Below are 54,743 nucleotides of genomic sequence, written 5' to 3'. Positions count from 1 at the left end.
CGGTGACGGACGCAGTGACGTGCCGATGACACACGATCCGGCCCCTGCGTCATACGAAATCGCAGGTCAGACGCGCGAAAGACGCAGATGACGCAATGACGCAGAAATTCCCACCTCGGACAGACGCCGACACCCGAGGCAGGAGAGCCAACGTCACGCCAACTCCTGGAGGACCAACCCAGTGCCGCCCACATCCGACCCTCGCACCACGCTCCGAGCTGGCCTGCCCGACCGCTACCTCACCCCCGAGGACATCGCCGCGATGTTCTCCATCCCGATCGAGACCGTCTACCACTGGCGCAAGCAGCGCACCGGCCCACCCGGATTCCGAGTCGGCCGCCACGTCCGCTACGACCCCGAAGCCGTCCAGGCGTGGGTCGTCCAGCAGAGCGACCTCGACGCCGCCGCCTGATCCCCACCTCAGCTCGTGGCGCTCCCCACCGGAGCGCCACGAGCTTTCTCGCACCCGAAAGGACCGCAGCCCCTGATGGCAGGCCACATCCAAGACCGCTGGTACAAGGCCGAGACCGGCCCCGACGGAAAGTCCCGCCAGGTCAAGGCCGACCGCTACGGACTCGGTCTCCGCTACCGGGCCCGTTACATCGGCCCAGACGGCACCGAGAAGTCCAAGAGCTTCCCCGACAAGCAAAAGCGCCTCGCCGCCCAGTGGCTCGCCCACATCGAGGCCGACATGTCCCGGCGCCAGTACATCGACCCCGCCGCCGGCCGGACCACGTTCCGGGAGTACGGCGAGAAGTGGCTCGCCTCCCAGACGACCGACCCGACCACGCGCACGGCGGTAAACGTGCAGCTCCGCCGTCACGCCTTCCCGTACATCGGAACGCGGCCACTCGACTCGTTCCGGCCCGAGCACATCAGGGAATGGGTGAAGGAGCTGGAGACAGCGCTGCCCGTGTCCTCCTACCGGCGCGTCATCTTCGCGAGCGTGTCAGCCGTTCTCGCCGCGGCTGTGGATGACGAGCTCCTTGCCAAGAATCCGTGCAAGTCCCGCTCGGTGCGACCGCCAGCGCCGGTGCCGCCTCGGGTGAAGCGTGGACCCCGGAGCGGCTGTTCGCGGTGCGGTCCGCGCTCCCGAAGCGGTACCAGACGATGGTCGACCTCGGGGGCGGCTGCGGCCTCCGGCAAGGGGAGATCTTCGGTCTCGCCGAGGAACACGTCCGGTTCGACACCGGCTGGCTTCACGTAGCCAACCAGGTGAAGGTGGTCAACGGTCACCTGGTGTTCGGACCGCCGAAGCGCGGAAAGGAGCGGGACGTCCCGCTCCCCCGCCAGATCGCTCGGGTTCTCCGCCAGCACGCCGAGGAGTTTCCACCGGTCGACGTTTCCCTACCGTGGTTGAAGCCCGACGGGCCGCTCGTCACCAAACGGCTCTTCTTCTCTCTCAGGGGCGGCGGCGCCGTGCGGCGGACCGACTTCAACACTCGCGTGTGGAAGCTCGCCCTCGTCCAGGCCGGCGTCATTCCGGAGCCCGAGGAGGGCGAGCGGCACCAGGCGGCCCGCGAGCACGGGATGCACGCCCTGAGGCACTTCTACGCGTCCGTCCTCCTGGACGCCGACGAGAACATCAAGGCACTCAGCACGTACCTGGGCCACGGCGACCCGGGTTTCACACTCCGGGTCTACACGCACCTCATGCCGAGCAGCGACGGACGGGCCCGACGGGCCGTGGACGGGCTCTACGAGGGCACCGGTTCGACGCCCGACGGCCCAGAGACGGCCCAGAGCCAGTGAGGCGGCTCAGGGCCGGCGGCAGTCAGCCGTCGGCCCTGATCGTGAACCCGGGGCCCTACCCCCTCTGACCTGCGCCTACAGCACCGGCAGGTTCTTCCGCAGCTCGAAGGCGGTGACCTCGGAGCGGTACTCCTCCCACTCCTGCTTCTTGTTGCGCAGGAAGAAGTCGAAGACGTGCTCGCCCAGCGTCTCGGCGACCAGCTCGCTCTTCTCCATCAGGGCGATCGCCTCGCCCAGGTTCTGCGGCAGCGGCTCGATGCCCATCGCGCGGCGTTCCGCGTCCGAGAGGGCCCAGACGTCGTCGTCCGCGCCGGCCGGGAGTTCGTAGCCCTCTTCGATGCCCTTGAGGCCCGCCGCGAGGAGGACCGCGTAGGTCAGGTAGGGGTTGGCACCGGAGTCGATGGAGCGGACCTCGACCCGCGACGAACCCGTCTTGCCCGGCTTGTACATCGGAACGCGGATCAGGGCCGAGCGGTTGTTGTGGCCCCAGCAGATGTACGAGGGGGCCTCTCCGCCCGCGCCCGCGCTGCGGGCCGAGCCGCCCCAGATGCGCTTGTAGGAGTTGACCCACTGGTTGGTGACGGCCGAGATCTCGGCGGCGTGCTTGAGCAGGCCGGCGATGAAGGAGCGGCCCACCTTGGAGAGCTGGTACTCCGCGCCCGACTCGTAGAACGCGTTGCGGTCGCCCTCGAAGAGCGAGAGGTGGGTGTGCATGCCCGAGCCCGGGTACTCCGAGAACGGCTTCGGCATGAACGTGGCCTGCACGCCCTGCTCCAGCGCGACCTGCTTCATGACCAGGCGGAAGGTCATGATGTTGTCGGCCGTGGAGAGCGCGTCGGCGTAGCGCAGGTCGATCTCCTGCTGGCCCGGGGCGCCCTCGTGGTGGGAGAACTCCACCGAGATGCCCATCGACTCCAGCATGGTGATGGCCTGGCGGCGGAAGTCCATGCCCACGTTCTGCGGGGTGTGGTCGAAGTAGCCCGAGTTGTCGGCGGGGGTGGGCTTCGTGCCGTCCAGCGGCTTGTCCTTCAGCAGGAAGAACTCGATCTCGGGGTGCGTGTAGAAGGTGAAGCCGAGGTCCGAGGTCTTGGCCAGGATGCGCTTCAGGACGTACCGCGGGTCCGCGAAGGACGGGGAGCCGTCCGGCATGAGGATGTCGCAGAACATCCGGGCGGTGCCCGGGGCCTCCGCGCGCCACGGCAGGATCTGGAAGGTGCCCGGATCCGGCTTGGCGATCATGTCGGATTCGTATACACGGGCGAAGCCCTCGATGGCGGAGCCGTCGAAGCCGATGCCCTCGTCGAACGCCTGCTCAAGCTCGGCGGGCGCCACGGCCACCGACTTCAGGAAGCCGAGGACGTCGGTGAACCACAGCCGCACGAACCGGATGTCGCGCTCCTCGAGCGTCCGGAGCACGAATTCCTGCTGCTTGTCCATTTCCACACCCATCTTTGCTGGTCAGGCCGCCTGTTCCCACCGCCTCGGGCACATCGGGGGGCACCTGAGCATCCCACCACATGGTTTCGCGCACGTTGCACACCCATAGTGCCTGCTCGGGTGTGACACAGGTAACGGGGGACCGCCCGATTCCGTGCGTCTGTTCCCGCTACGTTCCCCCCGCCTGTCCCCTCCGGCCGCTCGGGCCACTACGATCTCCGCCCATGGGGGGCACTCCACTCGTACGCCTGTCCCGGCGCGCGCGTCCCATGGCACTGGTGAGTGCCGTGGCGACGCTCCTCGCCGCGCTCTTCGTCTGTCTGGGTGCCGGCGACGCCGTGGCCGCCCACGACGGGCCGGCGCAGGCGCACCACCAGCGGACCACGGGTGCCGACGAGTACGTCTGCCCGTACGACCGCGGCGACTGCTCCCTGTTCCCCTCGCTCAGCCCGGCGGTGCTCACCGCGCCGCCGCTCGACCCCCCGCCCCAGGCGGAGGGCCGGTTCCCGCGCCTCGGACCGTCGTACGACGCCGGCCGGGCGCCCCGCGTCGACGCGCAGCCCCGCGCGCCGGACCTGCACGTCCTTCAAGTACTGCGGACATAGCCGACGGGCCGCATCCACTCCGACCCACGGCTCACGCCCCCACGCCACCCCACATCCGAGAAGGACGACATCACCATGGCCGCCAACCGCTCCGCCAACGCCGACCGCCGCGCCCGAATAGAGGAGATGCGCCGCGCCGAGCAGGCCCGCGAGCGCCGCAACCGCTTCATCACCATCGGCGTCTCCACCGTGGTCGTCCTCAGCCTCGTCGGCTTCGGCGGCTACGTGCTCAACCAGCAGTCCGAGAAGAAGGAGCAGCAGGAGGCCGCCGCCAAGGCCCCCATCAAGGACGAGAAGTCCTGGGACGCCAAGAAGCTCGGCCGCAACCACGTGACCACCCCGGTCGCCTACGAGATGAAGCCGCCGGTCGGCGGTGACCACGACCAGGTCTGGCAGAACTGCGACGGCGACGTCTACACGACGAAGATCGCCGACATGAACGCCGTGCACTCGCTGGAGCACGGCGCGGTCTGGGTCACGTACAACAAGAAGGCCTCGGAAGCCGATGTGAAGAAGCTGGCCGAGAAGGTCGGCAAGACCCCGTACTCGCTGATGAGCCCGGTCGACGACCAGCCCGGTGCCATCATGCTGAGCGCCTGGGGCAAGCAGGTGTCCGTGGACAGCGCGAGCGACCCGCGGGTCGACGCCTTCTTCACCAAGTACGTGCAGGGCCCGCAGACCCCGGAGCCGGGCGCGGCCTGCACCGGCGGTGTCGGGGCCGCCCAGTGAAGCTGACCCGTACGCACGGGGCGTCGATCGCCGCCGTCGTCCTCGCGCTGCTCTTCGCCGGGGGCGCCGTCACGGTCGCCTCCGCGCAGCGCGAGGAGGCGCCGGCGACCCCCGTGTCGGCTTCGGCGGACGCGGGCTTCGCCCGTGACATGTCGGTCCACCACCAGCAGGCCGTCGAGATGTCGTTCATCGTCCGGGACCGCACCCAGGACGAGGAGGTGCGCCGGCTGGCGTACGACATCGCCAACACCCAGGCCAACCAGCGCGGCATGATGCTGGGCTGGCTGGACATGTGGGGCCTGCCGAAGGTCGAGTCGGGGACCGAGCCGATGGCCTGGATGGGCATGGGCGGGCACGGCGACACCGGTCCCCTCGACGGGGCGCTGATGCCGGGCATGGCGACGAAGACCGAGCTGGAGCAGCTGCGCAAGGCCAGCGGCAAGGAGGCGGAGATCCTCTACCTCCAGCTGATGACCGACCACCACAAGGGCGGCGTCCACATGGCCCAGGGCTGCGTGGAGAAGTGCTCCGTGGAGATCGAGCGGAACCTCGCGCAGGGCATGGTCGACGCCCAGGAGTCCGAGATCGCGCTCATGGCGGACCTGCTGAAGGCGCGGGGCGCGAAGCCGCGCGCCTGAGCACGGCCCCGGTCGGCCCCCGTGACCCCCCCGGTCGCGGGGGCCGCCGCGTACGCGGACAATGGTTGACGCTCGGGGACGTACGTACGACGACGTTCTTACGGAGGTACGCACCCCATGACCACGGCGAAGGACATCATGCACCCCGGGGCCCAGTGGATCCCCCGGCACGAAACTCTCGACCGCGCGGCACAGCTGATGCGCGACCTCAATGTGGGCGCGCTGCCCATCGCCGACGAGAACGAGCGGCTGTGCGGCATCATCACGGACCGCGACATAGTCGTCGGCTGCGTGGCCATGGGCCACGACCCGGCGAAGGTCACCTGCGGAGAGATGGCGCACGGCACCCCGCGCTGGATCGAGGCGGGTTCGGACGTGGGCGAGGTACTCCACGAGATGACGGGCCACCAGATCAAGCGCCTCCCGGTCATCGAGAACAAGCGCCTGGTGGGCATGATCAGCGAGGCGGATCTGGCGCAGCATCTGGACGACGAGCAGATCAAGGAGTTCTGCGCGAGCGTCTACGCGTCCCGCTGACCGGGACCGTGGCGCAGCACCGCCCGGGCCACCGCGTCGGGGCGGTCCAGCATCATCAGGTGGCCCGACGGCTCGACCGCCTCGTAGCGGGCGTCGAGCCGGCGGGCCAGCGCGCGTTGCCGCCGCGCCCAGCGGGCGGAGCCGTCCGGGGCCGCGAGGACGGTGACGGGGAGGCAGGGCGGGAGCGGGTGCCGCTCGCGCAGGGCGAGGAGTTCGGCGGCGACCGCGCGGTAGTGGGTGTTCTCCAGGAGCGTGCCGTGCATGACGCGTGAGGTGGCGTAGCAGCGGCGTACGAGTCCGGCGGAGGCCGGGTCCCCGCCGGTGGCGCGGGAGAGCCGTACGGTGGCGCGGCGGACGGCCGGGCCGAGGGCGGCCGGGGCTCCGACGGCCGAGAGGAGCGTGCCCAGGCCGCGGGCGGCGGCGGTGCGCAGGGCCGGCGCGGCGGGGGTACGGGCGTGTTCCTCGACGGAGGAGTCGACGAGCACGATCCCGGCGGTGCGGTCCGGGTGGAGCCGGGCGAAGGCCTCGGCGTGGAACCCGGCGATGGAGTGCCCGACGACGGTGACGGGCTCCGGGTGGCCGAGCGCGTCCAGCAGTCCGGCGATGCGGTGGGCCTCGCCCGTGGCGCTGGGTGGGACGGCGGCCGGGGCGGAGAGTCCGTGGCCGGGGCGGTCGAAGCGGACGACCGTGCGGTGCGGGGTCAGCAGCGGGACGACCGGGTCCCAGTCGAACCAGCTCATGCCGAGGCCGGCGCTCAGCACGCAGACGGGTCCGCTGCCCTCGACGACGACGTGGTGGGCCACGCCCCCGACCCGTACGAACATGCTCAAGCTCTCTCCCTGGCCACGGAGACGGCGAGTATCGCGAGCCAGACTGCCACGAGCAGGACCTGCAGCCGCTGGCCGGCCCCCAGCGAGAAGGTGCCCTTGCCGGCCTCGAAGGCGACGACGGCGGCCAGGGTCCAGACGGTGGCGGCCAGTTCGAGGACGACGACGAGGGGCCCGGTGCGGGCGAGGGGCCGCCAGATCCGGTAGCGGCGGGCGGCGAACGTCAGGGCGAGCATGGCGACAAGGGCGCCCGTCATGGCGAGGCCGGAGCTGACGGCATGCGCCGTGTGGGTGGCCGGGACGAGTCCCGCGGTCTCGCGCGCGGCGCACTCCGGGTCGGCGGTGGGCGTGCAGCTGAGCGGCAGCCGGGAGTCGACGGCGGTGGCGGCGCCGAAGAGGGCGAGGGCGAGCCAGCCGGTGACGGTCCAGGGGCGGCGGCCGGGGAGCGCGAGGGCGGTGAGGGCCCCGGCGAGGACGAGGAGCCCGGCGACGAGGTCGGTCGCGCGGAACAGCCCGCCGAGCGGCTGGTCGGCGGCGGCGAGTTCGGAGACGTACGTCCGTATCGGGTCGAGCCCGGTCCGGACGACGACTTCGAGGACCCAGGCGGTGTACGCGAGGGCGCCCAGCGCCAGCAGGAGGGCGGCGACCGGTCGCGTACGGCTTCTGGACATAGTGGTACGAGATGCTATTCGGACGCCTTCTCGTCCCGGCGATCGGGGTGGATCCGGCCGGATTCGCGGTGCTCACTGGTCGTCATGAGCCCATGGTCGGCGGGGTGCGGTCGCCTCGCACGTCGGCGACTCCCCACCCATGGGCACGGGTTGCACACAAAATACGTGGCTCCTCCATAATCGGCTGGCTTACCGTCAAACCCTCAGCCACCTCGGAGGATGCGCATGACCATGCCCACGAACACCCCCGGCCAGGGCTCCTGGGGCCCGCCGCCGGTCAATATGCCCGGGATGCCTCCGCAGCCGCCGTTCCAGCAGCCGCGCAACGGTCTCGGGGTCGCCGGTCTGGTCGTCGGCGTCGTCGGCGTGTTCTTCGCGGTCATCCCGTTCCTCTTCTGGCTCGGCACGATCCTCGGCATCCTGGGCCTGATATTCGGCATCATCGGCCACAGCCGGGTCCGCTCAGGGCAGGCGACGAACAAGGGCGTCGCCCTGTCGGGCCTCGTTCTCGGCTCGATGGCCATCGTCCTGTCGATCCTGTCGCTGATCGTCACCGTCACGGCGGTGAAGGACATCGCGGACGAGATCGACAAGGAGATCGCGAACCAGGAGAAGGCCACCGCCGCTCCCACCACGGACCCCTGGGAGACGCCGGAGCCCGAGCCGACCGAGACCGCCCCGGCGGCGCTGAAGTTCGGTCAGACCTTCGCGTACGAGGACGGGATCAAGGTGACCGTCTCCAAGCCGCGGGCCTACGAGCCCGACCAGTTCGCCGCCGGGCACACCAAGGGCAACAGCGCGTTCCAGGTGACGGTCACGATCGTCAACGGCAGCAAGGAGACCCTCGACGTCTCCGGCGCCCTGGTGGACGCGACCGACGCGGAGGGCGCGCGGGCCGAGCCGGTCTTCGACGGCAGCAACGCGACGGAGATGTTCCGGGGCAACGTGCTCCCCGGCAAGCAGGCCAAGGCCAAGTTCGCGTTCTCGGTCTCGCCGAAGGCGGACGGGGAGCTGCAGGTCGAGCTGAGCCCGACGATCCTCGAGCACGAGGACGCGATCTGGGTCGGCCCGACGAAGTAGTCGGACGCCCGGCCGATCCCGGTGTCCCGCATACCGGACCGCCGGGCCACGCCGGCCGTCGGGGCCATCGGACCGCCGGGGCCGGCGGACTGCCGGGCACGCCGAGCCGGGCGGCGCACCGGACCGCACCCCCGGGCCACGGGGGCACCGGACCGCACGGACCGCACGGACCGCACCGGACCACCGGGCCACTGGCCACGGGCCTCCGGGCGGCCGACCCCCGGTCCATAGGGACATGGCCTCAACGGCCCTAGGCGTCACCAGGACATAGCGTCGGTCTGACGATTACACTGGGCGCGTGCCTCAACTACGCCTCGCTCTGAATCAGATCGACTCGACCGTCGGCGATCTCGCCGGGAACGCCGAGGCGATCGTCCACTGGACCCGGCACTCCGCCGAGCAGGGCGCGCATCTGGTCGCGTTCCCCGAGATGGTGCTGACCGGCTACCCCGTCGAGGACCTCGCGCTGCGCTCGTCCTTCGTCGAGGCGTCCCGGGACGCCCTGCGGGCGCTCGCCCGGCGCCTCGACGCGGCAGGTTTCGGGGAGCTGCCCGTGATCGTCGGCTATCTCGACCGTTCGGACCGCGCCGAGCCCCGGCTCGGGCGGCCCGCCGGATCCCCCGAGAACGCCGCCGCCGTGCTGCACCGCGGCGAGGTGGTGCTGCGCTTCGCCAAGCACCACCTCCCCAACTACGGCGTCTTCGACGAGTTCCGCTACTTCGTCCAGGGCGACACCATGCCCGTCGTCCGGGTCCACGGCGTGGACGTGGCCCTCGCGATCTGCGAGGACCTGTGGCAGGAGGGCGGCCGGGTGCCGGCCGCGCGCAGCGCGGGCGCCGGGCTGCTCGTGTCGATCAACGCCTCGCCGTACGAGCAGAACAAGGACGACACCCGGCTCGAACTGGTCCGCAAGCGCGCCCAGGAGGCGGGCTGCACCACCGCCTATCTCGCGATGATCGGCGGCCAGGACGAGCTGGTCTTCGACGGCGACTCGATCGTCGTCGACGCGAGCGGCGAAGTCGTCGCGCGCGCCCCGCAGTTCTCCGAGGGCAGCGTGCTCCTCGACCTCGATCTGCCGGCCGCCTCCCCCGACGCCCCCACGGGCGTGGTGGACGACGGGCTGCGGATCGACCGCGTGGTCCTCTCCGAGGAGCCGGTGCCCGCGTACGAGCCGGAGCTGACCGGCGGCTACGCGGACCGGCTCGACGACGACGAGGAGGTGTACTCGGCGCTGGTCGTCGGCCTGCGCGCGTACGCCGCCAAGAACGGCTTCCGTTCGGTCCTCGTCGGCCTCTCCGGCGGCATCGACTCGGCGCTGGTCGCCGCGATCGCCTGCGACGCGGTGGGCGCGCAGAACGTGTACGGCGTCTCGATGCCGTCCAAGTACTCCTCGGACCACTCGCGCGGCGACGCCGCCGAACTGGCCCGCCGCACCGGCCTCAACTTCCGTACGGTGTCGATCGAGCCGATGTTCGACGCGTACATGGGAGCGCTCGGACTCACGGGCCTGGCCGAGGAGAACCTCCAGTCCCGGCTGCGCGGCACGATGCTGATGGCGATCTCCAACCAGGAGGGCCACATCGTCCTCGCGCCGGGCAACAAGTCCGAGCTGGCGGTGGGGTATTCGACGCTCTACGGCGACTCGGTCGGCGCGTACGGACCGATCAAGGACGTCTACAAGTCGACCGTGTTCCGGCTGGCGCGCTGGCGCAACCGGGCGGCCGAGGAGCGGGGCATGACCCCTCCGATCCCGGAGAGCTCGATCACCAAGCCCCCGAGCGCCGAGCTGCGCCCGGGGCAGGTCGACACCGACTCACTGCCGGACTACGACGTCCTGGACCGGATCCTCGCGATGTACGTCGACCGCGACCAGGGCAAGGACGCCATCGTCGCGGCCGGCTTCGACGAGGAGCTGGTGACGCGGACGCTGCGGATGGTGGACACGGCGGAGTACAAGCGGCGCCAGTACCCGCCGGGCACCAAGATCTCGGCGAAGGGCTTCGGCAAGGACCGCCGGCTGCCGATCACGAACCGCTGGCGGGAGACGACGAGCCACTGACGGCCCGCTCGACGGCAGGGGCGCTTCCCGCGACGACGCGGGAGGCGCCCTCCGCCGTGCGCGTCCGGTCGAGCAGACCCGCCACCGCCGCGATCGCCAGGCCGACGACGGCGAGGACCGCGCCGACGAGCGTCGGGGAGCTCCAGCCCCAGCCGGCGGCGACGGCCGCGCCGCCCGCCCAGGCGCCGCCCGCGTTGGCCAGGTTGAACGCGGAGTGGTTGGAGGCGGAGGCCAGCGTCGGCGCGTCCTTGGCCTTGTTCATGACCAGCATCTGGAGCGGGGTGGTGGTCATGAAGCCGACGGCGCCGAGGACGACGACGGTCACGAGGGCCAGCCACGGCACATGGATCGTGAACCGGAAGGCGACCAGGACGAGCGCGAGGGCGCCGAGGGAGCCGTACAGCGTCGGGCGTAGCGCCCGGTCGGTCAGCGGGCCCGCGGCGAGCGCGCCGGCCGTCATGCCGATGCCGAAGAGGGCGAGGACGAGGGTGACGGAGGACTCCCCGAAGCCCATCACCTCGGTGGTCATCGAGGCGAGGTAGGAGTAGACCGCGAAGACGCCCGCGAAGCCGAAGACGGCGGTGAGCAGGCCGAGCAGCACCTGCGGGCGGCCGAGCGCGCGCACCTCGCGCCCCAGGCTCTGCCGCACGTCGACGGGGACGTACGGCACGAGCCGGGCGAGCGCCGCCATGGCCAGCAGGCCGATGACGGTGACGACGAGGAAGGTGGCCCGCCAGCCGAGGTGCTGGCCGAGCAGGGTCGCGGCCGGTACGCCGAGGATGTTGGCGACCGTGAGCCCGAGGAACATCGTGGCCACCGCCCGCGCCTGCCGGTCCTCGCGCACGAGCCGCGCGGCGACGACGGCGCCGACGCCGAAGAACGCGCCGTGCGGGAGCCCGGCGAGGACGCGGCCGCCGATCAGCCAGCCGAAGCCGGGGGCGAGCGCGGAGGCCAGGTTGCCGACGACGAACAGAGCCATCAGCAGGAGCAGCATCTTCTTGCGCGGGATGCGCGAGCCGAGCGCGGTGAGCAGCGGGGCGCCTATGACGACGCCGATCGCGTAGGCGGAGACGAGGTGTCCCGCGGTGGGGACGGAGGTGCCGAGGTCGTCGGCGACGTTGGGCAGCAGGCCCATCATCACGAACTCGGTGGTGCCGATGCCGAAGGCGGAGACGGCGAGCGCGAGCAGCGCCAGGGGCATGGGGAGAGCCTTTCCAGACGAATAGTTCTTCGACTGAACAAATACTCTCAGGTGGAATGTTCCCGCCGGACTCCCCCCAGGTGAAGAGGGGGTTTCGACCGGCGCTCGGTTCGGAACCGGGCGCGGGGGCCGAGGGCCCGGCACGGGGCCCCGGGCGCCGGGGCCGGGCGTCAGAGCCGTACGCGCGCCGCGATCGGCAGATGGTCGCTCATGGTCTCCGGCAGCGTCCACGAGGAGACCGGCTCCACGCCCTTCACCAGGATCTGGTCGATCCGCGCCATCGGGAACGAGGCCGGCCAGCTGAAGCCGAAGCCGTCGCCCGACGCGCCCTGGGTGGAGCGCATCTGCGCGGTGACGGCGTTGAGCGCGCGGTCGTTCATGGTGCCGTTGAGGTCGCCGAGCAGGATGATCCGCTTCAGCCGGTCGGAGGCGATGGCCTCGCCCAGCAGGTTCGCGCTGTTGTCGCGCTGGTTGGCGGTGAAGCCCGCGTTCATCTTGACCCGTACGGACGGGAGGTGGGCGACGTACACCCGCGCGTCGCCCTTCGGCGTGGCGACGGTGGCGCGCATGGCGCGGGTCCAGCCCATGCCGGTGTCCACCGGCTGCGGATCGCTCAGCGGGTACTTGCTCCACAGCCCGACCGTGCCCTGCACGGAGTGGTACTTGTACGTGCTCGCCAGGCCGCTCTCGTACACCGGGACCATGTCGCCCTTGAGCTCCTCCAGGGCCACCACGTCCGCGCCGGACGCGGCGATCTGCCGGGCGGTCCCCTCCGGGTCGGGGTTGTCGGCGTTCACGTTGTGGGTGGCCACGGTGAGATCGCCGCCCGCGCCGGACTTGTCGGTGATGAGCCCCCCGAAGAGGTTGACCCAGACCACGGTCGGCAGGAGCAAGGCGATCAGCGCGGTGGCCGAGCGCCGCAGCAGCGCGAACACGAGCAGGACCGGCACGAGCACGCCCAGCCAGGGCAGGAAGGTCTCGGTGAGGCTGCCCAGGTTGCCGATCCGGTTGGGGATCTCGGCGTGGAACACCATCAGCAAGGTGAGCAGCACCGCGCAGACGGCCAGGAGGATCCCGCGGCGCCAGATGCCCCGGTCGCCGCGCCAGCGGTCGAGCGCCGCCCGGAACCGGGGCCGGGAGCGCTCGTCCCCCGCGCCGCCGTTCTCGGTCTCCGCCATGTCCACCCGCGCCATTGCTCAGTCCTCACTGCCTTGCTCTGTGACCCGACGTCGACACTAGGTGATGCCGGGCCTGCCGTACTGCCACGGGGGACGACACAGCGGCGCGGCGGGTTCCTGCAGGTGGCGTGAGGGCGGGTGGCTGTGACAGAACGCGCACATTCGCACGTACGTGGCCGAACACCCCGCGGGCGTGCCCGTCCCCGGCCGCCTTCCACCGTCACGGCGGTGTGAACAGGACCACTCCGGCCCTCTTTCCGCGCCGTGGCGCGAGGTGCCACCATGGATGTGGTCCGGGGACGCCGTCAGGGCGCCTCGAGATGACGAAGGAGCCGTTCACCATGACGCTTCAGCCTGCCCCGAAGCAGTCCCCCGACAGCAGCAAGGCGCTGTACGGAGGCAAGGGCACGCGCCGTATCTCCGTCCACGACATCACCGCGGCCAAGGCTCGCGGCGAGAAGTGGCCCATGCTCACCGCCTACGACGCGATGACCGCGTCCGTCTTCGACGAGGCCGGAATCCCGGTCGTGCTCGTCGGCGACTCCATGGGCAACTGTCACCTCGGTTACGACACCACCGTGCCCGTCACGATGGACGAGATGACCCTCCTGTCGGCCGCCGTCGTACGGGGCACCAAGCGCGCCCTCGTCGTCGGCGACCTCCCCTTCGGTTCGTACCAGGAAGGGCCCGTCCAGGCCCTGCGCAACGCCACCCGGCTCGTCAAGGACGCGGGCGTCGGCGCGGTCAAGCTGGAAGGCGGCGAGCGCTCGCTGCCGCAGACCGAGCTGCTCGTCCAGGCAGGGATCCCGGTCATGTCCCACCTGGGCCTCACCCCGCAGTCCGTCAACACCATGGGGTACCGCGTCCAGGGCCGCACCGACGAGGCCGCGCACCGGCTGCTCAGCGACGCCAAGGCGGCCCAGGACGCGGGCGCCTTCGCCGTCGTCCTGGAGCTCGTCCCGGCCGAGCTGGCCGCCGAGGTCACGCGCTCGCTGCACATCCCGACCATCGGGATCGGCGCCGGCCCGCACACCGACGCCCAGGTCCTCGTGTGGACCGACATGGCCGGTCTGACCGGCGGCAAGGTCCCGCGCTTCACCAAGCAGTACGCCAACCTCCGCGAGACGCTCGGCGACGCCGCGCGCGCCTTCGCGGAGGACGTCACCGGCGGGGCGTTCCCCGCCGAGGAGCACACCTTCCACTAGGTCCTGGTCCGGTCCGCCGGCACTGGACGCGGGTCGCGAGTGAGGAGCGCGTGACCCGCGTCCGGTCTCGTGCCGACAGCCCGCCGTCGTGTTCGTCGGCGGGCCGTCGGTCCCCTGTCGGCCTTCTGTCGGTGCGTTGTCGGTGGCGGCTGCTCTCATGAGGGCATGACGCGATCCGCACACAACGCCGTCGAGGTACGAGGCCTCGTGAAGCACTACGGCGAGACGAAGGCCCTCGACGGGGTCGACCTCGACGTCCGGGAGGGCACGGTCCTCGGCGTGCTCGGCCCGAACGGGGCGGGCAAGACCACCCTCGTCCGCTGCCTGTCCACGCTCATCGTCCCGGACTCCGGGACCGCCACCGTCGCCGGCTACGACGTGGTGAAGCAGCCCCGCCAGCTCCGCCGCACGATCGGCCTCACCGGCCAGTACGCCTCGGTCGACGAGAAGCTCTCCGGCTGGGAGAACCTCTACATGATCGGGCGGCTGCTCGACCTCTCCCGCAAGGACGCCCGGCGCCGCGCCGACGACCTCCTGGAGCGGTTCTCGCTCACCGAGGCCGCCAAGCGGCCCGCGATGCAGTACTCCGGCGGAATGCGCCGGCGGCTCGACCTCGCCGCCTCGATGATCGGGCAGCCCGCCGTCCTCTACCTGGACGAACCCACCACCGGCCTCGACCCGCGCACCCGCAACGAGGTCTGGGACGAGGTCAAGAGGATGGTCGCCGAGGGCGTGACCGTGCTGCTGACCACGCAGTACATGGAGGAGGCGGAGCAGCTCGCGAGCGAGCTGACCGTCATCGACCGCGGCAAGGTCATCGCCAACGGCAAGGTCGACGAGCTCAAGGCCCGCGTCGGCGGCCGCACGCTCACGATCCGCCCGGTGGACCCGGCCGACCTGCCCGCGATGGCCGCCGCGCTGCGCGAGTCGGGCCTGGACGGCATCGCCGGCTCGACCGTCGTCCCCGACGAGGGCGTGCTCTACGTCCCGATCCTGAGCGACGAGCAGCTGACCGCCGTCGTGGGCCTGCTGGGCGCGCGCGGGTACGGCATCGCCCACATCGGCACGCACCTGCCCAGCCTGGACGAGGTCTTCCTCGCCATCACGGGCGAGAAGACGACCGTTTCCGACACGACCCTCGAGGAGGTCGCCGCGTGAGCACCACGACGACCACACAGCTCACCAAGGCTCCCGTCGACGCACCGGGTCCTGCCCCGGTGCGCACGGCGCCCGGCGGCGAGGGCCGGATCGGCCTGCGCGCCAACCTCCGCCACATCGGCGCCCTGGCCCGGCGGAACGCACTGCAGATCAAGCAGGACCCGGAGTCGATGTTCGACGTCGTCCTGATGCCGATCATCTTCGTGCTGCTCTTCGTGTACGTCTTCGGCGGCGCGATCTCCGGCAAGGGCAACAACGACGCGTACGTGAACTACGTGGTCCCCGGCCTGATGGCGATGATGGGCATGAACATCGCGATGGCCGTCGGCACGGGCATCAACGACGACTTCAAGAAGGGGGTCATGGACCGGTTCCGGACGATGCCGATCGCCCGGTCCTCCGTCCTGATCGCGAAGATCGTCGTCGAGATCGGCCGGATGCTGATCGCCACCGCGATCCTCCTCGGCATGGGCTTCCTGCTGGGCCTGGAGATCAAGGGCTCGATCCTGGACCTCTTCGCCGCCATCGGTCTGTCCATGGTCTTCGGCGCCTCGCTGATGTGGATCTTCATCCTGCTCGGTCTCGCGATGAAGACGGCCCAGGCCGTCCAGGGAATGGCCATGATCGTTCTGATGCCGCTGCAGTTCGGCTCCTCGATCTTCGCCCCGCCGACCTCGATGCCCGGCTGGCTGGAGACCTTCACCGACTACAACCCGCTGTCGAACCTCGCCGACGCCGCCCGTGCCATGATCAACGGCACCCCGGTCGGCGACTCGGTGTGGATGACGCTCGGCTGGGCCGTGGTGATCACGGCCGTGACGGCACCGCTCGCGGTCGCCAAGTTCCGCAAGAAGACCTGATCCGTACGGGGGTTCAGGACGGGTTCAGGACTCGACGCGCCCCTGGATCGCGTCGGCGCGTTCGAGCAGGGCGGCGGCCTCCTCCCAGGAGAGGCCGTCGCCCTCCGCGTACGCGGCCTCGAACGCCTCGTCGCCGAGCACGGAGCGGGCCAGTTCCGTGGCGCGCTCCAGGTTGTCGCGCTCGGGCGGCGAGAGCAGATGGGCCTTCGGGAGCAGGCCCTCGTGCGCCCCGATGAGCCGGGCGCCGAGCGCCGCGCCGGGGCCGCCGAGCCCGGCCAGGGCCCAGGCGGCGGTGATCAGGTGGATGGCGGGCATCTGGGGGGCGACGACCATCGACAGGGTGCCCAGGGAGCGTTCGAGAGCCTTCCTGGAGTGGGCGAGCGCCGAGGCGTACCGACCGTCGAGGTTGTCCAGCCAGCCGAGGCCGCCGAGAGTGAACCCGCCGAAGATCGACAGCGTCTCGGAGCTGAAGTCGTCCAGGAGCGCGGTGAGGAGCGCGCGGGCCTCGGCGGTGCGGCCGGTGCGGCCGAGCAGCATGGCCAGGAACAGCCGGGCGGCGAGCGTCGGTTCGTGTCCGCGGTTCTCAACAGCCGCCACGACCTCGCGCAGGATCTCCTCCGCCTCCTCGGCTCGACCGGTCAGCGAGAGCATGTCGGCGTACCGGGCGCGCAACAGCGCCATCTGGGACTGGGCGCCGATCCGCTCGGCGTATCCGATGGCGGCGACGAAGTCCTCGGCCGCACCCTCGAAGCGAAGCTGCCGCTCGCGGGCCTCTCCGCGCGCGGAGAGGGCCTCGGCCGTTCCCCAGGAGTCGCCGAGGCGGACGAAGATCTCCAGGCTCTCGTCGGCGTCGTCGGCCGCGGCACCGGCCCAGTCCACCCGGTTGGCCAGCATGTTGGCGCGGAGCGTGAGGGCGTTGGCGAGTTCCCAGTCGTAGCGGAAGCGGCGACAGGCGTCGACGGTGGCGTCCAGCAGCTCCCGCATCCTGCCCGCCTCGCCGATGATGATGACGGCGAAGACGGCGAAGGAGCCGGGGAGTCGGCAGGTCTGCGGGAGCCCGGGCCGGTAGACGGCGGTGATCCGCTTGAGCCGTTCGATCCCCTCGGGCGTGGTCCAGTCGCCCGTCATGTGGTCCATGTTGAGGAGCCCGATCAGCCGCACCCCGCGCCGGGCCTCCCACAGTTGCTCCTCGCTCAGCGGCGGGGGCGTGGCGGTGCAGGGCTCGTGGAGCGGTACGACGGGGGCGGCGGGCGGCGCGAAGGGGTCGGGCCCGAGGGCGGCGGCGGCCTCGGACCAGTGCAGGGCGTCGGCGCGCAGGTCGCGCATCTGCCAGTACCAGAGGAGGGAATGGACGAGCAGGAGCGCCTCGTGCTCGTCCCGGGCGGCGACGGCGTGGCGCAGGGCGGTGCGCAGGTTCTCGTACTCGGTCCGGAACCAGGTCATGGCGCGGAGCTGGCCGCTGCCCCGGAGCTCGGGGTCCGTGAGGCGGGCGAGTTCGCGGTAGTGGACGAGATGGCGCCGCTCGACCTCCGCCCGCTCCTCCGCCTCGTCGAGCCGCTCGCCGGTGTACTCGGCGACGGTCTCCAGGAGGCGGTAGCGCATCGTCCCGTCGTCGGCGGGCGCGGCGACGACCAGCGACTTGTCGACGAGCGACCCGAGGAGGTCGAGGATGTCGTCCGGGGTGGTGCCGCACACCGCCTCCGCCGCCTCCAGGTCGCAGCCGCCCGTGAAGGCCGACAGGCGGCGCAGGACGGCCCGTTCGGGCGCGTCGAGCAGGTCCCAGGACCAGTCGACCACCGCGCGGAGGGTCTGCTGGCGGGGCAGGACGGTACGGGCTCCCGAGGTGAGGAGATGGAAGCGGTCGTCGAGGCGGTCGGCGATCTGGCGTGGTGTCAGCAGTCGCAGCCGCGCCGCCGCCAGCTCGATCGCGAGCGGGAGGCCGTCGAGGCGCCGGCAGATCTCGGCGCATGCCCCGGGGTCGTCGCCGGGGGTGAAGCCGGCCCGGGCCGCGGCCCCGCGCTCCCCGAGCAGACGCAGCGCGCTCTCGGGCGACAGCGGCTCCACGGGGCGCAGGAACTCCCCGGGGACACCGAGCGGTTCGCGGCTCGTGGCGAGGACCGTCACGCCCGGGCAGCGGGCGAGCAGCGACTCGGCGAGGGCCGCCGCCGCGTCCACCACGTGTTCGCAGTTGTCCAGGATGAGCAGGAGCCGGCGCGAGGCGCAGTGCTCGACGAGGCGTCCGAGCGGGGTGTCGGTGCCGCGCAGCTCCTCCGCGCCCGCGCCGCGCAGCACCGTCTCGCGCGCCCCGACGGCCCCGAGCACGGCCTCGGTGACGGCCTCGGGGTCGGTGACGGGTGCGAGCTCGGCGAGCCAGACCCCGTCCGGCCACGCCCCGCCGTCGGCGGCATGCTCGGCCGCCTCCTGCGAGAGCCGCGTCTTCCCGGCCCCGCCGGGCCCGAGAAGGGTGACGAGCCGACTCCCGTACAGGTCGTCCCGGAGCTGGACGATGTCCTGACCCCGCCCGACGAAACTGGTGAGCCGCGCCCGGAGATTGCCGGGGCGGGGCGGGGCGGCGGTGCGCCGCGGATCCGCGAGGACCTCCGCGTCACGCCCTGCGGCCTGGGCCGGGCCGGACGCCGCCGACGCGACGGATCCGGGCGGCCCCGCGGGAGCGGCGGGGCCGTCGGTGGCGTCCTGCGCCGGGCGTTGGCCCTCGGGGACCCACGATCCCCCGGGCCCCGCAGGCCCGGCAGGGCCGCCGGTGGCGTCCTGCGCCGGGCCGGGGGCCGCCGGGGCCACGGATGCGTCCGGCCCCGAAGGCCGGGCGGCGACACCGGTGTCGTGCGCCGGGCCGGTGGCCGCCAAGGCCTCCCGGAACCCGGATCCGGGCCGTCCCGCCGGCCCGGCGGGGGCGCCGGTGGCGCCTCGTGGCGAGCCGGTCCCTGCCAGGTCGTCCTGCGCGCCGGCGCCGGCCCGGGCGGGCGGCTCGTGGGGTGTCCGCCCCTGGCCGGGGCTGCTCGTCCCGGCCTCCGGTGACAGCAGCTCCGCGTGGAGGGCCCGGAGCGTGGCGGAGGGGTCCGTACCGAGGCGGTTCGCCAGGTCGCGGCGGAAGGACTCGTAGGCGGCGAGGGCCTCCGCCGCGCGGCCCGTGTCGCGGAGGGCCCGGATGCGCAGGGCCCGGAGGGGTTCGTCCAGCGGGTGGACCTCGCAGAGGGCGACCAGCTCGGGGAGGACCGACGCGCCCTCGCCCAGCGCGAGGGCGGTGTCGAAGCGGGCACGGCGGGCGTCGAGGCGGCGGGCCTCCCAGCGGGCGGCCTCCGCCGTGCGGTCCGGCAGATCGGCGAGCGCGGGGCCGCGCCACAGGCCGAGCGCCTCGTCGAGCAGCTCCGCCGCCCGTGCCGGGTCGCCCGCGCCGAACGCCCGTACCCCCTCCCCCGCCAGCCGCTCGAAACGGTGCGCGTCCACGTCCTCGGGCCCGGCCGCCAGCCGGTAGCCGCCCGGGGCCGACTCCACCGCGTCCCGCCCGAGCGCCCGCCGCAGCCGCCCCACCAGGGCCTGGAGCGCCGCGGCGCCGTCGGCCGGCGGGGCCCCGTCCCACACCTCGTCGACGAGGACGCCGACCGGCACGGTCCGCCCGGCCCGCAGGGCCAGCACGGTCAGCAGCGCCCGCAGCCGGGCACCGCCGAGGGCGACGGGCGTGCCGTGGACGGTGTGGACCTGGGTGGGGCCGAGGACGGAATAGCGCACAGGCCCTATTCTCCGTGAGCCGGGGATCATCGCAGGAACTCACCCCCGCCCCGGCACGTTTCCCGCACACACCCCGCCGCGCCCCAGGGAGTCCCACCCATGACCACGGCCACCACCCGTAGCCACGAGCGCAGGATCAGCCCGGTCTTCCTGGCCATCCTCGCCGTCATGGCGGTCACCGGCTGGGCCGTGTGGACCGATTTCGCGTCCTCGACCAGTCTGGCGATCTTCCTCTTCGTCACCTCGGCGTGGATCGTCTCGCTCTGCCTCCACGAGTACGCGCACGCCCGCACCGCGCTGCACGGCGGCGACATCACGGTCGGTGCGAAGGGGTACCTCACGCTCAACCCCCTCGCCTACACCCACGCCGTGCTGAGCATCATCCTGCCGGTGCTCTTCGTGATCATGGGCGGTATCGGCCTGCCGGGCGGGGCGGTCTTCATCGAGCAGGGCCGGATCAAGGGCCGCTGGAAGCACAGTCTGATCTCGGCGGCGGGTCCGCTGGCGAACGTCCTGTTCGCGGTCGTGTGCACGGCGCCGTTCTGGCTGGACGCGCTGGACGGCGTCCCGCTCGCCTTCCAGTACGCGCTGGCCTTCCTGGCGTTCCTCCAGGTGACGGCCGCGCTCCTGAACTTCCTGCCGGTGCCGGGCCTCGACGGCTACGGGGTGATCGAGCCCTGGCTGTCGTACAAGATCAAGCGGCAGATCGAGCCGTACGCGCCGTACGGCTTCTTCGTCGTGATCGCGCTGCTCTTCGTCCCGGCGGTCAACGGCGCGTTCTTCGACGCGATCGACGCGCTGATGCGGGCGCTGGGCGTGCCGGAGATCTCCCGCTACTGCGGCTCGAACCTCTACCGCTTCTGGCAGGAGACGCCGGAGCTCTGCGAGGTCTAGGCCGTCTCGGTGGCCTTGGCGCGACGGATGTAGTACCAGGCCATGTTGGAGGAGAGGCCGGCCAGGAGCACCCAGACGACGCCGAGCCAGCTGCCCGAGACGAAGGAGACGACGGCCGCGACGACGGCGAGGGCGCAGACGGCGAGGGCGTAGAGAGCGAGGCGGGGCATGGGGGTCGGCTCCTGTCCGGGTACGGCTGATGGTGCCCGTCCAGTGTCCCCCATGCCCCCGACCGCTCGGGCCCCGGTCAGACGTCGGTGACGCGCAGGCCCGCGTGGGCCTTGTAACGGCGGTTGACCGAGATCAGGTTGGCGACCAGCGACTCGACCTGGTGGGCGTTGCGCAGCCGGCCGGCGAAGACGCCGCGCATCCCGGGGATGCGGCCGGCGAGCGCCTGGACGATCTCGACGTCGGCACGCTCCTCGCCGAGGACCATCACGTCCGTGTCGATCTCGTCGATCGAGGGGTCCTGGAGCAGGACGGCCGAGAGGTGGTGGAAGGCGGCGGCGACCCGGGACTCGGGCAGCAGGGCGGCGGCCTGCTCGGCCGCGGAGCCCTCCTCGGGCTTGAGGGCGTAGGCGCCCTTCTTGTCGAAGCCGAGCGGGTTGACGCAGTCGACGACGAGCTTGCCTGCGAGTTCGGCGCGCAGCGACTCCAGGGTCTTGGCGTGCCCGTCCCACGGAACGGCGACGATCACGATGTCGCTGCGGCGGGCGCACTCGGCGTTGTCGGCGCCCTCGACGCCGAGGCCCAGCTCGTCGGCGGCGGTCTGCGCGCGCTCGGCGGCGCGGGAGCCGATGATCACCTTCTGGCCGGCCTTCGCGAGCCGGTAGGCGAGACCGCGGCCCTGGTCGCCGGTGCCGCCGAGGACGCCGACGACGAGACCGGACACGTCGGGGAGGTCCCAGGGGTCCTTGGGGGCGGGGGCGGGAGTGGAGGAAGTCATGGCCTCGACATTACTGGCCGGTGGTGAGGGCGCGTCTCCCGTACGGGTGGTTCCTCGGCAACCGGCCACCGCGCGGGCAGCTGCTGCGGCAGGATGCGGCGCCATGGATGCCGTGCGGGTCGCGTTGCTGCGGGAAGTACTGGCCGGGACCGAGTGGCCGGCGGCGGCCCGGGGCTTCGCGGGTTCGCTCCGGTCCTCCGTCGTGCCCCACGGGGGCGGGCTGCTCCTGGTGGGGACGGCGGATTACGAGCCCTGGCATCTGGCGGCGCACCTCGTGGACGAGGCGACCTGGTCGGGGCAGCCGGAGCTGGCGCCGACGCTGGTGCGCCACCACGTGCGGCCGGGCGATCCGGCGCACCTGGCGGTGGGGCTCGGCCGACTGGAGTCGGCGCGCCGCGGGGGGACGCTGCTCATGGTGGCGCCGGAACGGCCCGACGCGGGGCTTCTGGAGCGGGTCCACGACGCCCGGAGGGCGGGGGCGACGGTGCTCTCGCTGGACGCCGGCGACCCGGAGGTGCACGGCCTGGCGCACGAGACGCTGACGGTGGCCGCGGACGCGGAGGTCGACCTGGACACGGTGCAGCACCTGGTGAGCGCGGCGGCCGGCGAGAACAGCCTGCCGTCCCCCCGCGGCGGCCGCCGCCTCCGCGACCGACTGTCCCGCCTGGCCGACCACTTGACGTCACCACCACCGCCGGGCTGGTAGCGGTCGACGGAGACGCCACGGTCCGCCGGTTCGCGCACCGAGGCCCGCGTGCCCTGGGACAGACCGGCGCCACCGTGGCCCATGTGCCCTGTGCCGGCCGCGGCCGGAGCCCGGGGCCTCGGCACCGTGGTCCGGTCCGCCCCACCCGTACCGTCGTAATTCGGTTGCCGTGCGAACGGCCGCCGACGGAGCATGGCGCCTCGTGACCTCGAAGCTCTCCGCCGTGCTGCCCGATCTGACGCCGTGGCGGTCCTCCCGCGACTTCCGGCTGCTGTGGGTGCAGGGGCTCGTCGCCTTCTTCTCCAGCGCCGTGGCGATGATCGCGCTGCCGCTGCAGATCAAGGATCTGACCGGGTCGCCGCTCGCCGTCGGCGCGATGGGCGCGGTCGAGCTCGTCCCGCTGGTCGTCTTCGGGCTCTACGGCGGCGCGCTCGCCGACGCCGTCGACCGGCGCAAGGTCCTCGTCGCCACCGAGGCGGGGCTCGGGCTGCTCGCCCTGCTCCTGCTGCTCAACTCGCTCCTGCCCGAGCCGATGCTCTGGCCGCTGTACGTCGTCGCCGCCGGCGTCTCCGCGCTCGCCGGGCTCCAGCGCCCCGCCCTGGACTCACTGCTCGCCCGGATCGTGCCGCACGACCAGCAGACCGCCGCCGCGGCGCTCAACTCGCTGCGCTGGCAGATGGGCACCATCGCCGGACCGGCCCTCGCGGGTCTGCTCGTGGCGTACGCCGGTCACGCTCCCGCGTACGGCGTGACGATCGCCGGCTTCCTCGCCTCCGTACTCCTGTGTCTGCGGCTCTCCCCCGCGCCGCCCGCGCACGACGCGGACAAGCCGTCCCTCCGCGGGATCGTCGAGGGAGCGCGGTACGCCTGGTCACGGCCGGTGCTGCTGGGTACGTACGTGATCGACCTCGCCGCGATGTTCTTCGCCTTCCCGAACACGATCTTCCCGTTCCTCGCGGACGAGCTGGACGCGGACTGGTCGCTGGGCCTGATGTACGCGGCGGGCTCGGTCGGCTCGCTCGTCCTCGGCCTGACCAGCGGCTGGACCTCACGGATCCGACGGCACGGGTGGCTGGTCGTCTGCGGTGCCACGGCCTGGGGGCTGGCGATCGCCGCGGCCGGCTGGTTCTCGAACATCTGGCTCGTGCTGCTGTGCCTGGCGTTCGCGGGCGCCGGCGACATGGCGAGCGGCCTGGGCCGCGCCACGATCTGGAACCAGACGATCCCGGAGGAGCTGCGTGGCCGGCTCGCCGGGATCGAGGTCCTCTCCTACAGCGTCGGCCCGCAGCTGGGCCAGGTCCGAGCGGGCGCCATGGCGGGCTGGACGGGGACGCGGGCGGCGGTCTGGTCGGGCGGCGTGGCCTGCGTGGCCTCGGTCGGTCTGCTCTGTCTGACCCTGCCGAAGCTCCTGATGTACGACTCCGACACGGACGAGGACGCGCTGCGCCACAAGGCCGCGCAGGAGGAGCGGGAGGCACGCGACGCGCGGGAGGCCGGGACCGGGGCCCCGGCCTGACGAGCGTGAGCGGAAGGGGCGGCCCCGCGGCCGGGCGCTCCCTGGGGCCGTCCGGCCGGGCGGGCGCCGGCTAGTCCGGCGTCTCGTCGGACTTCGGGGCGTCGTGCCACTTGGGGTCCGTATCCCACTCCACGTTGCGTTCCCGCGCGGTCTCCATCGCGTGGGACGCCTCCTCACGTGTGGCGTACGGTCCGAAGCGGTTCTTCGACGGGCACTCCGGGCCCTCCTCGACCTTCTTGTGCTCCAGGCAGTAGTACCACTCGCCCGGTTTGCCCACCGTGCGCTTCTTGAACAGGGCCATCGTCGGCTCCTTCCTCTGAGGCCATGCTGCCCCAGACGCGGTCGTTAGACTCGCTGACATGTCTGGCCAGTCGCTGCTCGTACCGGGGGAGATCTCCCCCCACCGCTCCGTTCCGGGAGCCATCCGTCGTCCCGAATACGTCGGGAAGCCCGCACCCACCCCGTACACGGGGCCCGAGGTGCAGGATTCCGACACCGTCGAGCGGATGCGGATCGCCGGCCGCATCGCCGCGCAGGCGATGGAGGAGGCCGCCAAGCACATCGCGCCGGGTGTCACCACGGACGAGCTTGACCGGGTCGCGCACGAGTTCATGTGCGACCACGGGGCGTACCCCTCCACCCTCGGCTACCGCGGCTTCCCGAAGTCGCTCTGCTCCTCGGTCAACGAGGTCATCTGCCACGGAATCCCCGACTCCACCGTCCTCAACGACGGCGACATCGTGAACCTGGACGTCACGGCGTACATCAACGGGGTCCACGGCGACAACAACGCCACCTACCTCTGCGGCGACGTGGACGACGAGTCCCGGCTGCTCGTCGAACGCACCCGCGAGTCGCTCGACCGGGCCATCAAGGCGGTCAAGCCGGGCCGCCAGATCAACATCATCGGCCGGGTCATCGAGTCGTACGCCAAGCGCTTCGGCTACGGCGTCGTCCGCGACTTCACCGGGCACGGCATCAACTCGTCGTTCCACTCCGGGCTGATCGTCCCGCACTACGACTCCCCGCACGCCACCACGGTCATCCAGCCCGGCATGACGTTCACGATCGAGCCGATGCTGACGCTGGGCACGCACGAGTACGACATGTGGGACGACGGCTGGACGGTCGTGACCAAGGACCGAAAGCGGACGGCGCAGTTCGAGCACACGCTGGTCGTCACGGAGACCGGGGCCGAAATCCTTACGTTGCCCTGAGCCCGTACCGGGGTAGCGTTTTACCGACAGGTCGTCGGGAACCAGTTGACTTAGGTAAGCCTAAGTAGCAGTATCGCAGCAGGTTCTCGTCCCCATCGGTCCCGGAGGCACGCCTTGGACACGCCCTTCTCGACGCTCATCCGCACGGCCTCGCACGAGCAGCACACCGAGGCCGAGACGTCGACCTTCATGAGCGACCTCCTCGGGGGACGTCTCGCCGTGGACGCGTACACGCGGTACACGGAGCAGCTCTGGTTCGTGTACCGCGCGCTGGAGGACGGCGCCGAGGCGCTGAAGAACGACCCGGTCGCCGGGCCCTTCATACAGCCGGAGCTGTTCCGCACCACCGCGCTGGAGCAGGACCTCGCCCATCTCCGGGGCCCGGAGTGGCGCGCCGGGCTCACGCCCCTGCCCGCGACCGTCGCGTACGCCGCCCGCGTGGCGGAGTGCGCGCGGGAGTGGCCGGCGGGTTATGTGGCCCACCACTACACGCGCTACCTGGGCGACCTGTCCGGCGGCCAGATCATCCGCGACAAGGCCGAGCGCACGTGGGGCTTCGCGCGCAAGGGCGACGGCGTCCGGTTCTACGTCTTCGACGAGATCACGAACCCGGCGGCCTTCAAGCGGGGGTACCGGGAGCTGCTCGACGCGGTGAACGCCGACGATCTGGAGAAGCAGCGGATCATCGACGAGTGCAAGCGCGCGTTCGACTTCAACGGCGCGGTCTTCCGCGAGCTGGGAAGCGAGTTCCCGCTCAGCGCGTGAGCGTCACTGGTGAGCGTGGCTACGCCCGCGGGTGCGAGTCGGTGTGGGTACGTCCGCGGAAGCGCCGGCGGGTGCGCATCGGCGGTGGGTGCATGCGGTGCCTCGGGCCCGGGGTGCGTCCGCGGGTGCTCGTCGACGCGGGAGCGTCGCGGTGGGTGCGTGCGGTGCCTCGGGCCCGGGGTGCGTCCGCGGGTGCTCGTCGACGCGGGAGCGTCGCGGTGGGTGCGTGCGGTGCATCGTCGGCCCGGGTGCGCCTACGCGCGTGAGCGGGCGCGGCGCCCGTCGGGGCTCAGCGTGGGAGGGTGAGTGTTCGCTCCAGGCGGACTCGTCCGCCCAGTTCGATCACGCCGCCGGGGCCGGGGGCCGTCAGGATCTGTGACCCCCGGCCCTGTGTGATGTTCAGGGCCCGGCCCAGCTCGGCCGTGAGCAACAGGGCGGCCGCGCCGGTCGCCTCGTCCTCGTCGATGCCGTCCCCGCGCCCCGGGAACCCCCGCGCCCGGATCCGTCCGGCCGCCTCGTCCTCCCAGGCCCAGGCATACACCCACACCCCCGGCTCGGGCACGGAGAGCGCGTCGACCTCCTCGGCCGAGGCGTACCGCCGCAGGGTGCGCGGCGGGGCCCATTCGGCGCGGGCCTCGATCCAGGTGAACTCCCCGTCCCCACGCACCCAGACCTCGCCCGCGGGCGGGCGGACGACCTCCACGTCGAGCAGCCAGGCCGCCCCGACCAGCGGGTGACCGGCGAACGGCAGCCGCACTCCGGGTGTGTATATGTCGACGTTCCCGCGCTCCGGGTCGTCGACGAACACGGTCTCGCTGAAGCCGAGCTCCTTGGCGAGCGCCTGCCGGGACGCCTCGTCGGGATGCGCGCGTCCGTCGCGGACGACACCCAGGGCGTTGCCGTACCGGCCGTCGCCCGCGCAGAAGACGCGCAGGACGTCGATGTCGGTGGCGCTACTCGTCACGGTCGTGTGCATGGCGGAATTCAAGCATCCAGGCGTCCCATTCCGCCGGTCCACCCGGAATCGGCCACCCTGTCGTGCGTCCCTCGTCGTACGGAATTCCCGCGGCGTAATCGGAGAGTCCGCGCAGGAACGCCGCTCGCTGCCGCTCGGGTTCGGGACCTCCGAACGCGCGCGTCCGCAGTTCCCGCTCCTGCGCGGGCAGCGCCGCGAACCGCTCGGCCACCGTCGCCTCGTCCTCCGCCTTGGTCAGCTCGACCGTGCGCGGCGTCCCGCCCTCGGCGAGGGCCGCCACCGCCCGGTCGTGGCCGTCGAGGAGGATCCAGCCGTCGAGGGCCGCCACCGACCACAGCAGTACGGGGGCGAGGCTGCCCTCCCTGGCCTGCCTGCGGTACGCCTTGACGCGCGGGGCGTCCGGGGCGGACAGCTTCCGCAGCGGGACGACGCCGTTCCAGCCGTTCCTGTCCCACTCCAGATATCCGTCCGGCCACGCCGTGACGAAGTCCTCACCCCAGACGTACGGCGGGAACACGTCACGCGTCCCGAGCGCCCACCGCCCCGGATGCAGGGGACCCTCGTCGGCGGCGTCCAGCCGAGCCGCGTACCGGCGCACCCAGTCGGGCCGCTGCCTGGATTCGTCGGCGCGTATCGGCGGGAGGGGCGAGCGGTAGCCGGGGCGGCGGTGGACCCGGACCCCTCCCCGGTCCTCGTCGACGCGGGCGAGCAGGACGGGCCGCCCCGACTGGCGCAGCAGCATCCGTCGGCCGTCCGTCATCTCCCAGCGCAGGGGCGGCGGTTCGGGCGGTCCGTCGATGCGGAACACCGACCCGGGGAGGTGCTCGCGGCGCAGGCGCAGGGACATGCCCCACACGCTAGCCGGGTACGCGACAGGGCCGCACCGCCGTCTCCGGGGTGCGGCCCTGTCTGTGGGGGTGGCGGTCTTTCAGGAGCGGGGCTCAGGACTCCGTCGTACGGCGACGGACGGCGAAGACGACGGCCGCGCCCGCGAGGGCCGTGGCGCCGGCCGCGCCGAGCAGGGCGCCGGTCGGGACGCCCGCGCCCGTGGCGGCGAGGGAGCCGGAGCCGCCGACCGTTCCGCCGCCGGTGGTGGACGAGCCGCCGGTGGTCGAGCCACCGCCCGAGGTTCCGCCGGTGGTCGTGGTCGGCAGAGCGGTGTCCTTGTCCACGGTGAGGGCGACGGTCACGGGGTCGATGGCGGTGCCCGGCTGGTAGAAGGCCTGGCCGCCCGGGCCGGCGAACTGGGCCGCGCCGTCCTTCGTGAGTTCGGCCGGGATGTTCGCCAGGGTGACGACACCGTTCTTCGCCGTGTAGTCGGCCTTCGACAGGTCGAGATCGGCGAAGGTCACGTCGTTCTTCTTGCCGGTGGCGGTGGCGACGTCCGCGACGAGCGTGCCGGTCGAGCCCTTGGCCTTCACCTTCACGTCGCTGATGGTCCAGTCGATGGTGTGGGCGGCGCACTCGAAGCGGACGGTGCCGTTGAAGGCCGCGTCGGCCTTGCGGGCGTTCGCGTCCCACCGGGCCGAGCCGAAGGCGAAGTCGTAGACCGCGCCGTTCTTCTTCGCCCCGCCGCTCGCCGTCGCCTTGCCGCCGCAGGTGTCGACGACGTACGTGCGCCAGGACTCCTTCACGCCCCAGGTGAGCTTGCCGTTCTGGACCGACGGGGTGCCCGTGGGTGCGGTGGTCGGGGCGGTGGTCGGCGGCGCCGTGGTCTTCGTCGGGGTCGGGCTCGGGCTCGGCTTGGAGGTCTTGGTCGGGGTCGGGCTCGGGCTCGGGGACGTGCCGCCCGGCTTCACCGTCAGCGTCGCCGCGTCGAGCGCGTCGCCCTCCTTGTAGAAGCCGGCGAACGCCTCCGCGCCGCCCTTGGTCAGCTTCGCCGGTATGTCCTTGAAGACCATCGCGCCGCCCGCGCCCTGGCCCGGTCGCATGCCGGTCATGTCGAGCGCGGCCACGGCGACGTCGTCCCGCGTGACGAACGCGCCGTCCTTGCCCTTGGTGACCACGTCGGCGGTGATCTCGCCGGTCGGCGCGGCCGTGCCCTTGGTGGTCAGCTTCACGTCGGAGAGCGTGATGTCGAGGACGCCGCCGTGGGCCTCGAAGTGCACGCTGCCCTTGAAGGCGTTGGCGGTGGCGTGCGTCCCGGTGTCGTACGTACCGGTGCCGTCCACGAAGGTGAACACGCCGTTGTCCGCCGCCTGCTTCGCGCCGCCTCCGACCGTGGTCTTCCCCTGCGCCATCGGCGAGGCGAGGTACTTGCGGAAGGACTCCTTGAAGCCCCAGTCCAGCGTGCCGTCCTTCAGCTCCATCGCGGGAGCGGCGGCTGCTTTGTCCGCTCCGTCGGCCGCGAGGGCGGGCAGGGCGAAGACGCTCGCGCCGAGAGTGGCCGCGGTGGCGACGGCGGCGGCGAGGACGACAGGGCGTCGGGTGGCGGTGGGCATGGTGGGTGGTCTCCCTACGGGGGTGGGAATCGGGGGTTCAGTCGGAGGTGGTGGTGCCGGAGGAGGAGTCGGCGTCGGAGGGCGAGTCGGTGGCGCCGGAGGAGGAGTCGGAGGACGAGTCGGTGTCGGCGGAGGAGACCGCGGCGGTCTTGCGGCGGCGTACGACGGCGAGGGCGGCGAGGGCCGCCACCAGGAGCACGCCCGCGCCGATGGCGAGATACGTGCCCACGCCGGTGGACTCGCTCGAAGCGGCCGTCTTCGCGGCGGCGTCCGAAGCGGAAGCCGAGGCGGAGGCGGAGGCCAAGGGCTTCGCGTCGCTGCCGAGGTCCGGCAGCGCGGGCAGCTGCGTCTTCGCGTCGACCGCGACGGCCAGCGACACGGGGTCCATCTCGGTCCCGGCCTTGTACATCCCGCCGAACGCCTTGGCGCCGCCCTCCGTGAGGGTGGCGGGCACCTCCGTCAGCGCGGCGAGGCCGTTCTTCGGCGCGAAGTCGGCGGCCGTGAAGGTGATCAGGGGGACGGCCTTCTCGGTCTTGCCGCCGCTGGTGACATCGGCGGCGAGCGTCCCCTTGCCGCCGGCCACCTTGACCGTGACGGCGCCGAGAGCGAGGTCGAGGTGGGTGCCGGTGAAGCGGACGGCGCCGGCGAAGGCGGCGTCGAGCGTCTTCTTCGCCGGGTCGTACGTGCCCTTGCCCTGCGGGAAGCGGAAGAGCGCGCCGCCGTCCTGGGCGCCGCCGGACAGGGCCCACTTGCCCTGGGCGATGGAGCCGGTGACGTACTCGCGGAAGGTGCGGCGCACACCCCAGTCGACCGCCGCGTCCCGGAAGGATCCGGTGGCGGCGGAGGAACCGGCCGTCGGCTCCGGCGACTTGGTGGCGCTCGGCTCGGCGGCCGTCTTGACGTCGACGGTGAGGCTGATCGGGTCGAGCGGCGTCCCTGCCGTGTAGTACCCGGCGAAGGCACGCGCGCCCTGCGAGGTCAGCGTCGTGGGGACATTGCCGAGGGAGATCGGGCTGCCGCCGCCGCGCATGTCGATGCCGGACAGGTCGAGCGCGGCGAGCGGGACCTGGGAGGAGGTCGTGACCTGCCCCGTCCCCTTGGCCTTGCCGGCCATGTCTGCGTAGAGCGTGCCGCGCCCGCCCTCGATCCGGACGCGGGGCCGGCTGATCCTCAGGTCCAGCTCGTGGGTGCCGTCGGTCTTGCGGTGGCCGAGGAAGTGCACTCCGCCGGTGAAGCCGGCTTCGAAGGATCCGCTCGCCGGATCGTAGGACCCCTGGGCGGAATGGAAGCGGAACCGGCTGCCGCCGACGGTGGCGGCGCCGCTGGTGAGGTTCCGACTGCCGTGTGCGATGGGGCCGGTGACATAACTCTGGAAGGAGGACTTGATTCCCCAGTCGAGTCTGCCGCCCTGCACCGTACGGCCCGCCGCATGGGCGGCGGTGGCCGGGAGCAGCGACCCGAGGAGCGCGGCGAAGAGCGCGACGACGAGCGCCCGGGCCGGTCTGGACAGCAGCATGGAACCCCTCCGAGGGCTAGCAAGTGAGGTAAGGCTAACCTAAGCTATCCGGAGCCGAAGCGACAGGCTGCTGCCCAGAACGAACAGGACGGTGCTTCTCCGTGCAGAGATCTCGCCTCGCGGGTGTGCTGGTATCGGCACTCGCCCTCGCTCTCACGGCGACCGGCTGCGGCGGCGGAAGCGCACCCGGAAGGGCCACGCCCGCGGCGGGCACCACTCAGGCCGCGCCCGACCGGGTCGAACCCCTCGCCGGGAGCCCGAAGTCGAAGCTGCCCGTCACGGTCGGCTCGGCGGACGGCCGCCGGGTGACCGTCGCCTCCACGGAGCGGATCGTCCCGCTCACCGGCTCGCTCAACGAGATCGTCTTCACCCTCGGTCTCGGCGAGCGGGTCGTCGCCCGCGACATCACCGCGACCTTCGAACAGGCCGCGAAACTGCCCGTGGTGACCCGCGCTCACGACGTCTCCGCCGAGAGCGTGCTCTCGCTGCGGCCGACCGTCGTCCTCGCCGACACCTCCACCGGACCGGCCGAGGCGATCGATCAGATCCGTGACGCGGGCATCCCGCTCTTCGTGGTGAAGCCGGCGAAGGAGCTCGCGGACATCTCCACCCGCATCGACACGGTCGCCGCGGCGCTCGGAGTGCCGGACGCGGGAGCCCTGCTGAAGAAGCGCACCCAGGACCGGATCAACGCCGTCCGCAAGGACGTTCCCGCCGAGAGGAAGGACAGCCCGCGGGTGGCCTTCCTCTACGTACGGGGATCGGCGGCCGTCTATCTGCTCGGCGGGGCCGAGTCCGGGGCCGCGTCCCTGCTGGAGGCGGCGGGAGCCGTCGACGCGGGCAAGGAGTCCGGGCTGAAGAAGGACTTCACCCCCATCACGAGCGAGGCGCTGGCCGCCGCCGCGCCCGACGCGATCCTCGTGATGAGCAAGGGACTTCAGTCCGTCGGCGGCGTCGACGGACTGGTGAGGATCCCCGGCGTCGCGGAGACACCGGCCGGGATGGACCGCCGCGTCGTCTCGATCGACGACGGCGTACTCCTCAACTACGGCCCGCGCACGGACCAGGTGCTGCGCTCCCTGGTGGCACAGCTGTACGGGGCGGCGAAGTGACGGCCGTCGACGGTTCGGTGACACCGGGCGGGACGTCGCCGTCCCGCACGACGGAGCCGGCCCCGACCGGACCGGACGCGCCGGGCCGGTCGGCGCACACGACATCGGATCCGGCGTCACAGGCCCCGGCCCCGCGCACGGAAGACGGCCCCGAGCCCTCGGGCCCGCGCGCCGCGGACGAGCCCGCGACCGAACCCCCGGGCCGGGCCCCAGGCGCCCCGCGCCGCGCTCCCCGTGGCACCGCCGCCACGCTCGCCCTCGTCCTCCTCGCCGTGCTGCTGGTCCTCGCCCTGCTCTCCGCCGGCATCGGGGCGTACGAGATCCCGCTGGGGGACGTACTCGCCTCCGTCCAGCACCGTCTCGGCCTCGGCGGCCACGCCCTGGAGCGCTCCGCCGAGAGCGTCCTGTGGAACATCCGGCTGCCCCGGGTCGTCCTCGCGATCCTCGTCGGCGCCTCGCTCGGCTGCGCGGGCGCCCTGATGCAGGGCGTGTTCGGCAATCCGCTCGCCGAGCCCGGGGTCATCGGCATCTCGGCCGGCGCGGCCGTGGGCGCGGTCGGGGCGATCGCGCTCGGGCTGAGCTTCTTCGGCAACTGGACGGTCACCTTCTGCGCGTTCGTGGCCGGCCTCGCGACCGTCTTCCTCGTGTACGCGATGTCCCGCTCGGACGGCCGTACGGAAGTGGTGACGCTGATCCTCACCGGCATCGCGGTGAACGCCTTCGCAGGCGCCCTGATCGGCCTGTTCATCTTCTTCGCGGACAACGCGCAGATCACCCAGATCACCTTCTGGCAGCTCGGCTCGCTCGCCCAGGCCACCTGGCCGAAGGTCCTCGCCGTACTGCCGTGCGCGCTGGTCGGGCTGGCCGTCGCCCCGCTCTACGCCCGCAAGCTGGACCTCCTCGCGCTCGGCGAGCGGCCCGCGCGGCACCTGGGCGTGGACGTGGAGCGGCTGCGGATCATCCTGATCCTGGTCGTCGCGCTGCTGACGGCGGCGGCGGTCGCGGTGGCGGGGATCATCACGTTCGTCGGTCTGCTCGTCCCGCACCTGCTGCGGATGGCGAACGGTCCGGGCCACCGCTTCCTGGTCCCGGGCAGCGCGCTCGGCGGCGCGGTGGTCCTCGCGGCCGGCGACCTGGCGGCCCGTACGGTCGCGGCCCCGGCCGAACTCCCCCTGGGCGTCCTGACCGCCCTCTTCGGCAGCCCGTTCTTCTTCTGGCTGCTGCGCAGGACCCGTCGCAAGCAAGGTGGTTGGGCATGATCCGCGGTCTCCTCGCCCGCCGCACGCGGGAGCTCCCCGCTCCTCCCCGGGCCGGCGAGGTCGTCGCGGAGACACGGGCGCTTCGTGTCGGGCTCGGTGGGCGGGAGGTGCTCGGCGGGGTCGACGCCGTCGTACGGGCCGGTGAGGTGCTGGCTCTGGTCGGGCCCAACGGGGCCGGGAAGTCGACCCTGCTGGCCGCGCTCGCCGCCGACCTCCCGCCGTCCGGCGGGGAGGTGCGGATCTGCGGGCGCACCGCCGCCGAGTGGTCGGCGCCCGAACTCGCCCTGCGCCGGGCCGTGCTGCCGCAGGCGGCCGCGCTCGCGTTCCCCTTCCCGGTCGGGGAGGTGGTCCGGATGGGCCGGGCCCCGTGGGCCGGGACCGGGCACGAGGAGGAGGACGAGGCCGCCGTCGCGGCGGCCATGGCGGCCACCGAGGTGGAGCACTTCACCAGCCGCCCCTTCTCCGCGCTCTCCGGCGGCGAGCGCGCCCGGGTCGCCCTGGCCCGGGTCCTCGCCCAGCGCACCCCGCTGCTGCTGCTCGACGAGCCGACGGCCGCGCTCGACCTGCGCCACCAGGAACTCGTCCTGCGCGTCTGCCGGGAGCGTGCCGCGGCCGGTGTCGCGGTCGTGGTCGTGCTGCACGACCTCGGTCTGGCCGCCGCGCACGCGGACCGCGTCGGGGTGCTGCACGACGGCCGGATCGCCGCCGAGGGACCGCCCGCCGAGGTCTTCGAGGAGGAGTTGCTGAGCCGGGTGTACCGGCAGCCGGTGGAGGTGCTGCCGCACCCGCGGACCGGCGTTCCCCTGGTCGTCCCGCGCCGCGCCCCGCTCGCCGACGAAACGGACAAACCCGGCCCCTTGACCCGCACTTGACCCTGTCATGGGGCCCCGATGAGCAGGTCGTGACCTTGCCGTTCCCGCGCCCGGAAGGTGAGGGGCGAATCACTGGACGTCCCGGTTCGAGTGAGGTAAGCCTCGGTTAAGTTAGGTCCGCCTCACCCCGTCCCCGTCCTCCCTGGAGCCCCTATGCGAGCCGTCCGTCTCTCCGTCGTCACCGCCGCCACCGCAGTGGCGGCCCTGACCGCCGTCACGGGCTGCACCCAGAAAAGCGACGCCAAGGGCGACGACGGTTCGATCCAGGTCGTCGCGAAGGACGACTCCTGCGAGGTCTCGAAGAAGGAGTTCCCGGCCGGGCACGTGAAGCTCGCCGTCGAGAACCAGGGCTCGAAGGTCACCGAGGTCTACATCCTGTACCCGGACGACCGGATCGTGACCGAGCGCGAGAACATCGGCCCCGGCACGAAGGCCACCATCACCGCCGAGGTCAAGGCCGGTGACTACGAGATCGCCTGCAAGCCCGGCATGAAGGGTGACGGCATCCGGCAGAAGGTCACCGTGACCGGTGGCGCCGCGGCCGCGAAGCGCTCCCCCGAGATGGACGCCGCCGTCGCCGCCTACCGCCAGTACGTACAGGCACAGGCCGACGAGACGCTGCCCAAGGTGAAGGTCTTCACCGACGCCGTCCGCGCCGGTGACATCGAGGCGGCGAAGAAGGCGTACGCCGACTCCCGTATCGGCTGGGAGCGCACCGAGCCGGTCGCCGAGTCCTTCGGCGACATCGACCCGAAGGTCGACGTCCGCGAGGACGGCCTGGAGGACGGGCAGGACCCGGCGAAGGACTGGACCGGCTGGCACCGCCTGGAGAAGGCGCTCTGGCAGGACAAGAAGATCGGCGTCCGGGAGAAGCAGCTCGCCGACGCCCTCGACAAGGACCTCGCGGACTGGGTGAAGCGGGTCGGCAAGGCCGACATCACCCCCACCTCGATGGCCAATGGCGCCAAGGAGCTCCTGGACGAGGTCGCCACCGGCAAGGTCACCGGCGAGGAGGAGCGCTACTCCCACACCGACCTGGTCGACTTCAAGGCCAACGTCGAGGGCGCCCAGAAGTCCTTCGAGCTGCTCAAGCCGGTCGCGTCGAAGAACGACCCGAAGCTCGTCGCCGAACTCGACAAGCAGTTCGCGGCGCTGAACACGCTCCTCGACAAGTACCGCACGGACAAGAGCTCCTACGTCTTCACCTCGTACGACAAGGTCGGCAAGGCCGAGCGCAAGGAGCTGTCGGACGGCGTCAACGCGCTGGCCGAGCCGCTCTCCAAGCTCGCGGCCGCGGTTGTGAAGTAGGAGGACGCGGACATGCCCGACGCGAGCGAGAACCACATGAGTGACAGCGGCCCGCGCGCCGGCGACCCGCGCGCGTCCGACGCGACCTCGCGGCGCAGGCTCCTCGGCTGGGGCGGCGCCGGGCTCGCGCTCGGCGCCGCCGCGGCCGGCGGCGCCGTCGCCCTGAGCCGTGGCGGGGACAGCGCCGCGCCCGTCGCCGACAGCGGCGCGGCCGTCCCCTTCCACGGGCCGCACCAGGCCGGTATCGCCACCGCCGTCCAGGACCGGCTGCACTTCGCCGCCTTCGACGTGAAGACGCGGGACCGTGCCGAGCTCGTCCAGCTCCTGAAGGACTGGACGCGGGCAGCCGAGCGCATGACGGCCGGTCACGAGGTCGGCGAGGGCGCCTACGGCGGTCTGCCGGAGGCCCCGCCGGACGACACGGGCGAGGCCCTCGGTCTCAAGCCGTCCCGGCTCACCCTCACCATCGGCTTCGGCCCCTCCCTCTTCGACGGGCGCTTCGGTCTGAAGGACCGGCGACCCGGCGCGCTCGTCGACCTGCCCAAGTTCCCCGGCGACAACCTGGACCCCGCGCGCAGCGGGGGCGACCTGTGCGTCCAGGCGTGCGCGGACGACCCGCAGGTCGCGGTGCACGCGATCCGAAACCTCGCCAGGATCGGCTTCGGCAAGGTGGCGGTGCGCTGGTCGCAGCTGGGCTTCGGCAAGACGTCATCCACGACGCCCGACGCGCAGACCCCGCGCAATCTGTTCGGTTTCAAGGACGGCACCCGCAACATCGCGGGCACCGACACCGCGGCACTGGACAAGCACGTGTGGGTCCCCGCCCAGGACGCCCCGGGCCGGGCGGCCTGGATGGCGGGCGGGTCGTACCTGGTCGCCCGTCGGATCCGGATGAACGTCGAGACCTGGGACCGCACTCCGCTCCAGGAGCAGGAGGACATCTTCGGCCGGGACAAACGCGAGGGCGCGCCCGTCGGCAAGGCCAAGGAGCACGACGAACCGTTCCTGAAGGCGATGAAGCCGGAGGCGCACGTCCGGCTCGCGCACCCGGACTCCAACAACGGGGCCACGATCCTGCGCCGCGGCTACTCCTTCACGGACGGCACGGACGGTCTCGGCCGACTGGAGGCGGGCCTGTTCTTCCTCGCGTACCAGCGGGACGTCCGTACCGGCTTCGTCCCGGTGCAGACCTCGCTGGCCCGCGCGGACGTCCTCAACGAGTACATCCAGCACGTGGGTTCGGCCCTGTTCGCCGTCCCGCCGGGCGTCCGCGACAAGGACGACTGGTGGGGCCGGGCACTGTTCTCGTAGCCGCGGACGGAGACAAGGAGACGCCGTGTTCGGCAACTATCTGATCGGCCTGCGCGAGGGCCTGGAGGCCGGCCTGGTCGTCTGCATCCTCATCGCGTACCTGGTGAAGACGGACCACCGTGAGGCCCTGAGGCCGATCTGGATCGGTATCGGGGTCGCCGTCGGCATCGCGCTGGCCTTCGGCGCCGGCCTCGAGTTCGGCTCGCAGGAGCTGACCTTCGAGGCGCAGGAGCTGCTCGGCGGCTCGCTCTCCATCCTCGCCGTCGTCCTGGTGACCTGGATGGTCTTCTGGATGCGGCGCACCGCCCGGCATCTGAGGGCGGAGCTGCACGGCAGGCTGGACGCGGCGCTGCGGATGGGCACGGGAGCGCTGGTCACCACCGCCTTCCTGGCGGTCGGCCGCGAGGGCCTGGAGACCGCGCTGTTCGTCTGGGCGTCGGTGCGCGCCTCCTCCGACGGCACGTCCGCGCCCCTGATCGGGGTGCTGCTCGGCATCGCGACGGCCGTGCTGCTGGCCTGGCTGTTCTACCGCGGGGCGCTGAGGATCAACCTGGCGAGGTTCTTCACCTGGACGGGCGGGATGCTCGTCGTGGTGGCGGCCGGTGTCCTCGCGTACGGCGTGCACGACCTCCAGGAAGCGCGCTTCCTGGACGGGCTCGCGAACAAGGCGTTCGACGTCTCGGCGACGATTCCGCCGGACAGTTGGTACGGAACGCTCCTGAAGGGAGTCTTCAACTTCCAGCCCGATCCGACGGTTCTTCAGGTCACGGTGTGGGCGCTCTATCTGATCCCGACGCTCGTACTGTTCCTGGCCCCGGTAGGGTCGGGTCCGTCCGTGCCGGTGAAGAAGCAGAAGGCGATCGATGAGAAGGCTGAGGCGGCCGTCGAGGGCACTCGTGGCGACGACGGCGGCGACCGTGCTGGCGCTGACGGCGAGCGGCTGCGTGACGGTGCACGGCGAGCGGGAACTGCTCCCGGCGGCGACGAAGAGTGAGGCCGAGCAGGCCCTCAAGGACTTCACCGACGCCTACAACAAGGCGGACAAGGCGTACGATCCCGCGCTCGACGCCGGCCGGGTCACCGGGCCGCTCGGGGCGATCAACCAGGCCGGCCTGAAGTCCCGTTCGATCACCAGTCCCAACGGCAACCCCGACCACCGGCCGCTGGAGCTGACGGACGCGAAGTTCGTGCTGCCGAAGAAGGCCGGCTGGCCGCGCTGGTTCGTCGCGGACACCGACTCCAACCGCGACACCGACCAGGGCAACGGCGACAACCGCTGGCTCCTCGTCTTCGTGCGCAACGGCTCCGAGCAGCTGTGGGAGGCCGCGTACCTGGCGATCCTGACCCCGGACGAGATCCCGGCGTTCAAGACGGACGGCGGCTACGCGGTGCCGGTCGCCGCGGACTCCGCCGAGCTGGCCGTGGCGCCCAGGGATCTGGGGCAGAGCTATGTCTCGCTCCTCGGCGGCGGGGAGCAGGGCCAGTTCGCGGCGGGGCCGCACACCACCGAGTGGCGGGACGAGCGGCAGAAGGCCGCGAAGCGGGTGGGCATGGCGACGCAGTACATCGACCAGGTCGCCGACGCCGGGGACTTCGCGCCGCTGGGCCTCGCGACGGAGGACGGCGGGGCGCTGGTCTTCTTCGCGACGCGCTACTTCGAGCGGCAGACGGCGGCGCAGGGCTACCGGCCGAAGGTCACGCCCGATGTGAAGGCGCTGCTGACCGGCGACGTGAAGAACACGGTCACCAAGGAGTGGGTGTCGAGCCAGGCCGTCCTGGTGAAGCCGACGGGCACGGAGCAGGACGGGGTGACGGTCGCGGGCCGACTGCAGGGCGTGACGGGGGCGAAGGGCTCGTAACGGCGGGGGTGAGGCCCTCGCCTCGCCGCGCACGGTCTTGGTCCCGGGGCTCGTAACGCACCGGGTCTGGTCCCGGGCTCGTAGCGCACGGGTCTTGGTCCCGGGGCTCGATGCGCGCCGGCCGCTGTCCCTGGGCTCGTGACGGCGGCTGCTGAGGCTCTCGCCTCGTCGCCCTCGCCCTCGTACTCCCCCGCGGGCCGTCGTCCCTCAGCGGCGGCCGAGCGGCCAGGCCACCTCGTGCCCGGTGTGCTGCTCACCCTGCTCGGCGGCATGCCGGGCGCAGGCGTCGGTGAGGGTCTCCAGAAGGTTCAGCGGGTCGGGCAGGGCGTGCTCGGGGCCGCGGACCCAGGCGAGAGCCGGCTGCTCGTCCTCGTCACCGATGAGCCGGGCCGGCGGTACGAGGACGTAGCTGCCGCGACAGTGCCAGCGCAGCCCCGGGTGCTCGGCCATGGTCTCCGGATGGCAGTCCAGCTCGCACGGCCACCACTCGTCCTCGTCCTCGGGGGTGCCGCGGGTGGCGGTGAAGAAGAGCATCCGGCCGCCGTCGCCCGCGCTCTCGGCGGATTCGGCGACGGGGCCGACGTCGATGCCCTGGGCGAGCAGCCGCTCCAGGGCGGCGCGGCCGGCCTGGAGGGGGACGTCGAGGACGTCGTGGACCATGCCGGTGGCGGTGATGAAGTTGGCCTCGGGCTCGCCCAGTGCCCAGCGCTCGATCTGGGCGCGGTCGGTGGTCGACTGGGTCTGCCAGGCGAACGAGACGGGGTGCCGGGCGGGGGTCGGACAGCCGATGCGCTCACAGGAACAGCGGTATCCGACGGGGTACGCGGCGGGGGCGAGGGGCAGGCCTGCGGCAGCGGCGTCCAGGAGCAGCTTCACACGGTGGTTCTCGTCGTCCGCCGCTGTGCGCTTCGGACGCCTGCGCAGCCACTGCGCGAGTTTGCTCTCCGTGCCGCGGTAGCGGCCGATACCGTCGCCCATCTATCCCCTCACACCTGCGCTAGCCCGTTGTGCTCGCCCGTTCGGCTCTGCCCATCGTCGCATCTTCCGCTGCTTCAGGTGACCGGAGTCCCCAACCGGGGTACGTAACGGGGTTACGCCCTGGGCGCGAGCCCGCGCAGCGCGTAGTCGACGAGGGTGTCGGCGTAGGCGTGGGTGAGCGGCAGCGTGCGGTGCAGCCAGCGGTGGTTCAGGGGGCCGACGAGGAGTTCGAGGGCGATGCGGGGGTCGACGGCGGGGTCGATGTCCCCGGCGGCCTGGGCGGCCTGGATGCGGCGTACGTAGTGCTGGAGCTGCGGTTCAAGGAGCCGCTCCACGAACTGGGCGCCGAGTTCGGCGTTGACGATGCCCTCGGCGGCGAGGGCGCGGGAGGGGGCGTCGTACGTCGGGTTGTTCAGCTCGTCGACCGTGGCGCGCAGCACGTATTTCAGGTCGTCGGCGAGGTCGCCGGTGTCGGGGATCTCACTCTCCGCGTCGCCGCCGAGGGCCTCGTTGGCCTGCGCGGCGAGGTCGAGGAAGGCGTCGAGCAGGACGGCGGCCTTGGAGGGCCACCAGCGGTAGATGGTCTGCTTGCCGACGCCGGCGCGGGCGGCGATGCCCTCGATGGTGGTCTTGGTGTAGCCGGCCTCGGAAACGAGGGCGAGGGCGGCGTCGAAGATGGCGCGGCGGGAGCGTTCGCTGCGGCGGGAGGCGTCGGGGGCCTTGGTGTCGGACATGCGTCCAATCTAGCAGCGGACGAGACGATGCGTCTCGCTGCAGGATGTTCAGCCGAACCACCCGAACGGTCCACTGCGCGGAGGCGGTGGAAGGCGGACCATGGGCTCCGTCCGACCATCTCACTTCGTCCGTGAGGAGCCCTCATTGCGCCTGACTCCGCGCGAGGCCTCGCCCCGCCGTTATCTGATGTGCCCACCCACGCACTTCAAGGTGACGTACTCCATCAACCCCTGGATGGACCCCACGAAACCGGTCGACCTGCCGCTCGCCCTCGCACAGTGGGAGGACCTGCAGGCCCGCTACGTCTCGCTCGGCCACACCGTCGAGCTCCTCGACCCGGACCCCGCCTTGCCGGACATGGTCTTCGCCGCGAACGGCGCGACCGTGGTGGACGGGCGGGTGCTGGGCGCGAAGTTCGCCTATCCGGAACGTACGGACGAGGCGGCGGCGCATCGGGACTGGTTCAGCAGGAACGGTTACCCGGAGGTATGGGTGCCGGAGCACGTGAACGAGGGCGAAGGCGACTTCGCGGTGACCGCGTCGTGGATCCTGGCCGGCCGCGGCTTCCGCTCCAGTCCGCTCGCGCACCACGAGGCACAGGAGTTCTTCGGGCGCCCCGTCATCGGCCTGGAGCTGGTGGACCCGCGCTACTACCACCTGGATACGGCGCTGAGCGTCCTGGACGCGGAGGGGGACGAGGTCATGTACTACCCCGACGCCTTCTCGGCCGGCAGCCGGGCGGTGCTCGCCCGCCTCTTCCCCGACGCCCTGCTGGCGACGGAGGGCGATGCGGCGGCGCTGGGCCTGAACGCGGTGAGCGACGGCCGCCATGTGCTGCTGCCGCAGGCGGCGGTGGGGCTCTTCGCCCCGCTCCGTGAGCGGGGCTTCGAGCCGCTGGGGATGGACCTGTCGGAACTCCTCAAGGGCGGGGGCAGCGTGAAGTGCTGCACGCAGGAGCTGCGCTCCTGACACGACGGGGCGATGCCCGGCCCCTACCCGGGGGCGGGGCGTCGCCCCACTCGGCGGCTCCGCCCGTCGGGCCCGGCTCCGATACCCGCGTCGCGCCACTCGACGACTGCCACCGTCGGGCCTCGCGGGGCACGCCCCGTCGGCCCCGGCTCCGCTACTCCGGGAGCCAGATCGCCCACTCGGCGGCTCCCACCATCGGGCCCGGCTCCGCTCCTCCTGCCCAGGCGTCGCCCCACGCGGCGGCTCCGACGACCGGGCGCCGGGGCCCCGCCTTGTCGGCCCTGGCTCCGCTACCCACGTCGCTCGGCGCTCCGACCATCGGGGGCGTCACAGGGGCCCTCCTCGTCGGCCCCGGCTCCGTTACTCCGGGGGCCAGGTCGCCCACTCGGCTCCGGCCGTCGGGCATCGCGGGCCCGCCCAGCGGCCCCGGCTCCGTTACTCCGGGGGCCAGGCGTCGCCCCATTCCGTGTCCCGCGCGGCCTTGTAGAGCGTCCCGTGGCGCTTGGTGACCGTCTCGCGGGTGAGGCCCGTCTCCTCCGCGCCGCAGAGCTCCAGCAGGACCTGGCCCTTGCGGATCTGGGGCTTCCGGGTCACCCGGGACACCGCCGGCGTCACGGGGAACCTGGTCGCCGCGACGTAGCTGAACTTCTCGTCCTCGTACGGCAGCGAGCCGCCCTTCACCTGCCGGTGCAGCGACGACCTGCTCACCCGCGCCGCGAAGTGGCACCAGTCCGCGCCCGGCTCGATCGGGCACGCGCCGCTGTGCGGGCACGGCGCGGCCACGGTGAGGCCTGCCTCGACGAGGAGCGTGCGGGCCGCGATGATCCGCTCGTAGCCGTCGGGGGTGCCGGGCTCGACGATCACGACGGCCTGCGCCACGCGGGCGGCCTCGGTCACGACGGCCCGGCGGTCGGCCTCGGTGAGCTCCTTCAGGACGTACGAGACCGTCACGAGGTCCGTCTCGTCGAGCTTCAGCGCCCCGCTGATGCGGGCCCGCCGCCACTCCGCCTCGAACACGCCGGCGGCCAGCTCCCGGCCGAGCGCGAGCGCCGGCTCCGCCCAGTCCAGGACCGTCGTGCGCGGGGGGTTGTCCCACGCCTCGGCGGCGGCCCAGCTCGCCGCGCCCGTGCCGCCGCCGACGTCGGTGTGCGTCGCCGGCTCCCACGCGGGCGCCGCGTCCCGCAGCGCGTCGAGCGCCGCCCGTACCGCCTCGAAGGTCGCCGGCATCCGGTACGCGGCGTACGCGGCGACGTCGGAGCGGTCGCGGAGCACGGGGGCGTCGGTCGGGGTGGTCCCCCGGTAGTTGGCGATCAGCCGGTCGACGGCCTGGGCCGCCTGACGCGGCGGCAGCCCGTCGAGAAGCCCGGCGAGGGCGACGCGCAACGTGTTACCGGAGGCGAGGGAGGGGGAGGCGTTCACCTCCACATTTTAGGCGGCGAAGAACCCCGCCCGACCCCCGCCCGGACAGCCCGGGCCGCGACCGGGGGAGGGCCCGGGACCGAACGCGGCGGGCCGGAGCCAGGCCATGCATGGCCCTAGAGCCGACCGCGACGGACCAGGACACGACCGCGGTGAGCAGGGGGGCCGGGACGCCCGACCCCCGCCCGGCCGGCCCGGGCCGCGACCGCGTGAGCCCGGGCGGCCCTGGGCGAGGCCTTGGGCGGGAGCCGGGACTCGCCCGTGCGCGGACCCGGGCCCGCCGCCGCCCCCGCGGGCGCCGCCTCAGCCCCCGCGGGCCGGGTCGCCCCGCGGGCCGACCGCCTCAGTCCTCCTGCGGCTGCGCCTTCCGCCACGGTCGGCACAGCGTCAGGAAGCAGCCGAGCGACGCGATCGCGCAGACCAGTTGCACCACCGCCATCGGGACGGCCGTCGTCTCCCCCGCGATGCCCACCAGCGGCGACGCGATCGCGCCGATCAGGAAGGACGAGGTGCCGAGCAGCGCGGACGCGGAGCCCGCCGCGTGCGGGGTTCGCATCAGGGCCTGCGCGTTGGTGTTCGGCATCGCCAGACCCATCGCCGACATCAGGACGAAGAGACCGGCGGCGATCGGGACGAGACCCACCTTCCCGAACAGGCCGCTCGTCATCAGCACCAGCGCCACCGAGGCGAGCAGGATCACACTCAGCCCCCAGCCCAGCGCCTTGTCCAGGCTGACGCGTCCGACCAGCAGCTTGCCGTTGATCTGGCCGACGGCGACGAGCCCGATGGAGTTGAGGCCGAAGAGGAGGCTGAAGGTCTGCGGCGAGGCACCGTAGATCTCCTGGACGACGAACGGGGACGCCGAGATGTACGCGAAGAGCGCGGCGAACGCGAGCCCGCCGGCCAGCATGTAGCCGGTGAAGACCCGGTCCGCGAGCAGCCCGCGCATGGTGCGCAGGGCCTCGCCGACCCCGCCCGCGTGCCGCCGCTCGGGCGGCAGGGTCTCGGCGAGGAACTTCCACACCACCACGGTGAGCAGGACCCCGATGACGGTGAGGACGTAGAAGACCCCGCGCCAGTCGGTGATCCGCAGGATCTGGCCGCCGATGAGCGGGGCGATGATCGGGGCGACGCCGGAGATCAGCATCAGGGTGGAGAAGAACCGCGCCATGTCGACGCCGTCGTACAGATCACGGACGACGGCACGGGCGATCACGATGCCGGCCGCGCCCGCCAGGCCCTGGAGCAGCCGGAAGGCGATGAGGAGTTCCGCGGAGGGCGCGAGCGCGCAGACCGCGGTGGCTGCGACGTACACGATCATGCCGATGAGCAGCGGCCGGCGGCGTCCCCACTTGTCGCTCATGGGGCCGACGACGAGCTGGCCGAGCGCCATGCCGGCGAGGCAGGCGGTCAGGGTCAGCTGGACGGTCGCGGCGGGCGAGCGCAGCGACTCCGTGACCTCCGGCAGGGCCGGCAGGTACATGTCCATGGAGAGCGGGGGCAGGGCCGTGAGTCCACCGAGGACCAGCGTGACGAGCAGCCCCGCGCGCCGGGCCGCGACGACCGGCCCTTCGACTATGTGATCTTTCGTGCTGGTCCGGCCGCTCTCCGGCATCGACTGCTCCATTTCGTTGAAACTTTCCCTATGCTCTCAGCTCGTCCGGGATGGTCGAGACCTTTTGGGGTGGGGCATGGGAACGTCCGGGAAGACCGTGCGGTGGGGTGTGCTGGCGACCGGCGGGATCGCCGCCCGGTTCACCACCGATCTGCTGACGATGGAGGGCGCGGAGGTCGTGGCCGTCGCCTCCCGTACGGAGGCGTCGGCGAAGGCCTTCGCCGACCGGTTCGGGATACCGCGGGCGTACGGGGAGTGGGCCGCGCTCACCGCCGACCCCGACGTCGACGTGGTGTACGTGGCGACTCCGCACCACGCGCACCGCGCGGCCGCCGGGCTCGCCCTGGAGGCGGGCAAGGCGGTCCTCTGCGAGAAGGCCTTCACGCTCAACGCGGGCGAGGCGGAGGAGTTGGTCGCCCTCGCCCGGGACCGTGGCCTCTTCCTGATGGAGGCCATGTGGATGTACTGCAACCCGCTGATCCGGCGCATCCGCGAGCTGATCGCGGACGGGGCGATCGGTGAGGTCAGGACCGTACAGGCGGACTTCGGGCTCGCGGGCCCGTTCGCCGCGGACCACCGGCTGCGGGACCCTGCGGTGGGCGGCGGGGCGCTCCTGGACCTCGGGGTGTACCCCGTCTCGTTCGCGCAGCTGCTGCTCGGCGAGCCCGACTCGGTGCAGGCGCATGCGCTCCTCTCGCCCGAGGGCGTCGACCTGAACACGGGGATGCTGCTGGGCTGGGACTCCGGCGCCTCGGCCCTGCTGTCGTGCTCGCTCGTGGCGGACACCCCGCTGACCGCGTCGGTGACGGGGTCGCTGGGCCGGATCGACATTCCGCGGGGCTTCTTCTTCCTGGACCGGTTCACCCTGCACCGGGCCGGCCGGGAGCCGGAGGAGTTCGTGAACGAGGACGATCCGCACTCCCTGCGCCACGAGGCGGCGGAGGTCATGCGCTGCCTGCGCGCGGGCGAGACCGAGTCCCCGCTCGTGCCGCTGGAGGGTTCGCTCGCGGTGATGCGGACGCTCGACGCGGTACGGGACCGCGTCGGCGTCCGCTATCCGTCCGAACTGTCGGTCACGCGGGCGTGAGACCCGGGTTGCCCGCCTCCGTGACGTAGGAGCCGGCCGTGGCGACCGGGGCGCCCGGGGTCGTCACGGCCGAGACCGTACGGAAGTCGGCGCGGGCGCTGTCCCGGCCGAGCGCGACCGTCACATAGCCGCGCCGCCCGTTGTAGAACTTCATGTGGGGGTTGGCCTGGGTGAGGGCGTCGTAGTTGGCGGGCCGGTCGGCGCCGTCCTTGCCGCTGGCGATGGAGGTGGCGACGATCTCGGTGCCGAGGGTCCGGGACGCGGGGTCGCGGTGGTCGGCCTTGATGTCGAGGCCGTAGCCGACGTGGACGTCGCCGGTGAGCACCATCAGGTTCTCCACGCCGGCCGCCGCCGCGCCGTCCAGGAGGCGCTGCCGGGAGGCCGGATAGCCGTCCCAGGAGTCCATGGACAGCTTGAAGCCGGCCGTGGGCACGTTGCGCCGCTCGGCGAAGACGACCTGCTGCGGGAGGACGTTCCACAGGGCGCGCGAGTCGCGCCAGCCGTCGAGCAGCCAGCGCTCCTGCGTGGCGCCGGTCATGGTGCGGCTCGGGTCCTCGGACTCGGGCCCGGGGACCTGCCAGCCGTCGCCGTACGCCTGGTTGGAGCGGTACTGGCGGGTGTCGAGGATGTCGAACTGCGCGAGCCGGCCGAAGCGGAGGCGGCGGTAGAGCCGCATGTCGGCCCCTTCCGGCTGCTGGGGCCTGCGGAGCGGCTGGTTCTCCCAGTAGGCGCGGTAGGCGGCGGCGCGGCGGAGCAGGAACTCCTCCGGCGGCACGTCGTTCTCGGGGATCTCGCCCGCGTAGTTGTTCTCGGTCTCGTGGTCGTCCCAGGTGACGACGAAGGGGTGCGCGGCATGCGCGGCCTGCAGGTCGGGGTCGGACTTGTAGAGGGCGTACCGCAGCCGGTAGTCCTCCAGGGTGATCGTCTCCCGGTTGAAGACGGCGGGCAGGCGTCGGTCGGTGTAGGCGCGGGCGCCGCCGGTGGCGTTGACGGCGTACTCGTAGAGGTAGTCGCCGAGGTGGAAGACGACGTCGACGTCCTCCTGGGCGAGATGTCCGTACGCGGTGAAGTAGCCGTCGTGGTACGCCTGGCAGGAGACGGCGGCGAGGGTGAGCTCGGATATCCGGGCGCCGGCGGAGGGTGCGGTGCGGGTGCGGCCGACGGGGCTGATCCAGTCGCCGACGCGGAACCGGTAGAAGTACACACGATCCTGGTCGAGGTGGTCGATCTCGACATGGACGCTGTGCTGGAACTCGGGGTGCGCGGTGACCTTGCCGCGGCGGACGGTCCGGGTGAAGCGCTCGTCGTGGGCGAGCTCCCAGTGGACGGCGACGCGGGAGCGGGGCAGTCCGCCGCCGGTCTCGAAGGGGCGGGGTGCGAGCCGGGTCCACAGGAGGACGGAGCCGGGCAGCGGGTCGCCGGAAGCCACCCCCAGGGTGAAAGGGTTCTCGGCGATTCGCGCGGGGTTCAGCTCGGCGGCGCTCGCCGCTCCGGCGGCCGGCAGGTTGACCGCGAAGGCGAGCGCTGCGGCGGCCCCGGTGACGGTGAGGAAGCGACGGCGGCCGAAGTGGCGGGCGGCGGCCCGCAGTTCGCCGTCGTGCTGCTGAGTGTGTGTCATGTACCCCTCCCCAGGCGGATGTTGTCCGTCCGGTATTCGAGTGGGGCGGGGCGACGTCACGTTGTCGGGTACAGAACATCCACGTGTCGGACGGATGAGTTCATGGGGCACGCGTCTGCCGTACGCTGCGCGGCCATGAGTACTGAGTCGCGCATCGCAGTGGTGACGGGAGCGGGTTCGGGCATCGGCCGCGGCGTGGCACGGGCCCTGGCCGAGGCGGGCTGGTCGGTGGCGCTGGCGGGCCGCCGGCGGGAGCCCCTGGAGGAGACGGCCGCGTCCGTTCCGTCGGCCGATGTCCTGTGCGTACCGACGGACGTGACCTCGCCGGAGGCGGTGACGGGCCTGTTCGACGCGGTACGGGACCGGTTCGGCCGGGTCGACCTGCTCTTCAACAACGCGGGTACGTTCGCGGGCGGCGGTGTCCCGGTGGAGGACCTGGACCACGAGACCTGGCGCTCGGTCGTCGACGTGAACCTGACGGGGGCCTTCCTGTGCGCCCAGGCGGCCTACCGGGCGATGAAGGAGCAGTCCCCGCAGGGCGGCCGGATCATCAACAACGGCTCGATCTCGGCGCATGTGCCGCGCCCGAACTCGATCGCGTACACGGCGACGAAGCACGCGATGACGGGCCTGACGAAGTCGCTGTCGCTGGACGGGCGCCCGTACCGGATCGCCTGCGGTCAGATCGACATCGGGAACGCGGCGACGGAGATGACGGCGCGGATGCAGACGGGGATCCTGCAGGCCAACGGGGAGCTGGCGGTGGAGCCGGTGATGGACGCGGCGGACGTGGCGGCGACGGTGGTGCACATGGCGGGGCTGCCACTGGAGGCGAACGTGCAGTTCGCGACGGTGATGGCGACGGCGATGCCGTACATCGGCCGGGGGTAGGGGTCGGGGCGGCGGGGGCCGCCCCGACCGAGCGCCGCTGCCCCCGGAAACCCGGGCCGCCGCGCCCCGCCGAGGCGTACGTCCCCCGCCACCGAAGAGCCGGGCCGCCGCCCGCCCGAGGGCTACGCCTGGCCGGTCTCGAAGCGGGCGACCTTCCCGTCCTTGACGACGAACCGCCAGGCGGTCCGCATCTCGCCCCAGGTGTCGTTGCGGTAGCGGGCGACGAGGGACCGCCCGTCGTCCTTGGCGGACTCGATCTCCATATGGCCGCGCGAGGAGAAGATCTCCTTCTCGGTCCACTCCTGGAGATCGCGGTCGGACCCGTCGTCCGACATGGTGGCGCCGGGGGTGAGGGCGGCCTGGAAGGCTTCGGGGTCATTGGCGTTGAGCGCACTGACGAAGGCGCGTACGGCGGGGTCGCCGATCTTGTCCACGGGGATGGTCATGGGCCTACGGGTACACCGGACCGGGCGGTTCCCGGCGGACCCGGGCCGCACATGTGGCGCACCTCAGCGCACGGACTCGGCCACCTGGACGAGCAGGTCCGCGGCCTCGCTCCCGGGCAGGACGCGTTCGAGGACGAGCTCGCCGGTCATCCCGGGGAAGAACCGTCCGGCCGACCGGCTCCGCTCGTACGCCGGAATATCACTCGCGCACCTACCGGCGACGCCGAGCTGGCAGTCTTCTGTCCCATGACCGACCCGTGGAACACCATCGACCGCCTGACGGCCTGGATCTCCGCGCACCACACCCTCCCGCCCGAACAGGACGTCCTGCTGCGCATCCTGAAGCTCTCGGAGGAAGTCGGCGAGGTGGCACAGGCCGTCATCGGCGCGACCGGCCAGAACCCGCGCAAGGGCACCTCGCACACCTGGCAGGACGTCGAGTCCGAGCTGTGCGACGTGATCATCACGGCAATGGTGGCACTGCGCACGCTGACCCCGGACGCGGCCGAGGTCTTCGCGGGCCACGTCCGGCGGGTCGCGGAGCGGTCGCTGCCGGAGTGAGGGCTCCGGGCGGGCGTGGCGCCCGGAAACGGAAGAGGCCCCCGGGGGGGGGGGGCCCCCCCCCCGGGGGGGGCCGCGTCGGGCGCCGCCCGGCCGGGGGGGAGCCGGGGGGGGGGGGGGGGGGGGGGGGGGGGGGGGGGGGGGGGGGCGCCCCCCCCGCCCCCCCCCGCGCGGCCGGGCCCCCCCCCCCCCCCCCCCCGGGGGCTCCTCGAAGTCGGCGGCAGACGAGCCGGGCTGTACGCCGGGTACTGTCGGCGCAACGCTATGACCTGAACAAACGTGCAGGGATGGTGCTTCCGTGGCTACTTTGATGGCTACGCAACAAGACGTCCCCGCCCGGATCGGCCCGGACGGGGACGTCGTCGCTCCTGAGATCAGACGGTCCCCTCGATGCGTTCGAAAATGTCCGCGTCCGTCTCCCGCTGCCAGACCGGCAGGTCGGACCAGTCGGCAACATATCCGGGCTTCGGGTCTTCGAAGTGCCTGAACATCTGGGCGGTCCAGCAGATCGCGACGAATCGGCCCTTCTGCTCGCGGGTGAGCCGGGCCGTATGCCCGCCGCTGACCTCGATGAAGTCGCGCACCTGCCCGTACACGGCGGTGGCGGCTTCGCGCTCCCACGCGGGCGTCTCGTCCCACGGCGTGACGTAGCCAGGCTTGGGCTCGCCGGGATAGTGCTTGTTCACACCGTCGATCCACGCCTCGCGGAAGATCCGGCCGTCATTCATGCGCGTGTCCCTCTCATCATGCGGTGCGCGGAAGCGCCGCGATTCGGTGATCAAGAGTCGAGACTCGGTCATCGGACACGAGCGGGGCAAGACGCCCCCGAAGCCCGTCCAGCTTCTTGCCGATGAATCCCGAATTCGACCGGTCGGCCAGTCCGAGTGCTTGCTCCGCGTAGTGCACGACCTGGTCGATGTCCCGCCTGTGCGCTCCGAGCACGGCGAGGTCGCTCAGAACAGCAGCGCGGCGACGCAGGGACAGAGGCTGGGCAAGGGCTGTGGTGAGCGCTTCCTCGGCGAGATCAGGGCGGCCCAGTTGGAGGTAGCAGGCCCCTCTCTCCTCCGCCAGGCGGGAGCCGTCGAAGCGGAGCCAGCCGCCGTTGTGGGAATGAGCGCCGTCGAGGGCGTGCACTTTCTCGGCTTCGTCCAGAGCCCGGTTGCACGCGTCGAGATCGCCCACGGCCGCGTACGCCTGCGCCTGGACGGCCGCGACCCAGTGACGGGTGGAGAGAGTGCCGTCGCCCCTTCGGGCGATGCGGAAAGCTGCCGCGAGCAGGGGTTGGGCAGCGTGCGCGCGGCGCGCGTACAGCTCGACGTACGCGTGGCGGGTCATGGCACAGGCCCACAGGTCGTGGTCGCCACCGGCGTAGGCCGCGTTGGCGGCCAGTGTGTAGCACTGCGCGGCGTCGGTGTACCGATTGGCGTCGAAGAACAGCTCGCCGACGAGCTGGTAGAGGTCGGCCGTCATCCGACACAATCGGGACCGATCCACAGCAGTACGGGTCTCGGTCAGTCCCTTCGCCATCACATCGAGCTGTGCGCGCACCGCAGGGAAGACGACCTGCTTGGCGTCCGATAGCGCGTAGACCTGCCAGAGGCTGCGATGTAGGGCGTCCCCCGTCTCCAAGAGCGTCGATGCTGCGCGCCCTCGGGCGGCATCACCGGAATCGGGAAGAGCGACCAGCGCACCCGTAACGGCGAGCAGACCCAGGACTTCGCGGCGCTTCATGTCGTCATCATCACCATGGAGGAGGGGTGGAGCAGCGGAGAGCCCGGCTGTCTCGGCCGGCTGTTCGTCGGAGAGAAGGGCTTCCAGCTCGGGGAGGGTCACTCCCAACAGCCCTGCGATCTTCGGCCGTTGGTGGGGACGCGGGGTGGCACGACCACTTTCCCAACGGACCACGGTGGACGCGGCCACCGAGAGCGCTTCTGCGAATTCCTCCTGAGAGTAACCCCGGGCCGCGCGCCGTTCCGCAAGGTGCTTACGCCTCGACGTCATAGGTCTCCCCTCACGAGAACCCTTTCACGCACTCATACCCGCCACGCGCCAACGCCTGGAAAACGCCCGGGTATTGCGCGAGGTTCGCTCTGGGAGAAGGTAACGGATCGTCGTTCACTGGTCACACGCCGCTCGGAGGTCGAAGGACCCTCCGGGCGGCTCCCCAGGGAGAGGAGCGGCCTCGTGACAACCTCCGGACTGCCCCGCAGGAACCCTGGCGCCAGTGGCCGTACGTACACGCCGCCGGAGCCCCGGCCGGGTGCGCCGAGCCGGGCTCTGCGGGTACGGGCGGCCGGCGGTTGGGAGAGGTTCATGCGCCGCGTCGAGGCCCGGCAGGAGCCGGAGGAGTGAACCCGGTCGGTTCCGACGGCTACGAGCATCACCCGCTCCTGGACACGCTTGTCCGTGACATCGCCTCGCGTGGGGAGGGTGTGCTCGTCGCCGTCACACACGAGCTCCACAGCCACGGCACGGTCCGCATCGCGCACATCCGGCCCGCGTCCGGAGTCGAGTGGACGACCGCGGCCGACAACATCCAGGCCGCTCGCCCCTGAGCCGCGGCCCGCAGATCGCCGTCCGCGCCCCCTGACGCAGACGGATTCCCGCACCACACCCTTCAACCCAAGGAGTCTCATGACCACCTCTGTCGCACTCCCCTCCCCCACGCGGCCGTGGGGTGCGGGCCGACTTGCGCCCTACCCGACGGTCATCCGCCGACCCCACGCCACGGTCGCCATCGACCCCACGACGCAGCTCGGGGTGTTCCGCGACCGCGTCGGGCAGGTGGTCGAGATGGGCAAGCACGGCACCAGCTCCGGCACCGAGACCTCCACGACGACGAACTCGGACTCCCGGAACGACCAGGGTCACGATCAGGACAGCACGCAGGACTGATGACCATGACCGAGGAGAGGCCGGTTCTGGTGGCCACCGAGGCGGACGACATCACCGCCGACATGGTGATCACCGAGCTCAACCGGCGCGATGTGCCGGTGGTCCGGTTCAACCCCGCCGACATCGGCGAAAACCTCACGGTCTCGGCTCGGTTCGGCACCTGCCCGGCCCCGGTGGTCGGGCAGGTGCGCACCCCGTCGAGAACCGCTGATGTGACCCAGGTCCGGTCGGTGTACTGGCGCCGCCCGGAATGGCCCACGTTTCCCCACCTGTCCGCTGATGACTCCCGGTTCGCGGCGGCGCAGGTCCGCTACGGACTCGGTGGCACCCTCTACGCCCTGGGCGGCCCGCTCTGGGTCAACCACCCCCTGCGCGTTGCCGCAGCCGACTACAAACCCACGCAGCTCGTTCTCGCCCAGCAACTCGGCTTCACCATCCCTCCCACCCTTGTCACCAACGACCCGGACGAGGCCCGCGAGTTCGTCCAGGCTCAGAGGCAGGCGATCTTCAAGACGCTGCGATGGACCCCCTACACGCGTGATGGCGTGCCGGTGACGGGATGGGCTGCCCCCGTCGCCCCCGAGGAGATCGACGACGGCGTTCGGGTCGCGCCCCACCTGTTCCAGGCCCGCGTGGACAAGGTCGCCGACGTTCGCGTACTGCTCGTAGGTCGGCATACGTTCGCCGTACGCATCGACTCCGACCTCCTGGACTGGCGCAAGGACTACAGCGCCCTGACCTACACCGTGGAGCACCTACCCGACCGGGTAGACCAGGCACTGCATGCATACCTGGACCGACTGGATCTGGTATCGGGAAGCTTCGACCTCGCGGTCGACCGGGCGGGGGCCTACTGGTGGCTGGAACTGAATCCCAACGGACAGTGGGGGTGGCTGGAGACCGAGACTGGCCTCCCGATGTCCGCTGCCTTCGCCGACCTACTCGCACAAGGAGATCGCCGATGACCGACCCGACATCCGAGCGACGCCGCATGGCGACCGTTCTCGTGAACGAAGGGGTCCTGAAATCCCCCTGGCTGCGTGCGGCCGTGGAGTCTGTCCCCCGCGAGCGGTTCCTCCGCCCGGGAGTCTTCCTGGACGAGGGGCGGACCTGGCGGCCCGTCACCGCCACCGACACGAATCCGGACGAGTGGCTGAAGATCGCATACAGCGTCGACACCCTCACCACCCAGCTCGACGGCCACCTCACCGCCGACCAGGCCGACGAACCCGTCGTGGGCGTGCCCACGTCCTCCTCGACCGACCCGGCCATCGTCGTCGGCATGATTGAGACCCTGGACCTCGCGACGGGCCACCGAGTCCTGGAGATCGGCACAGGCACCGGCTACTCCACAGCCCTGATGTGCCACTACCTCGGCGAGGACAACGTCGCCACGGTCGAGGTCGACGCACAGGTGGCCGCACGCGCCGATGCCGCTCTCGAAGCCGCCGGCTTCTCGACATGGACGGCGACGGGCGACGGGCTCCTCGGCCACCCGTACCGAGCACCGTACGACCGGGTCATCGCCACCTGCGCGGTCCGCCGCATCCCGTACGCGTGGATCAGGCAGACGAGACCCGGAGGCGTAGTCCTCGGCACGGTCGGCTCGTGGCCGTGGGGAACCGGCCTCGCGAAACTGGCCGTCGGCGATGACGGCACCGCAGAGGGCTCGATCGTCGGGCGCTCCTCCTTCATGCAGGCGCGGGCCCAGGCCGTGGCCCCCGTGGCTGGCGTTCTCTCCGCCCGGACCGCGTACGCGGACAGCGAGCGGCGCACTCAGGTGTCTCCTCTTGCCCTGGAGGAGTGGATGCCCGCCTTCCTTGCACAGTTGGCGGCGCCCGGCGCTCAGTTCGTCCGCGCGACGGGCGGTGACGGCTCGCCCTTGCGGTACCTGTTCGATCCGGAGAAGGAGTCGTTCGCCGAGTTCCTCGTCGACGGCGAGAACTGGACCGTCCGCCAAGGCGGTCCGGTGGCCCTGTGGGATGACGTGGAACGTTCCCTCGTCGCCTGGCAGGACGCCGGGGCGCCGGAGATCGACTCCGTACGGCTCCACGTGACGCCCACGTCCCACCGGTACTGGATTGACCAGGCGCCCTCCCTGCGCTGGGAGCACCGGATCACCTGACCCACTACGCTCCGGCCATGGACGACGAACCGCTCTCCCAGTGGGCCGAGCGTCGCGACGCGAGGATCGGGCAGCTCCGCGCCGTACCCCTCGTGACCGGCGACGGCCCGAGGGCATCGCATCTGAACCCCGATGCGCCCCGTGCGATCCAGCGGTGGAACGGCCATCATTGGGAGCCGCACGGCTTCGCGGCGAACCTCGCGGAAGCACGGCGCATCCTGTTTCCCCACACCGAGGCTGCCTCCACCCGTGAGGCAACACCGAAGCTCGGCCCCGGGACCGGCAGACATCGGAAGCCCCCGACTTCCTCATGACTCTCTGGCGTCCCATGCCATGCCTCTGAAACCGGCCCCCAGCCGGTAGACCACCTGCGGCACACTGGCGCCCGTGAGCAACGACATATCCGATGACCCATGGGCACAGCGGGTGTATTTGACGTGGCTGGCCCGCGATACTCGCTACGCTCTGGCAGCCCTGAACGCCCTGATTGGCTATGCGCAGACCACTCCGGTCCCACCAGCCGCCTGGGTCTGCTTCGAGGACTTCCTTTCCTTCCTCGGAAAGGTCTCCCGGACTCTGTGGCCTGCCACAGGAAAGAGCCCGAAAGGGACCGACGAGGGCCTGGAGTGGCGGACGAAGCGAGGTCCGTTTCTACGAAGGATTCTTGAGGTGGAGGACTCGTCCCCGCTGAAGGCCCGCGAAGTCCGTAACGGAAGCGAGCACTTCGACGAGCGCCTTGACGAGTGGATCGTCAGCCTGCCTCGCCCCACCGTCGAGGAGTGGCAGGCGGGCACCAAGCCCACATTCCAAGCCGCCCAGCGTGGCTACCTTCATGGCTACCTTCGTAGCCGCGAGGTCCGGTTTGAGCCGGTACGGAACGGGGTGCGGCGACGCCCACGATTCCACGAGAAAAGGCCCCTGACCTGCAATATTGCTGGTCCGGGGCCGGGTCGGCAGACGAACCGGGCTGGACTCCGGGTTCTGTTCCCCCGGACCACGCGGGCGGGGGGGTGTCGGCCCGC

55 protein-coding genes and 1 pseudogene are annotated in these 54,743 nt (G+C 72.0%); 34 read left to right on the top strand and 22 right to left on the bottom strand.

All coding sequences use genetic code 11. The features are described 5' to 3' along the window. The first annotated feature begins 181 nt into the window (after positions 1-181). Complete coding sequence (locus tag ACFVZW_RS05430; RefSeq protein WP_384517043.1) at positions 182-412, top strand: helix-turn-helix transcriptional regulator; 231 nt, start codon at positions 182-184, stop codon at positions 410-412. A gap of 75 nt (positions 413-487) precedes the next feature. Further along, positions 488-1,752 (top strand): annotated as a pseudogene (locus tag ACFVZW_RS05425) (tyrosine-type recombinase/integrase). Between the two features lie 75 nt (positions 1,753-1,827). Here the strand turns inward: ACFVZW_RS05425 and ACFVZW_RS05420 are convergent. Next, positions 1,828-3,189: a glutamine synthetase family protein gene (locus ACFVZW_RS05420; RefSeq protein ID WP_355108962.1), complete on the bottom strand. Its 1,362-nt coding sequence runs from the start codon at positions 3,187-3,189 to the stop codon at positions 1,828-1,830. Between the two features lie 224 nt (positions 3,190-3,413). Here ACFVZW_RS05420 and ACFVZW_RS05415 point away from each other — a divergent pair, with 224 nt between their 5' ends. The 4 genes from ACFVZW_RS05415 (at position 3,414) to ACFVZW_RS05400 (ending at position 5,698) form a co-directional block, all read left to right on the top strand. Next, on the top strand, positions 3,414-3,794 hold the full coding sequence (locus ACFVZW_RS05415; protein ID WP_384517040.1) for a hypothetical protein: 381 nt from the start codon (positions 3,414-3,416) through the stop codon (positions 3,792-3,794). 75 nt (positions 3,795-3,869) lie between these two features. Next, positions 3,870-4,523 carry a DUF3105 domain-containing protein gene (locus tag ACFVZW_RS05410; RefSeq protein WP_384517037.1) on the top strand — a complete coding sequence of 218 codons (654 nt, stop codon included), beginning with the start codon at positions 3,870-3,872 and terminating at the stop codon, positions 4,521-4,523. Positions 4,524-4,525: 2 nt separating this feature from the next. Continuing rightward, on the top strand, positions 4,526-5,161 hold the full coding sequence (locus tag ACFVZW_RS05405) for a DUF305 domain-containing protein (protein WP_384517118.1): 636 nt from the start codon (positions 4,526-4,528) through the stop codon (positions 5,159-5,161). A gap of 117 nt (positions 5,162-5,278) precedes the next feature. Continuing rightward, entirely contained in the window at positions 5,279-5,698 is a 420-nt protein-coding gene (locus tag ACFVZW_RS05400; protein WP_384517034.1) for a CBS domain-containing protein, read from the top strand. On the opposite strand, the gene ACFVZW_RS05395 is transcribed toward ACFVZW_RS05400, so the two are convergent. Further along, entirely contained in the window at positions 5,683-6,522 is an 840-nt protein-coding gene (locus ACFVZW_RS05395; RefSeq protein ID WP_384517116.1) for an alpha/beta fold hydrolase, read from the bottom strand. The two genes, ACFVZW_RS05400 and ACFVZW_RS05395, sit on opposite strands and share 16 nt — an antisense overlap. A gap of 2 nt (positions 6,523-6,524) precedes the next feature. Beyond that, entirely contained in the window at positions 6,525-7,196 is a 672-nt protein-coding gene (locus ACFVZW_RS05390) for a DUF998 domain-containing protein (protein WP_384517031.1), read from the bottom strand. 225 nt (positions 7,197-7,421) lie between these two features. On the opposite strand from ACFVZW_RS05390, the gene ACFVZW_RS05385 reads away from it, so the two are divergent. Beyond that, entirely contained in the window at positions 7,422-8,276 is an 855-nt protein-coding gene (locus ACFVZW_RS05385) for a DUF4190 domain-containing protein (protein WP_384517028.1), read from the top strand. A 298-nt stretch (positions 8,277-8,574) separates the two neighbouring features. Next, a complete protein-coding gene (locus tag ACFVZW_RS05380) occupies positions 8,575-10,335 on the top strand; it encodes an NAD+ synthase (RefSeq protein ID WP_384517025.1) in 1,761 nt (586 codons plus the stop codon). On the opposite strand, the gene ACFVZW_RS05375 is transcribed toward ACFVZW_RS05380, so the two are convergent. After that, positions 10,301-11,536 (bottom strand): MFS transporter, encoded by a 1,236-nt coding sequence (locus tag ACFVZW_RS05375; RefSeq protein ID WP_384517022.1) that lies wholly within the window; start codon positions 11,534-11,536, stop codon positions 10,301-10,303. The two genes, ACFVZW_RS05380 and ACFVZW_RS05375, sit on opposite strands and share 35 nt — an antisense overlap. 170 nt (positions 11,537-11,706) lie before the next feature. Continuing rightward, entirely contained in the window at positions 11,707-12,729 is a 1,023-nt protein-coding gene (locus ACFVZW_RS05370) for an endonuclease/exonuclease/phosphatase family protein (RefSeq protein WP_384517019.1), read from the bottom strand. Positions 12,730-13,055: 326 nt separating this feature from the next. Between ACFVZW_RS05370 and panB the strand changes: the two genes are divergently transcribed. From panB to ACFVZW_RS05355, 3 genes are all read left to right on the top strand, one after another. Further along, positions 13,056-13,919, top strand: coding sequence for a 3-methyl-2-oxobutanoate hydroxymethyltransferase (panB, locus tag ACFVZW_RS05365; RefSeq protein WP_384517016.1), 864 nt, complete (start codon positions 13,056-13,058; stop codon positions 13,917-13,919). A gap of 165 nt (positions 13,920-14,084) precedes the next feature. After that, positions 14,085-15,077 carry an ATP-binding cassette domain-containing protein gene (locus ACFVZW_RS05360; RefSeq protein ID WP_384517013.1) on the top strand — a complete coding sequence of 331 codons (993 nt, stop codon included), beginning with the start codon at positions 14,085-14,087 and terminating at the stop codon, positions 15,075-15,077. Next, the gene (locus tag ACFVZW_RS05355; protein WP_384517010.1) at positions 15,074-15,937 is read left to right on the top strand and encodes an ABC transporter permease; all 864 of its coding nucleotides are present in this window, start codon (positions 15,074-15,076) and stop codon (positions 15,935-15,937) included. Before ACFVZW_RS05360 ends, ACFVZW_RS05355 begins: the two co-directional genes overlap by 4 nt. A gap of 24 nt (positions 15,938-15,961) precedes the next feature. Here ACFVZW_RS05355 and ACFVZW_RS05350 read toward each other — a convergent pair whose 3' ends face one another. Further along, positions 15,962-19,714 carry a BTAD domain-containing putative transcriptional regulator gene (locus ACFVZW_RS05350; RefSeq protein ID WP_384517008.1) on the bottom strand — a complete coding sequence of 1,251 codons (3,753 nt, stop codon included), beginning with the start codon at positions 19,712-19,714 and terminating at the stop codon, positions 15,962-15,964. A 69-nt stretch (positions 19,715-19,783) separates the two neighbouring features. On the opposite strand from ACFVZW_RS05350, the gene ACFVZW_RS05345 reads away from it, so the two are divergent. Beyond that, positions 19,784-20,578 carry a site-2 protease family protein gene (locus tag ACFVZW_RS05345; RefSeq protein WP_384517005.1) on the top strand — a complete coding sequence of 265 codons (795 nt, stop codon included), beginning with the start codon at positions 19,784-19,786 and terminating at the stop codon, positions 20,576-20,578. On the opposite strand, the gene ACFVZW_RS05340 is transcribed toward ACFVZW_RS05345, so the two are convergent. Both ACFVZW_RS05340 and npdG read right to left on the bottom strand, forming a co-directional pair. Beyond that, positions 20,575-20,802 carry a hypothetical protein gene (locus ACFVZW_RS05340; protein ID WP_384517002.1) on the bottom strand — a complete coding sequence of 76 codons (228 nt, stop codon included), beginning with the start codon at positions 20,800-20,802 and terminating at the stop codon, positions 20,575-20,577. The two genes, ACFVZW_RS05345 and ACFVZW_RS05340, sit on opposite strands and share 4 nt — an antisense overlap. Positions 20,803-20,825: 23 nt before the next feature. Beyond that, positions 20,826-21,524, bottom strand: coding sequence for an NADPH-dependent F420 reductase (gene npdG, locus ACFVZW_RS05335; RefSeq protein ID WP_376440286.1), 699 nt, complete (start codon positions 21,522-21,524; stop codon positions 20,826-20,828). 103 nt (positions 21,525-21,627) lie between these two features. Between npdG and ACFVZW_RS05330 the strand changes: the two genes are divergently transcribed. Both ACFVZW_RS05330 and ACFVZW_RS05325 read left to right on the top strand, forming a co-directional pair. Further along, on the top strand, positions 21,628-22,230 hold the full coding sequence (locus tag ACFVZW_RS05330; RefSeq protein ID WP_384516999.1) for a hypothetical protein: 603 nt from the start codon (positions 21,628-21,630) through the stop codon (positions 22,228-22,230). A gap of 202 nt (positions 22,231-22,432) precedes the next feature. After that, positions 22,433-23,746, top strand: coding sequence for an MFS transporter (locus tag ACFVZW_RS05325; RefSeq protein WP_384516996.1), 1,314 nt, complete (start codon positions 22,433-22,435; stop codon positions 23,744-23,746). 70 nt (positions 23,747-23,816) lie between these two features. On the opposite strand, the gene ACFVZW_RS05320 is transcribed toward ACFVZW_RS05325, so the two are convergent. Continuing rightward, on the bottom strand, positions 23,817-24,047 hold the full coding sequence (locus ACFVZW_RS05320; RefSeq protein ID WP_384516993.1) for a hypothetical protein: 231 nt from the start codon (positions 24,045-24,047) through the stop codon (positions 23,817-23,819). 58 nt (positions 24,048-24,105) lie between these two features. Between ACFVZW_RS05320 and map the strand changes: the two genes are divergently transcribed. Together map and ACFVZW_RS05310 are read left to right on the top strand one after the other, a co-directional pair. After that, positions 24,106-24,963, top strand: a complete 858-nt coding sequence (map, locus tag ACFVZW_RS05315; protein ID WP_384516990.1) for a type I methionyl aminopeptidase — start codon at positions 24,106-24,108, stop codon at positions 24,961-24,963. A gap of 114 nt (positions 24,964-25,077) precedes the next feature. Beyond that, positions 25,078-25,728, top strand: a complete 651-nt coding sequence (locus ACFVZW_RS05310; protein WP_384516987.1) for a heme oxygenase (biliverdin-producing) — start codon at positions 25,078-25,080, stop codon at positions 25,726-25,728. Positions 25,729-26,017: 289 nt separating this feature from the next. Here the strand turns inward: ACFVZW_RS05310 and ACFVZW_RS05305 are convergent, their stop codons facing one another. The 4 genes from ACFVZW_RS05305 to ACFVZW_RS05290 form a co-directional block, all read right to left on the bottom strand. Beyond that, positions 26,018-26,704: a PhzF family phenazine biosynthesis protein gene (locus tag ACFVZW_RS05305; RefSeq protein WP_384516985.1), complete on the bottom strand. Its 687-nt coding sequence runs from the start codon at positions 26,702-26,704 to the stop codon at positions 26,018-26,020. Further along, positions 26,682-27,551, bottom strand: coding sequence for a hypothetical protein (locus ACFVZW_RS05300; RefSeq protein WP_384516982.1), 870 nt, complete (start codon positions 27,549-27,551; stop codon positions 26,682-26,684). The genes ACFVZW_RS05305 and ACFVZW_RS05300 overlap by 23 nt, the downstream gene beginning before the upstream one ends. 94 nt (positions 27,552-27,645) lie before the next feature. Further along, a complete protein-coding gene (locus ACFVZW_RS05295) occupies positions 27,646-29,145 on the bottom strand; it encodes an HtaA domain-containing protein (RefSeq protein ID WP_384516979.1) in 1,500 nt (499 codons plus the stop codon). Between the two features lie 37 nt (positions 29,146-29,182). Then, positions 29,183-30,661 (bottom strand): HtaA domain-containing protein, encoded by a 1,479-nt coding sequence (locus ACFVZW_RS05290; RefSeq protein WP_384516976.1) that lies wholly within the window; start codon positions 30,659-30,661, stop codon positions 29,183-29,185. Between the two features lie 101 nt (positions 30,662-30,762). Between ACFVZW_RS05290 and ACFVZW_RS05285 the strand changes: the two genes are divergently transcribed. From ACFVZW_RS05285 to ACFVZW_RS05255, 7 genes are all read left to right on the top strand, one after another. Next, complete coding sequence (locus ACFVZW_RS05285) at positions 30,763-31,773, top strand: hemin ABC transporter substrate-binding protein (protein WP_384516973.1); 1,011 nt, start codon at positions 30,763-30,765, stop codon at positions 31,771-31,773. Further along, positions 31,770-33,032, top strand: coding sequence for an iron chelate uptake ABC transporter family permease subunit (locus ACFVZW_RS05280; protein WP_384516970.1), 1,263 nt, complete (start codon positions 31,770-31,772; stop codon positions 33,030-33,032). Before ACFVZW_RS05285 ends, ACFVZW_RS05280 begins: the two co-directional genes overlap by 4 nt. Then, positions 33,029-33,904 (top strand): heme ABC transporter ATP-binding protein, encoded by an 876-nt coding sequence (locus ACFVZW_RS05275; protein WP_384516967.1) that lies wholly within the window; start codon positions 33,029-33,031, stop codon positions 33,902-33,904. The genes ACFVZW_RS05280 and ACFVZW_RS05275 overlap by 4 nt, the downstream gene beginning before the upstream one ends. Before the next feature lie 153 nt (positions 33,905-34,057). Beyond that, positions 34,058-35,212: an iron uptake system protein EfeO gene (gene efeO, locus ACFVZW_RS05270; protein ID WP_384516964.1), complete on the top strand. Its 1,155-nt coding sequence runs from the start codon at positions 34,058-34,060 to the stop codon at positions 35,210-35,212. A gap of 36 nt (positions 35,213-35,248) precedes the next feature. Further along, entirely contained in the window at positions 35,249-36,523 is a 1,275-nt protein-coding gene (gene efeB, locus ACFVZW_RS05265; RefSeq protein ID WP_384517113.1) for an iron uptake transporter deferrochelatase/peroxidase subunit, read from the top strand. Between the two features lie 25 nt (positions 36,524-36,548). Then, entirely contained in the window at positions 36,549-37,517 is a 969-nt protein-coding gene (efeU, locus tag ACFVZW_RS05260) for an iron uptake transporter permease EfeU (protein ID WP_384516962.1), read from the top strand. Continuing rightward, complete coding sequence (locus ACFVZW_RS05255; RefSeq protein WP_384517110.1) at positions 37,420-38,382, top strand: hypothetical protein; 963 nt, start codon at positions 37,420-37,422, stop codon at positions 38,380-38,382. Before efeU ends, ACFVZW_RS05255 begins: the two co-directional genes overlap by 98 nt. A 207-nt stretch (positions 38,383-38,589) precedes the next feature. Here the strand turns inward: ACFVZW_RS05255 and ACFVZW_RS05250 are convergent, their stop codons facing one another. Both ACFVZW_RS05250 and ACFVZW_RS05245 read right to left on the bottom strand, forming a co-directional pair. Next, entirely contained in the window at positions 38,590-39,360 is a 771-nt protein-coding gene (locus ACFVZW_RS05250) for a bifunctional DNA primase/polymerase (RefSeq protein ID WP_384516959.1), read from the bottom strand. A gap of 113 nt (positions 39,361-39,473) precedes the next feature. Next, a complete protein-coding gene (locus ACFVZW_RS05245) occupies positions 39,474-40,094 on the bottom strand; it encodes a TetR/AcrR family transcriptional regulator (protein ID WP_384516956.1) in 621 nt (206 codons plus the stop codon). Between the two features lie 145 nt (positions 40,095-40,239). Between ACFVZW_RS05245 and ddaH the strand changes: the two genes are divergently transcribed. Continuing rightward, the gene (ddaH, locus tag ACFVZW_RS05240; protein ID WP_384516953.1) at positions 40,240-41,064 is read left to right on the top strand and encodes a dimethylargininase; all 825 of its coding nucleotides are present in this window, start codon (positions 40,240-40,242) and stop codon (positions 41,062-41,064) included. Between the two features lie 154 nt (positions 41,065-41,218). On the opposite strand, the gene ACFVZW_RS05235 is transcribed toward ddaH, so the two are convergent. From ACFVZW_RS05235 to ACFVZW_RS05225, 3 genes are all read right to left on the bottom strand, one after another. Continuing rightward, positions 41,219-41,395, bottom strand: a complete 177-nt coding sequence (locus ACFVZW_RS05235; RefSeq protein WP_384516950.1) for a hypothetical protein — start codon at positions 41,393-41,395, stop codon at positions 41,219-41,221. Between the two features lie 104 nt (positions 41,396-41,499). Then, positions 41,500-42,483, bottom strand: coding sequence for a small ribosomal subunit Rsm22 family protein (locus tag ACFVZW_RS05230; protein ID WP_384516947.1), 984 nt, complete (start codon positions 42,481-42,483; stop codon positions 41,500-41,502). 343 nt (positions 42,484-42,826) lie between these two features. Then, positions 42,827-44,098 (bottom strand): Bcr/CflA family multidrug efflux MFS transporter, encoded by a 1,272-nt coding sequence (locus tag ACFVZW_RS05225; protein ID WP_384516944.1) that lies wholly within the window; start codon positions 44,096-44,098, stop codon positions 42,827-42,829. A gap of 76 nt (positions 44,099-44,174) precedes the next feature. Here ACFVZW_RS05225 and ACFVZW_RS05220 point away from each other — a divergent pair, with 76 nt between their 5' ends. Beyond that, a complete protein-coding gene (locus tag ACFVZW_RS05220; protein ID WP_384516941.1) occupies positions 44,175-45,185 on the top strand; it encodes a Gfo/Idh/MocA family protein in 1,011 nt (336 codons plus the stop codon). On the opposite strand, the gene ACFVZW_RS05215 is transcribed toward ACFVZW_RS05220, so the two are convergent. Next, positions 45,172-46,803: an alkaline phosphatase D family protein gene (locus ACFVZW_RS05215; RefSeq protein ID WP_384516938.1), complete on the bottom strand. Its 1,632-nt coding sequence runs from the start codon at positions 46,801-46,803 to the stop codon at positions 45,172-45,174. The genes ACFVZW_RS05220 and ACFVZW_RS05215 overlap by 14 nt on opposite strands. Before the next feature lie 135 nt (positions 46,804-46,938). Between ACFVZW_RS05215 and ACFVZW_RS05210 the strand changes: the two genes are divergently transcribed. Continuing rightward, the gene (locus ACFVZW_RS05210) at positions 46,939-47,694 is read left to right on the top strand and encodes an SDR family oxidoreductase (RefSeq protein WP_384516935.1); all 756 of its coding nucleotides are present in this window, start codon (positions 46,939-46,941) and stop codon (positions 47,692-47,694) included. Positions 47,695-47,816: 122 nt separating this feature from the next. Here ACFVZW_RS05210 and ACFVZW_RS05205 read toward each other — a convergent pair whose 3' ends face one another. Further along, positions 47,817-48,140: a nuclear transport factor 2 family protein gene (locus tag ACFVZW_RS05205; RefSeq protein ID WP_384516932.1), complete on the bottom strand. Its 324-nt coding sequence runs from the start codon at positions 48,138-48,140 to the stop codon at positions 47,817-47,819. Positions 48,141-48,191: 51 nt separating this feature from the next. On the opposite strand from ACFVZW_RS05205, the gene ACFVZW_RS05200 reads away from it, so the two are divergent. Beyond that, positions 48,192-48,701 (top strand): MazG-like family protein, encoded by a 510-nt coding sequence (locus ACFVZW_RS05200; RefSeq protein WP_384516929.1) that lies wholly within the window; start codon positions 48,192-48,194, stop codon positions 48,699-48,701. A 374-nt stretch (positions 48,702-49,075) separates the two neighbouring features. Here the strand turns inward: ACFVZW_RS05200 and ACFVZW_RS05195 are convergent, their stop codons facing one another. Beyond that, positions 49,076-49,429 (bottom strand): hypothetical protein, encoded by a 354-nt coding sequence (locus tag ACFVZW_RS05195; protein WP_384516927.1) that lies wholly within the window; start codon positions 49,427-49,429, stop codon positions 49,076-49,078. A gap of 16 nt (positions 49,430-49,445) precedes the next feature. Further along, on the bottom strand, positions 49,446-50,702 hold the full coding sequence (locus tag ACFVZW_RS05190) for a multiprotein-bridging factor 1 family protein (protein ID WP_384516924.1): 1,257 nt from the start codon (positions 50,700-50,702) through the stop codon (positions 49,446-49,448). Between the two features lie 183 nt (positions 50,703-50,885). Between ACFVZW_RS05190 and ACFVZW_RS05185 the strand changes: the two genes are divergently transcribed. The 7 genes from ACFVZW_RS05185 to ACFVZW_RS05155 form a co-directional block, all read left to right on the top strand. Further along, a complete protein-coding gene (locus ACFVZW_RS05185) occupies positions 50,886-51,053 on the top strand; it encodes a hypothetical protein (RefSeq protein ID WP_175439062.1) in 168 nt (55 codons plus the stop codon). Further along, entirely contained in the window at positions 51,050-51,256 is a 207-nt protein-coding gene (locus ACFVZW_RS05180; protein WP_128983417.1) for a hypothetical protein, read from the top strand. Before ACFVZW_RS05185 ends, ACFVZW_RS05180 begins: the two co-directional genes overlap by 4 nt. 79 nt (positions 51,257-51,335) lie before the next feature. After that, positions 51,336-51,596 carry a putative ATP-grasp-modified RiPP gene (tgmA, locus tag ACFVZW_RS05175; RefSeq protein ID WP_351101981.1) on the top strand — a complete coding sequence of 87 codons (261 nt, stop codon included), beginning with the start codon at positions 51,336-51,338 and terminating at the stop codon, positions 51,594-51,596. A gap of 5 nt (positions 51,597-51,601) precedes the next feature. After that, positions 51,602-52,561, top strand: coding sequence for an ATP-grasp ribosomal peptide maturase (gene tgmB / locus ACFVZW_RS05170; protein ID WP_384516918.1), 960 nt, complete (start codon positions 51,602-51,604; stop codon positions 52,559-52,561). Continuing rightward, positions 52,558-53,721, top strand: a complete 1,164-nt coding sequence (gene tgmC, locus ACFVZW_RS05165; protein WP_384516916.1) for an ATP-grasp peptide maturase system methyltransferase — start codon at positions 52,558-52,560, stop codon at positions 53,719-53,721. The genes tgmB and tgmC overlap by 4 nt, the downstream gene beginning before the upstream one ends. Positions 53,722-53,738: 17 nt before the next feature. Further along, positions 53,739-54,035, top strand: a complete 297-nt coding sequence (locus ACFVZW_RS05160; RefSeq protein ID WP_384516913.1) for a DUF6087 family protein — start codon at positions 53,739-53,741, stop codon at positions 54,033-54,035. A gap of 73 nt (positions 54,036-54,108) precedes the next feature. Continuing rightward, on the top strand, positions 54,109-54,743 hold a 635-nt coding region (locus tag ACFVZW_RS05155), incomplete at its 3' end, for a hypothetical protein (protein ID WP_384516911.1).

The sequence above is a fragment of the Streptomyces sp. NPDC059567 genome (assembly GCF_042735655.1).
In the GTDB taxonomy this organism is placed as follows: domain Bacteria; phylum Actinomycetota; class Actinomycetes; order Streptomycetales; family Streptomycetaceae; genus Streptomyces.
Note: the sequence above shows the minus strand (reverse complement) of the source record. Positions and strands in the feature narration are given on the sequence as shown.

Excerpts from the sequence above, each read along its gene's own strand:
- ACFVZW_RS05420 (WP_355108962.1), bottom strand. The coding sequence starts at position 3,189 with ATGGACAAGCAGCAGGAATTCGTGCTCCGGACGCTCGAGGAGCGCGAC.
- ACFVZW_RS05415 (WP_384517040.1), top strand. The coding sequence starts at position 3,414 with ATGGGGGGCACTCCACTCGTACGCCTGTCCCGGCGCGCGCGTCCCATG.
- ACFVZW_RS05410 (WP_384517037.1), top strand. The coding sequence starts at position 3,870 with ATGGCCGCCAACCGCTCCGCCAACGCCGACCGCCGCGCCCGAATAGAG.
- ACFVZW_RS05400 (WP_384517034.1), top strand. The coding sequence starts at position 5,279 with ATGACCACGGCGAAGGACATCATGCACCCCGGGGCCCAGTGGATCCCC.
- ACFVZW_RS05395 (WP_384517116.1), bottom strand. The coding sequence starts at position 6,522 with ATGTTCGTACGGGTCGGGGGCGTGGCCCACCACGTCGTCGTCGAGGGC.
- ACFVZW_RS05390 (WP_384517031.1), bottom strand. The coding sequence starts at position 7,196 with ATGTCCAGAAGCCGTACGCGACCGGTCGCCGCCCTCCTGCTGGCGCTG.
- ACFVZW_RS05385 (WP_384517028.1), top strand. The coding sequence starts at position 7,422 with ATGACCATGCCCACGAACACCCCCGGCCAGGGCTCCTGGGGCCCGCCG.
- ACFVZW_RS05375 (WP_384517022.1), bottom strand. The coding sequence starts at position 11,536 with ATGCCCCTGGCGCTGCTCGCGCTCGCCGTCTCCGCCTTCGGCATCGGC.
- ACFVZW_RS05370 (WP_384517019.1), bottom strand. The coding sequence starts at position 12,729 with ATGGCGCGGGTGGACATGGCGGAGACCGAGAACGGCGGCGCGGGGGAC.
- panB (WP_384517016.1), top strand. The coding sequence starts at position 13,056 with ATGACGCTTCAGCCTGCCCCGAAGCAGTCCCCCGACAGCAGCAAGGCG.
- ACFVZW_RS05360 (WP_384517013.1), top strand. The coding sequence starts at position 14,085 with ATGACGCGATCCGCACACAACGCCGTCGAGGTACGAGGCCTCGTGAAG.
- ACFVZW_RS05350 (WP_384517008.1), bottom strand. The coding sequence starts at position 19,714 with ATGATCCCCGGCTCACGGAGAATAGGGCCTGTGCGCTATTCCGTCCTC.
- ACFVZW_RS05345 (WP_384517005.1), top strand. The coding sequence starts at position 19,784 with ATGACCACGGCCACCACCCGTAGCCACGAGCGCAGGATCAGCCCGGTC.
- ACFVZW_RS05340 (WP_384517002.1), bottom strand. The coding sequence starts at position 20,802 with ATGGGGGACACTGGACGGGCACCATCAGCCGTACCCGGACAGGAGCCG.
- npdG (WP_376440286.1), bottom strand. The coding sequence starts at position 21,524 with ATGACTTCCTCCACTCCCGCCCCCGCCCCCAAGGACCCCTGGGACCTC.
- ACFVZW_RS05330 (WP_384516999.1), top strand. The coding sequence starts at position 21,628 with ATGGATGCCGTGCGGGTCGCGTTGCTGCGGGAAGTACTGGCCGGGACC.
- ACFVZW_RS05320 (WP_384516993.1), bottom strand. The coding sequence starts at position 24,047 with ATGGCCCTGTTCAAGAAGCGCACGGTGGGCAAACCGGGCGAGTGGTAC.
- map (WP_384516990.1), top strand. The coding sequence starts at position 24,106 with ATGTCTGGCCAGTCGCTGCTCGTACCGGGGGAGATCTCCCCCCACCGC.
- ACFVZW_RS05305 (WP_384516985.1), bottom strand. The coding sequence starts at position 26,704 with ATGCACACGACCGTGACGAGTAGCGCCACCGACATCGACGTCCTGCGC.
- ACFVZW_RS05300 (WP_384516982.1), bottom strand. The coding sequence starts at position 27,551 with ATGTCCCTGCGCCTGCGCCGCGAGCACCTCCCCGGGTCGGTGTTCCGC.
- ACFVZW_RS05295 (WP_384516979.1), bottom strand. The coding sequence starts at position 29,145 with ATGCCCACCGCCACCCGACGCCCTGTCGTCCTCGCCGCCGCCGTCGCC.
- ACFVZW_RS05290 (WP_384516976.1), bottom strand. The coding sequence starts at position 30,661 with ATGCTGCTGTCCAGACCGGCCCGGGCGCTCGTCGTCGCGCTCTTCGCC.
- ACFVZW_RS05275 (WP_384516967.1), top strand. The coding sequence starts at position 33,029 with ATGATCCGCGGTCTCCTCGCCCGCCGCACGCGGGAGCTCCCCGCTCCT.
- efeO (WP_384516964.1), top strand. The coding sequence starts at position 34,058 with ATGCGAGCCGTCCGTCTCTCCGTCGTCACCGCCGCCACCGCAGTGGCG.
- efeB (WP_384517113.1), top strand. The coding sequence starts at position 35,249 with ATGAGTGACAGCGGCCCGCGCGCCGGCGACCCGCGCGCGTCCGACGCG.
- ACFVZW_RS05250 (WP_384516959.1), bottom strand. The coding sequence starts at position 39,360 with ATGGGCGACGGTATCGGCCGCTACCGCGGCACGGAGAGCAAACTCGCG.
- ACFVZW_RS05245 (WP_384516956.1), bottom strand. The coding sequence starts at position 40,094 with ATGTCCGACACCAAGGCCCCCGACGCCTCCCGCCGCAGCGAACGCTCC.
- ACFVZW_RS05225 (WP_384516944.1), bottom strand. The coding sequence starts at position 44,098 with ATGCCGGAGAGCGGCCGGACCAGCACGAAAGATCACATAGTCGAAGGG.
- ACFVZW_RS05220 (WP_384516941.1), top strand. The coding sequence starts at position 44,175 with ATGGGAACGTCCGGGAAGACCGTGCGGTGGGGTGTGCTGGCGACCGGC.
- ACFVZW_RS05215 (WP_384516938.1), bottom strand. The coding sequence starts at position 46,803 with ATGACACACACTCAGCAGCACGACGGCGAACTGCGGGCCGCCGCCCGC.
- ACFVZW_RS05210 (WP_384516935.1), top strand. The coding sequence starts at position 46,939 with ATGAGTACTGAGTCGCGCATCGCAGTGGTGACGGGAGCGGGTTCGGGC.
- ACFVZW_RS05205 (WP_384516932.1), bottom strand. The coding sequence starts at position 48,140 with ATGACCATCCCCGTGGACAAGATCGGCGACCCCGCCGTACGCGCCTTC.
- ACFVZW_RS05200 (WP_384516929.1), top strand. The coding sequence starts at position 48,192 with ATGTGGCGCACCTCAGCGCACGGACTCGGCCACCTGGACGAGCAGGTC.
- ACFVZW_RS05195 (WP_384516927.1), bottom strand. The coding sequence starts at position 49,429 with ATGAATGACGGCCGGATCTTCCGCGAGGCGTGGATCGACGGTGTGAAC.
- ACFVZW_RS05190 (WP_384516924.1), bottom strand. The coding sequence starts at position 50,702 with ATGACGTCGAGGCGTAAGCACCTTGCGGAACGGCGCGCGGCCCGGGGT.
- tgmA (WP_351101981.1), top strand. The coding sequence starts at position 51,336 with ATGACCACCTCTGTCGCACTCCCCTCCCCCACGCGGCCGTGGGGTGCG.
- tgmB (WP_384516918.1), top strand. The coding sequence starts at position 51,602 with ATGACCGAGGAGAGGCCGGTTCTGGTGGCCACCGAGGCGGACGACATC.
- tgmC (WP_384516916.1), top strand. The coding sequence starts at position 52,558 with ATGACCGACCCGACATCCGAGCGACGCCGCATGGCGACCGTTCTCGTG.
- ACFVZW_RS05160 (WP_384516913.1), top strand. The coding sequence starts at position 53,739 with ATGGACGACGAACCGCTCTCCCAGTGGGCCGAGCGTCGCGACGCGAGG.